At 46.0% G+C, this 56,733-nt stretch carries 50 protein-coding genes and 2 pseudogenes; 23 read left to right on the top strand and 29 right to left on the bottom strand.

What is annotated here, in order from left to right:
- Positions 1 to 218 (top strand): annotated as a pseudogene (locus tag RIB93_RS04250) (hypothetical protein); the annotation flags it as partial.
- A gap of 171 nt (positions 219 to 389) precedes the next feature.
- Positions 390 to 512 (top strand): hypothetical protein, encoded by a 123-nt coding sequence (locus tag RIB93_RS04255; protein ID WP_446370595.1) that lies wholly within the window; start codon positions 390 to 392, stop codon positions 510 to 512.
- Positions 513 to 720: 208 nt separating this feature from the next.
- Here the strand turns inward: RIB93_RS04255 and RIB93_RS04260 are convergent, their stop codons facing one another.
- The 5 genes from RIB93_RS04260 to RIB93_RS04280 all read right to left on the bottom strand — a co-directional run bounded on the left by RIB93_RS04260 (position 721) and on the right by RIB93_RS04280 (position 5,633).
- Positions 721 to 903, bottom strand: coding sequence for a hypothetical protein (locus RIB93_RS04260; protein WP_446370597.1), 183 nt, complete (start codon positions 901 to 903; stop codon positions 721 to 723).
- A 99-nt stretch (positions 904 to 1,002) separates the two neighbouring features.
- A complete protein-coding gene (locus tag RIB93_RS04265) occupies positions 1,003 to 3,354 on the bottom strand; it encodes an NACHT domain-containing protein (protein WP_446370599.1) in 2,352 nt (783 codons plus the stop codon).
- A 467-nt stretch (positions 3,355 to 3,821) separates the two neighbouring features.
- Positions 3,822 to 4,244, bottom strand: coding sequence for an ExbD/TolR family protein (locus RIB93_RS04270; protein ID WP_446370601.1), 423 nt, complete (start codon positions 4,242 to 4,244; stop codon positions 3,822 to 3,824).
- Positions 4,245 to 4,285: 41 nt separating this feature from the next.
- Positions 4,286 to 4,987 (bottom strand): uracil-DNA glycosylase, encoded by a 702-nt coding sequence (locus tag RIB93_RS04275; protein WP_446370603.1) that lies wholly within the window; start codon positions 4,985 to 4,987, stop codon positions 4,286 to 4,288.
- A gap of 217 nt (positions 4,988 to 5,204) precedes the next feature.
- Positions 5,205 to 5,633 carry a RidA family protein gene (locus RIB93_RS04280; protein WP_446370605.1) on the bottom strand — a complete coding sequence of 143 codons (429 nt, stop codon included), beginning with the start codon at positions 5,631 to 5,633 and terminating at the stop codon, positions 5,205 to 5,207.
- Between the two features lie 254 nt (positions 5,634 to 5,887).
- On the opposite strand from RIB93_RS04280, the gene RIB93_RS04285 reads away from it, so the two are divergent.
- A complete protein-coding gene (locus tag RIB93_RS04285) occupies positions 5,888 to 6,025 on the top strand; it encodes a hypothetical protein (RefSeq protein WP_446370607.1) in 138 nt (45 codons plus the stop codon).
- Positions 6,026 to 6,146: 121 nt separating this feature from the next.
- On the top strand, positions 6,147 to 7,082 hold the full coding sequence (locus RIB93_RS04290; protein ID WP_446370609.1) for a DMT family transporter: 936 nt from the start codon (positions 6,147 to 6,149) through the stop codon (positions 7,080 to 7,082).
- Here RIB93_RS04290 and RIB93_RS04295 read toward each other — a convergent pair.
- Together RIB93_RS04295 and RIB93_RS04300 are read right to left on the bottom strand one after the other, a co-directional pair.
- Positions 7,017 to 7,565: a hypothetical protein gene (locus RIB93_RS04295; protein WP_446370611.1), complete on the bottom strand. Its 549-nt coding sequence runs from the start codon at positions 7,563 to 7,565 to the stop codon at positions 7,017 to 7,019. The two genes, RIB93_RS04290 and RIB93_RS04295, sit on opposite strands and share 66 nt — an antisense overlap.
- Before the next feature lie 252 nt (positions 7,566 to 7,817).
- On the bottom strand, positions 7,818 to 8,282 hold the full coding sequence (locus RIB93_RS04300) for an ABA4-like family protein (RefSeq protein ID WP_446370613.1): 465 nt from the start codon (positions 8,280 to 8,282) through the stop codon (positions 7,818 to 7,820).
- A gap of 126 nt (positions 8,283 to 8,408) precedes the next feature.
- Here RIB93_RS04300 and RIB93_RS04305 point away from each other — a divergent pair, with 126 nt between their 5' ends.
- Positions 8,409 to 9,011 carry a DUF1517 domain-containing protein gene (locus RIB93_RS04305; protein ID WP_446370615.1) on the top strand — a complete coding sequence of 201 codons (603 nt, stop codon included), beginning with the start codon at positions 8,409 to 8,411 and terminating at the stop codon, positions 9,009 to 9,011.
- A gap of 471 nt (positions 9,012 to 9,482) precedes the next feature.
- Here RIB93_RS04305 and RIB93_RS04310 read toward each other — a convergent pair whose 3' ends face one another.
- From RIB93_RS04310 to RIB93_RS04330, 5 genes are all read right to left on the bottom strand, one after another.
- Complete coding sequence (locus RIB93_RS04310) at positions 9,483 to 12,407, bottom strand: response regulator (RefSeq protein ID WP_446370617.1); 2,925 nt, start codon at positions 12,405 to 12,407, stop codon at positions 9,483 to 9,485.
- 169 nt (positions 12,408 to 12,576) lie between these two features.
- Entirely contained in the window at positions 12,577 to 13,761 is a 1,185-nt protein-coding gene (locus RIB93_RS04315) for a SpoIIE family protein phosphatase (protein ID WP_446370619.1), read from the bottom strand.
- 14 nt (positions 13,762 to 13,775) lie between these two features.
- On the bottom strand, positions 13,776 to 14,159 hold the full coding sequence (locus RIB93_RS04320; protein ID WP_446370686.1) for a response regulator: 384 nt from the start codon (positions 14,157 to 14,159) through the stop codon (positions 13,776 to 13,778).
- Between the two features lie 86 nt (positions 14,160 to 14,245).
- Positions 14,246 to 14,491, bottom strand: coding sequence for a hypothetical protein (locus RIB93_RS04325; protein ID WP_446370621.1), 246 nt, complete (start codon positions 14,489 to 14,491; stop codon positions 14,246 to 14,248).
- A 206-nt stretch (positions 14,492 to 14,697) separates the two neighbouring features.
- Positions 14,698 to 15,597 (bottom strand): PEP-CTERM sorting domain-containing protein, encoded by a 900-nt coding sequence (locus RIB93_RS04330; RefSeq protein WP_446370623.1) that lies wholly within the window; start codon positions 15,595 to 15,597, stop codon positions 14,698 to 14,700.
- A gap of 441 nt (positions 15,598 to 16,038) precedes the next feature.
- On the opposite strand from RIB93_RS04330, the gene lepB reads away from it, so the two are divergent.
- Together lepB and RIB93_RS04340 are read left to right on the top strand one after the other, a co-directional pair.
- Entirely contained in the window at positions 16,039 to 16,686 is a 648-nt protein-coding gene (gene lepB, locus RIB93_RS04335; RefSeq protein ID WP_446370625.1) for a signal peptidase I, read from the top strand.
- Positions 16,687 to 16,723: 37 nt separating this feature from the next.
- Complete coding sequence (locus RIB93_RS04340; protein WP_446370627.1) at positions 16,724 to 17,281, top strand: 3'-5' exoribonuclease domain-containing protein; 558 nt, start codon at positions 16,724 to 16,726, stop codon at positions 17,279 to 17,281.
- Between the two features lie 13 nt (positions 17,282 to 17,294).
- On the opposite strand, the gene RIB93_RS04345 is transcribed toward RIB93_RS04340, so the two are convergent.
- A complete protein-coding gene (locus RIB93_RS04345; RefSeq protein ID WP_446370629.1) occupies positions 17,295 to 18,620 on the bottom strand; it encodes a hypothetical protein in 1,326 nt (441 codons plus the stop codon).
- A 379-nt stretch (positions 18,621 to 18,999) separates the two neighbouring features.
- Between RIB93_RS04345 and RIB93_RS04350 the strand changes: the two genes are divergently transcribed.
- Both RIB93_RS04350 and RIB93_RS04355 read left to right on the top strand, forming a co-directional pair.
- Positions 19,000 to 19,206, top strand: a complete 207-nt coding sequence (locus RIB93_RS04350; protein WP_446370631.1) for a hypothetical protein — start codon at positions 19,000 to 19,002, stop codon at positions 19,204 to 19,206.
- Positions 19,207 to 19,288: 82 nt separating this feature from the next.
- On the top strand, positions 19,289 to 19,837 hold the full coding sequence (locus RIB93_RS04355; protein WP_446370633.1) for a 2'-5' RNA ligase family protein: 549 nt from the start codon (positions 19,289 to 19,291) through the stop codon (positions 19,835 to 19,837).
- Positions 19,838 to 19,851: 14 nt separating this feature from the next.
- Here the strand turns inward: RIB93_RS04355 and RIB93_RS04360 are convergent, their stop codons facing one another.
- Together RIB93_RS04360 and trmD are read right to left on the bottom strand one after the other, a co-directional pair.
- Positions 19,852 to 19,989 (bottom strand): hypothetical protein, encoded by a 138-nt coding sequence (locus RIB93_RS04360; protein ID WP_446370635.1) that lies wholly within the window; start codon positions 19,987 to 19,989, stop codon positions 19,852 to 19,854.
- Positions 19,990 to 20,111: 122 nt separating this feature from the next.
- A complete protein-coding gene (gene trmD, locus RIB93_RS04365) occupies positions 20,112 to 20,849 on the bottom strand; it encodes a tRNA (guanosine(37)-N1)-methyltransferase TrmD (protein ID WP_446370637.1) in 738 nt (245 codons plus the stop codon).
- Positions 20,850 to 21,213: 364 nt separating this feature from the next.
- Here trmD and RIB93_RS04370 point away from each other — a divergent pair, with 364 nt between their 5' ends.
- Positions 21,214 to 22,065 (top strand): cyanophycinase, encoded by an 852-nt coding sequence (locus RIB93_RS04370; protein WP_446370688.1) that lies wholly within the window; start codon positions 21,214 to 21,216, stop codon positions 22,063 to 22,065.
- A 473-nt stretch (positions 22,066 to 22,538) separates the two neighbouring features.
- A complete protein-coding gene (gene cphA, locus RIB93_RS04375) occupies positions 22,539 to 25,220 on the top strand; it encodes a cyanophycin synthetase (protein WP_446370639.1) in 2,682 nt (893 codons plus the stop codon).
- A 340-nt stretch (positions 25,221 to 25,560) separates the two neighbouring features.
- Here the strand turns inward: cphA and RIB93_RS04380 are convergent, their stop codons facing one another.
- Complete coding sequence (locus RIB93_RS04380) at positions 25,561 to 27,240, bottom strand: ABC1 kinase family protein (protein ID WP_446370641.1); 1,680 nt, start codon at positions 27,238 to 27,240, stop codon at positions 25,561 to 25,563.
- Positions 27,241 to 27,357: 117 nt separating this feature from the next.
- On the opposite strand from RIB93_RS04380, the gene RIB93_RS04385 reads away from it, so the two are divergent.
- Entirely contained in the window at positions 27,358 to 27,585 is a 228-nt protein-coding gene (locus RIB93_RS04385) for a hypothetical protein (RefSeq protein ID WP_446370643.1), read from the top strand.
- Positions 27,586 to 27,963: 378 nt separating this feature from the next.
- On the opposite strand, the pseudogene RIB93_RS04390 reads toward RIB93_RS04385, so the two are convergent.
- A pseudogene (locus RIB93_RS04390) lies at positions 27,964 to 28,329 on the bottom strand (helix-turn-helix domain-containing protein); the annotation flags it as partial.
- 57 nt (positions 28,330 to 28,386) lie between these two features.
- On the opposite strand from RIB93_RS04390, the gene RIB93_RS04395 reads away from it, so the two are divergent.
- The 3 genes from RIB93_RS04395 to RIB93_RS04405 all read left to right on the top strand — a co-directional run bounded on the left by RIB93_RS04395 (position 28,387) and on the right by RIB93_RS04405 (position 32,701).
- Entirely contained in the window at positions 28,387 to 28,560 is a 174-nt protein-coding gene (locus RIB93_RS04395) for a hypothetical protein (RefSeq protein WP_446370645.1), read from the top strand.
- 168 nt (positions 28,561 to 28,728) lie between these two features.
- On the top strand, positions 28,729 to 31,284 hold the full coding sequence (locus tag RIB93_RS04400) for a PAS domain S-box protein (RefSeq protein WP_446370647.1): 2,556 nt from the start codon (positions 28,729 to 28,731) through the stop codon (positions 31,282 to 31,284).
- A gap of 286 nt (positions 31,285 to 31,570) precedes the next feature.
- Positions 31,571 to 32,701, top strand: coding sequence for a hybrid sensor histidine kinase/response regulator (locus RIB93_RS04405; protein ID WP_446370649.1), 1,131 nt, complete (start codon positions 31,571 to 31,573; stop codon positions 32,699 to 32,701).
- Positions 32,702 to 32,804: 103 nt separating this feature from the next.
- Here the strand turns inward: RIB93_RS04405 and RIB93_RS04410 are convergent, their stop codons facing one another.
- From RIB93_RS04410 to RIB93_RS04430, 5 genes are all read right to left on the bottom strand, one after another.
- Positions 32,805 to 34,721 (bottom strand): ATP-binding protein, encoded by a 1,917-nt coding sequence (locus RIB93_RS04410; protein WP_446370651.1) that lies wholly within the window; start codon positions 34,719 to 34,721, stop codon positions 32,805 to 32,807.
- Positions 34,722 to 35,128: 407 nt separating this feature from the next.
- Positions 35,129 to 35,518, bottom strand: a complete 390-nt coding sequence (locus RIB93_RS04415) for an HNH endonuclease (RefSeq protein WP_446370653.1) — start codon at positions 35,516 to 35,518, stop codon at positions 35,129 to 35,131.
- Entirely contained in the window at positions 35,442 to 35,639 is a 198-nt protein-coding gene (locus RIB93_RS04420; RefSeq protein WP_446370690.1) for an RRXRR domain-containing protein, read from the bottom strand. The genes RIB93_RS04415 and RIB93_RS04420 overlap by 77 nt, the downstream gene beginning before the upstream one ends.
- Before the next feature lies 1 nt (position 35,640).
- Complete coding sequence (locus RIB93_RS04425) at positions 35,641 to 35,823, bottom strand: RRXRR domain-containing protein (protein ID WP_446370655.1); 183 nt, start codon at positions 35,821 to 35,823, stop codon at positions 35,641 to 35,643.
- A gap of 560 nt (positions 35,824 to 36,383) precedes the next feature.
- Complete coding sequence (locus tag RIB93_RS04430; RefSeq protein WP_446370657.1) at positions 36,384 to 37,253, bottom strand: hypothetical protein; 870 nt, start codon at positions 37,251 to 37,253, stop codon at positions 36,384 to 36,386.
- Positions 37,254 to 37,535: 282 nt separating this feature from the next.
- Here RIB93_RS04430 and ndhM point away from each other — a divergent pair, with 282 nt between their 5' ends.
- Positions 37,536 to 37,877: an NAD(P)H-quinone oxidoreductase subunit M gene (ndhM, locus tag RIB93_RS04435; RefSeq protein ID WP_071777272.1), complete on the top strand. Its 342-nt coding sequence runs from the start codon at positions 37,536 to 37,538 to the stop codon at positions 37,875 to 37,877.
- Positions 37,878 to 37,885: 8 nt separating this feature from the next.
- Here the strand turns inward: ndhM and RIB93_RS04440 are convergent, their stop codons facing one another.
- The gene (locus RIB93_RS04440; protein ID WP_446370659.1) at positions 37,886 to 38,158 is read right to left on the bottom strand and encodes a hypothetical protein; all 273 of its coding nucleotides are present in this window, start codon (positions 38,156 to 38,158) and stop codon (positions 37,886 to 37,888) included.
- A 57-nt stretch (positions 38,159 to 38,215) separates the two neighbouring features.
- Complete coding sequence (locus RIB93_RS04445; protein WP_446347054.1) at positions 38,216 to 38,476, bottom strand: hypothetical protein; 261 nt, start codon at positions 38,474 to 38,476, stop codon at positions 38,216 to 38,218.
- Positions 38,477 to 38,596: 120 nt separating this feature from the next.
- On the opposite strand from RIB93_RS04445, the gene RIB93_RS04450 reads away from it, so the two are divergent.
- The 4 genes from RIB93_RS04450 (at position 38,597) to RIB93_RS04465 (ending at position 44,241) form a co-directional block, all read left to right on the top strand.
- Complete coding sequence (locus RIB93_RS04450; protein ID WP_446370661.1) at positions 38,597 to 38,875, top strand: DUF6737 family protein; 279 nt, start codon at positions 38,597 to 38,599, stop codon at positions 38,873 to 38,875.
- 146 nt (positions 38,876 to 39,021) lie between these two features.
- Entirely contained in the window at positions 39,022 to 41,409 is a 2,388-nt protein-coding gene (locus RIB93_RS04455; protein ID WP_446370663.1) for a PP2C family serine/threonine-protein phosphatase, read from the top strand.
- A gap of 397 nt (positions 41,410 to 41,806) precedes the next feature.
- Positions 41,807 to 43,438: a CHAT domain-containing protein gene (locus RIB93_RS04460; RefSeq protein ID WP_446370665.1), complete on the top strand. Its 1,632-nt coding sequence runs from the start codon at positions 41,807 to 41,809 to the stop codon at positions 43,436 to 43,438.
- 194 nt (positions 43,439 to 43,632) lie between these two features.
- Positions 43,633 to 44,241: a hypothetical protein gene (locus RIB93_RS04465; RefSeq protein ID WP_446370667.1), complete on the top strand. Its 609-nt coding sequence runs from the start codon at positions 43,633 to 43,635 to the stop codon at positions 44,239 to 44,241.
- Positions 44,242 to 44,506: 265 nt separating this feature from the next.
- Here RIB93_RS04465 and RIB93_RS04470 read toward each other — a convergent pair whose 3' ends face one another.
- From RIB93_RS04470 to RIB93_RS04480, 3 genes are all read right to left on the bottom strand, one after another.
- Complete coding sequence (locus tag RIB93_RS04470; RefSeq protein ID WP_446370669.1) at positions 44,507 to 45,412, bottom strand: phosphatidate cytidylyltransferase; 906 nt, start codon at positions 45,410 to 45,412, stop codon at positions 44,507 to 44,509.
- 177 nt (positions 45,413 to 45,589) lie between these two features.
- Positions 45,590 to 46,195, bottom strand: coding sequence for a precorrin-6Y C5,15-methyltransferase subunit CbiT (cbiT, locus tag RIB93_RS04475; protein ID WP_446370671.1), 606 nt, complete (start codon positions 46,193 to 46,195; stop codon positions 45,590 to 45,592).
- Between the two features lie 18 nt (positions 46,196 to 46,213).
- Positions 46,214 to 47,695, bottom strand: coding sequence for an aminotransferase class I/II-fold pyridoxal phosphate-dependent enzyme (locus RIB93_RS04480; RefSeq protein ID WP_446370673.1), 1,482 nt, complete (start codon positions 47,693 to 47,695; stop codon positions 46,214 to 46,216).
- A 194-nt stretch (positions 47,696 to 47,889) separates the two neighbouring features.
- Between RIB93_RS04480 and rpsD the strand changes: the two genes are divergently transcribed.
- On the top strand, positions 47,890 to 48,498 hold the full coding sequence (rpsD, locus tag RIB93_RS04485; protein ID WP_446370675.1) for a 30S ribosomal protein S4: 609 nt from the start codon (positions 47,890 to 47,892) through the stop codon (positions 48,496 to 48,498).
- 90 nt (positions 48,499 to 48,588) lie between these two features.
- Here rpsD and moaA read toward each other — a convergent pair whose 3' ends face one another.
- Positions 48,589 to 49,575, bottom strand: coding sequence for a GTP 3',8-cyclase MoaA (moaA, locus tag RIB93_RS04490; protein ID WP_446370677.1), 987 nt, complete (start codon positions 49,573 to 49,575; stop codon positions 48,589 to 48,591).
- 208 nt (positions 49,576 to 49,783) lie between these two features.
- Here moaA and RIB93_RS04495 point away from each other — a divergent pair, with 208 nt between their 5' ends.
- Positions 49,784 to 51,004 carry an RNA-guided endonuclease InsQ/TnpB family protein gene (locus RIB93_RS04495; protein WP_446370680.1) on the top strand — a complete coding sequence of 407 codons (1,221 nt, stop codon included), beginning with the start codon at positions 49,784 to 49,786 and terminating at the stop codon, positions 51,002 to 51,004.
- Between the two features lie 71 nt (positions 51,005 to 51,075).
- Positions 51,076 to 52,947 (top strand): protein kinase domain-containing protein, encoded by a 1,872-nt coding sequence (locus tag RIB93_RS04500; protein ID WP_446370682.1) that lies wholly within the window; start codon positions 51,076 to 51,078, stop codon positions 52,945 to 52,947.
- Positions 52,948 to 53,384: 437 nt separating this feature from the next.
- Here RIB93_RS04500 and RIB93_RS04505 read toward each other — a convergent pair.
- Positions 53,385 to 56,733: CHAT domain-containing protein (locus RIB93_RS04505; protein WP_446370684.1), on the bottom strand; the 3,349-nt coding region annotated here is incomplete at its 5' end.

The raw sequence follows: 56,733 nt of genomic DNA on the forward strand, positions 1-56,733 counted from the left end.
AAACTACTCGCACAATAATTGAAACTCAAAATGATTATTTGATTACGGTAAAAAGGAATCAAATAAAATTGTATAATCGTCTTAAGGAGTTAACGGAAATAGAAAGTCCAGTAAGCGAATATGAAAAAAAGGATGTAAGTCATAGCCGCCAAGTAACTCGAACAGTATCTGTATTTAATCCAGAAAAAAGAGTTGGGCTTAAAAATATTTTTGAATAGAGAGAATTAAAACTCGCAAAAAAACGGTTTTGATCAGCAAAGATTTTGCTTTTATTTTGGTATATTTTTTGAAAATGAAAATCCCCTGGGGGTAATAGGGGCTGAATTAGCCGCATCAGCCAGCGCCAAAACTGCTTCACCATTGGCTTGTCGAAAAGGGGATATTGTTTTATGGTATATCCTTACTTCTATCGGGGTTGGGTCGGATGCGATCGCGGGTCGGGTTTGGAATTCATGCGCCATTTAAGTAAAGGGCGACCCGATACAATTGAGTGGATGGGTAGTGTTCATTGATGCAGGCGGGTCGCCCCTACAGCATCGTAGGCTTGTGTTTGTTCGAATTCATCGCTATGAATCTCGTTTAAATATCTGCCGAATGTGGGTTCTAAAACGGCGACAAAGGACGCCTATACTGTACCTGTAGGGGATCGTGTAGGAGGACGTCACAATTTAGAAACCTGCGAAGGCAGGTTTTGTTTGTGTAGATGCGGTTTTAACCGCCCTATCCTAGTTTAATGAAGACTGCCTGTAGCAGCTTCACCAGTTCAAAGGTGACAAAAATAGCGAGGATGGCTGTAACCAAGCTATTCAAGAAGCGATTATTGCCATAGCCAAAGACAGAGGCGGTAAATTTGATCAACACAAAGGCGAGACAGGTAATGACGGCAAGTTGCAAAAAAGTCATAGGTTCTTGTTTAACTAAGTATTTTTGCTGCTTAGACTATATCACCTATCCATCGACTCAGGGTGATTGGGCGTGTTGGACAACTTATTTCAGCAATCCCTATAATAACGTTGTCTCAATCTCTTGTCTTACAGTAGCTGTGAGCTGACAATTACTCTTGAGACAGTCTACGATTAACCGATTGGCATAATCATAGGAATCAAACCGTTTTTGCCATAGCGCACCCAAGTGCCATTCATACCCTATATTTCGATGGTCAATCATTACCGATCGCAACTGCGCTACCCACTCTTGACCATGCTGACGCCACCACTGCTGAATCTTATCTTTATCGTCTTGGCAGTTAGGCAATTGCTGTTTCAATTGCCGGAGTGCGGTACTAATTGGTTTCCCCTGGGTTAGATAGTCGAGTTCAAGGGCAAGGTGTAAGGCATTGAGTCGATCATCAATCCGATCAGGAGTCAGCGCGATCGCAACGGCTAATGCTTGAGTTAAGGCTAAATCTAAGGCGAGATCCCCAGCGAATTCACCTGCGAGTCTGGGATCAATGGCTAAGGCTAATGTCGAGTCACCCGCGAGTCGATGGGTAGGGGGTAAGGCAAGGGTTAAGTAAAAGGCACGAACAGCCGCCGATTTGTAGGGGGTGGTGACAGTCAGGGATTTTTGTCGCATCCAGTCAAGTAGCCCTGGTAACGTGTGGGAGGGGGTTTCAGCAGGGGGCAATTTGGCGTGCGATCGCTCATTTTTGTCTGGCTTCTCTACCTCTGCCACAACTAAAGCATCAATCTGTTGCTTGAGGCACTGTACCATACCATCAGCATGGGGTAACATCTGGGCGGTGAGTAAAATCACTTCCCGCCAGCGTTTTTCGGTGAAATGGGACAATAACTGGGGAATAGAGGTTTCGGCATCAGCGACAATTGCCTTTGCGGTAAAATACTCTTGAAAGGTTAAATGAGAAAACGAATAAATTCCCCTCGCCCGTTCAACTAATAACCCATGCTGCGCCTCGATGGATTTCAACACCGCCGCACTATCTAATTCTAGGGTAGCCAGATCCAGGCGATCGCCTAACTGTTGCTGTAAATAGTCGCCAATTAGGTGGACGAGGGTGCTTTCGGTAAAGAAATAATCCCCTTGCTCAAATGTTATGGCAGCTATCTGACTCAGCAATTGTAGCTTATGGGACAAAGATAAATTACGATAAATATCATCTCGTTTAATCCCTCTGGCTTCGTCCCAGCGAATCAGTAGCAGATCAAGTCCTTGTTTGTAGAGATCACAGCGTTTTTTTGGGAATTCTGTCTTAGTTTGAAAGACTAAACAACTCAGATTTAACAGGACGGGCGTCGTTGCCAGTTCTCGAATCGGTTGATTTTCGGGACTTTCTAACTGTTCCAGAAATAGCGCCGCCTTTTTTAATCCTGATGCAGGTTTATTCCGGGCAACGGCGATAAACCAGTTTTTGACAAATTGTTCAATTTGAGGGCGTTTGAAGTCAGCCAGTTCTACCTCAGTAAAGCCGGGAAACCTGTATTCTTTAGCGGCAATCCGACAGGTAATAATAATCTGATTTTTATAATAGTGGTCAGCTAGCTGGCGAATCTGGCGAATAACTGCATCACTCATGGCGTCTGGCACTTCATCCAAGCCATCCAATAGTAGCAATGCTCTGCCTTGATTTAAAACCGTTTCCAGCTCTTGAGCTGTTACATCGCAACGCTCAAATTCTTGGGTAATATAGTTAAAAAGATTCCCATTATTTTCACAACAAGCATCTTCAGCAAAGTTTTTCAGGCGGATAAAAATGGGAACCTGTTCGGGTTTAAATTTACCCGTATTACATTGAATCGCCAGATATTGTAAAAATGTGGTTTTCCCGGCACCAGGTTTTCCTAATACCATTAATTTGCCATATCGTTCCACGGCTTTGAGTCCGGCAAGCCCTTCCAGCCGAACATTGCCTAAGCCCAAGCGATCAAAGTCTTCTGATTTGCCGCCTTGTAAATCGTTGAGATCGAGCCATCGTTGACTGCTAATTTCTTCGAGGATATTAACATCGACATAGAGTTCATCTAAATCAATCGGTCGGGTAATATCTAATAGACGTAGGGTTCCACATTGATGGTGCAGTTTATCATGATGCTTTTGTCGCACTTGATTGACGAGTGTATTAATATCATTGTCAATCGTTTGAACATTCTGTTTTGAATGGGGTTTAGCTGTTAACGGTAACGCCGCTATTTCGTCGAGATCCAGATCGAGACGAAAGCAAATTTCAATAAAAACGTGATGATCAACAGGTTTCCCCTTAAAAAATTTCCAAATCGGCTGACGAGTTTCTAAACCCACTTCTCCGGCTAAGTATTCCTGTGTCCATCCCTTACGCAGGAACGCTTGTTTGGCTTTTTGGATGCCTTCTGTAGATGCTTTGAGCGAACGTCTTGCCATAGCCTATCGGTGATCAAGTGCAGGACAAATCCTACTGGATTTAGCTAGAGTGTTCCCACCTATTTGGTAAAATGCGACATTTTAGGGATTTTTTGAGATATTGGGAGAGATAAATCGATGACTTGGTGTACTAAGATGGAGAGGTCGGTCGCTACTGGCAGATGGGTGAGCGTATCAAGTTTGCCAATAGCGCTGATGTGTAGGTGTTTTTTGAGGCGGCTCTAGAAAAATGGCTGAATCGCTTGGTGTATCAGGGATTGAAACAACACTTGAAATAGCTTTCCCTTTTTCAGTCCAACCACTCGGAATTCCCCTGAATCCCTATCAGGGATTGAAACTCGCGATACGTTAATTTGTTGCAAGTGCGAGGGGCTGGGGGTGAGGGCTGGCGTGGGAGAGGGGTTGAGCTTAAGTTGACACTAATGGTAGGCAGATCGCCCCTACAGGTTGTTATTATGTAAATTGTTTTAACGACGTTCAATAGCAAGAGAGACGCGATCGCCACCAATTATTGTCATTTCTTTTAACAGTTTTTGTACATCTTCATAAGGTAAGTCTCGGTCTGCCTTTAAAACAACTGTAGCATTTTGATTTTGCTCTAGGTATGACTGGATTGTTTCAGACATCTGGTTAACGGTAATCACTTGATTATCCACTAAAATCTCGCCTTGGCGATTTAAGCCAATAACCAGAGTGTTTCTAGTATTTGACTCACCACTAGCGGTTCCAGTACCCGGTAAACCAGGCAAATTAATATCCCCTAAGCGCTGACCTGTATAGCTCATTGATGTGATAATAAAAAATGTTAGCACTGACATCATCACATCCATTAAAGGAATCAGATTAACTTCAGGGATTGGTGAGTTCTTTTGCTTGTTTCTAAAGTGCATGAAATTCTAGGCGAGAATCTCCCAAAACAAAAAACGACATTTTAGGATTGCAGTTCATCTAATTTGGCACGCACTGTCTGGATATCTTGCCACATAAACCACTTTGGCTTACCCTGCTCTCGTGACGGATTCCGCAATAGGTAGGCGGGATGGAAGATTGGCATACACAGTCGTCCTTCCCATTCCATCCAAGTGCCACGAATTTTAGTAATGCCACGCTTTTCACCCGTTAATCCTTTGACAGCCGTTGCACCTGTTAGCAGGATAATCTTAGGATCAACTAAGCGAATTTGTTCTAATAAATACGGTTTACAAGCTGCAACTTCATCAGGAGTCGGTACTCGATTACCGGGAGGGCGGCATTTATTCATATTACAGATATAGACATCCCGTTCACTATCGAGTTTGACGGCGGCGAGAATCTTCTCCAGCAATTGTCCGGCTCTCCCGATAAACGGTAAACCTTGTTCGTCTTCATTTTGACCAGGGGCTTCCCCAATGATCATAATCGGAGCATGAACATTACCCCGCCCCACTACAGCATGGGTGCGAGTGGCGGCTAATTCACAGCGCTGACAATTATTACAATGATCCGCCAAAGACTCCATGGAGTCATAAGTGCCAGGAGGAATCGGAACCTTGGCATCCGTCGGAATTAACTCCGGTTTGAAGTCATTAGGGGTAGAAGATGTCAGCCCTGACTGGTCAAAGAGACTGAGTTGTTCTGAGGACTCGTGGGACATAAATCTAAGCTCGGACAATCCGACTGCTTGTTGAATTTTCTCATATCCTGTGCTCAATCCCTGATTTAATCCCAAATCCGGGTTAACTACTTCCTTTATAAGTAGAGATAAGGCAACAGGCAACAGGCAACAGGCAACAGGCTTTCATCTGCTAAGGGATAAAAGATACACCGTAGGGTGGGCATTGCCCACCACCCTTAAGTCAGTACCATTCTTCCTAAGCTGGGCAAACCGCGTCCACCTCAACTTCCACCAGCATCTGGGGATCAACTAACGCCTGAATGCCAACCATCGTATTCGCAGGTGGATGTTCGGCAAAAAACTCATGATGCGCTTTAGCGTACTCAGCACTACGGCTAATATCGGTGACATAAAGGCGAGTTCGGACGACATTTTGACAATCTGCCCCTAAATCTTGCAAAGCTTGGCGAATTTTTTGCAAACAGTAGCGAGTTTGAGCATAAGCATCGCCAGGGGCAAACACTTCGCCATCGGGTGCAATCGGTGCCGTTCCTGACACATAAATATGATTGCCCACCCGGATAGCGCGACAATACCCCGTTTTCGCTTCCCAACTCACCCCAGAAAAAGTGCGACGACGTGGTAGAAAATCGTGGTAAACAGCAGGTCGTAGTTTGGTGCCCACCGATCAAAGAGCTTTTGCTTATGCCGATAAACGTCGCTTGTCACTTGAGTTCAGATAGATTACTCACACTCATTCAACGGTATAACACAAGTTTAGGAATGGGTAGCGAGCAAGATGCAAAGCCTGCGGCATGGCTTCGCTAAACGCACTACAAGGATTTCGCCATTATTGATATTAAGGTTTAAATGCCGAACAGCTTATTCTGGTGGGCAATGCCCACCCTACGGTGTATCAGGGGTTTCGGCGATACCAAAATGTTTAATGAATGTGCCATTGAGGTTAGGACGAATGGCACTGACTTAAGGTTGGTGGGCAATGCCCACCCTACGGTATATCAACGGTTGCAGCGATCCAAAACGGCTTATTTCAGTGCTATTAAGGTTAGGACATAGTGAACGGCTGAACCATCCACAATAAACCTGCTGTCCTGACACCTTCTGCTTCTTTCCATAGATGCCAAAAAAGCGTCACTCTTGGTCTAAACTCCAAGTATGGAATCGGGAGCATCAAATTGTGAAAACGTCCAAGCAACCGTTACCGTGGCAGGTGGGACTGGTGTTAGTCGCTGGTGTCTTGGCAGTTTCTAGTGCCGCCATTTTTATTCGCTTAGCGAATACGGCGGCTGGGTTGAGTGGCGTTGGATTTAGCCTGTTTCTGTCGGCTTCTCGCCTAACCCTGGCATCTTTATTAATAGTACCCGCTTGGCGAAACCTGCGATCGCATAAGCTTAGTCCCGGTGCCTTCCATTATGCTGTGGGGGCTGGGATTTGTCTTGCCCTGCATTTTGCCGCCTGGATTACGTCTCTATCCTTCACTTCAATTGCCGCTTCTACAACTCTAGTCACCACCAACCCAATCTGGGTAGCTTTGCTATCTTGGCTATGGTTTAAGGAAAAACCTTCTCGGTTAACCCTACTGGGAATTGGTATTGCCTTTATCGGCGGTGTCCTCATTGCATTAGGGGATCAAGAAACGGTTAACGTTAACCATAATCCCGCCTTGGGCAATAGTCTTGCCTTAATTGGTGCTGTAATCGTCAGTTTGTATTTATTGTTAGGTCGAGAAGCACAGCGGCGTGGTTTGGGAATTGGTAGTTATATAGCCATCGCCTATAGCACTGGCGCATTGGTTTTGTTGCCCTTACCCTTAATCTTTGGTGTTGGCTACCTTGGCTATCCTCGTGCCGTTTACCTTTATATTTTACTTATGGCGGTATTGCCTCAATTGATCGGGCATACTAGCTTTAACTGGGCAGTGCGCTGGATTTCTCCCACCCTAGTTACCCTAGCGATTTTATGGGAACCTGTTGTCTCTAGTTTTTTGGGGTATCTCGTGTTTCAGGAACTCCCCGGACGCTTTGTGCTAGTGGGTGCAACCGTTCTCTTAGGAGGTGTCGCGATCGCGGTTTTTGGCGCTAGGGCAACTTATAGTGAAGATGGGAGAACTTAAGGACAAGAAAACCAGTACGTTACTTATCCCTTCACTGAGTCCGGTCTTCGTCAGGCTTGCCATCTCACCGTCATTGTCTGTTACGTCTAATGCTAGCTTTGCCGTCAAATCGACACTGTTAATATCCAAACGGAAGAACTGATTCATACCTCCCCCAGTTAGATCAGCATTCAGAGGACGGGTGTCGGTTCCATCCCATGTAAACACCGCCGTACTTTCAATTCCAGCATCGTTACTAATAGTTGCAAAACCGTCTACTATGCTTACAATCGCACCCAGATCCGGGTCGTCAAACTCATTCTCATCTATTGTTAATTTGATCTTGCGCTCTTCACCAATTATGTTGTTGTCTCCATTCATCATAGCGTTCATCGCCATAGTACCAGGACTACCCAGGACTTCGACACTTTGATCAAACGTGTTAAAATCATCAATCGTCACTTGGGCGGCTTGAGCTTGACCCACACCAAACACGAATTTCAAGAAAGCATGCCACCTATCATTCGCTTCATGGCTCCGTTTCCCTCATCTCTTCATCACCTCATTAATTGCATGATGCAATGAAAATGGGATTAGGTCTCTCTGAAGGGATCAGGTCTCTCTGAAGTAGTCCGACAAAAGTAAACGGTGCGCTGGGGCAACTTTTGCAAAAGTCAGCGATCGCTGAAAGCGCACCGATTGGACATTTTCATGAAACTTAATACAGTTAATCTTATTGATGTACGACTACTTAATCTATGAACTAGGCGTTGAGGCAGTCGTCGATTCTGTTTCAGAATCCGCCGAAAATTTCTGGGTAATCCAAACTGTCAAAATATGAGACAACAATCCAATGGGTCCAGCAAATAAACAGAGAACCAGAGAATGAATAGTCCACAACCCAGTCCGTTGCCCTTCCCAGTAAATCCACCGCCCCACAAACAAATCCAAGACTAAAAAGTGAGTCCATCCGGCGGCGGCGATGATTTCGTCCCCAAAGAAGCGGGCAATATCAGCAAGCTGGGGATTGGATAAGGCTTGAGCAGATTCTGGTGTTATGCTGTTGGCGAAAAAGTAGATGTACAACCCCGCTAATGGGACAAACGGCAGATAGGATTCCATCACTTTTCGAGTAATCCCCCAGTTGGGAAGCAAAATCATCAGTAGCCAGAAGGGTAAAACGAAGAGATTCGCGATGGTAAAGAGTAGACTCGGTGTCATAGCGTTAACATAAAAGAGACTTAATAAATAATAAGTTATAAACTGAAGAATTGGGCAGTTTATGTTACGATTTTAATCGATATAAGTGACCTGTTATTTCTTGTGGAGCCAGTAGAGGAGCAATTTATGAGTTCTTGGCGCGATCGCTTCAATAAAATGAGTGGCAAAACCCGACTTGTTGTCTGTCGGTTGTTTGTGCATTTAAGCGGGACAGAAGTCGCACCGTTATTGGGAGTTCTTAATCGGGCGGCACGAGATGCGGTTGCATCCGACGGAGACTTAGGCGTTCTCGGTGAAGGACTGGTGGATATTTGCCAGAATCTCTTACAGTACAATACCTATTGGCAATCGGCGGCGAATGAAGGGGATGTGTTTTGGGATGAAGGGGAGGCGGGAGATTTTGTGAGTGAGTTATTTACTGACTCGGCTCAACGGTATTTGAGTGAGCCTGACTTCAACGGGTGTCCATCGGAGAATGAACCGCTATCTTTGCCCGTCACTCGTAATTTAATTGTGATGATTACTGTGGCGGTTGAGGGGGAAGTGCCGGAATTGGAAACCAATTTGGCAGATATAGAGGCACTAGAAGAGGGGCTAAAAACCTTAATTAATCTCCATTACCAGGGACGCTTGCGAGCGATCCAAGTTCACTTTTCTCCGGCTCAATTTGGTGATGAATTAACCGATGAACAACTGTTGGTTAATTTTTCAGAACTGATTCCGCTATAAGGTGGAAATCGGTTTTCTGTTTCTTTTAAGTGGGTGGACACAGTTAAAGTTAACGGTTGAGATTAGATTATACATAAAGGCGGGTTTTGTTGTTCCGTTATTGGTGAAGAGGGCGGGTTTTGTTGTTCTGTTACAGCTCTTTGCGCTGTAATAAAGTACAGTAGATCAAAGTCCCCCTTTTTAAGGGGGATTTAGGGGGATCGACAATGTACCGCATAGCAGAGCAAACTGCTGTATTGGTGAGGTAGGGCGGGTTTTGTTGTTCCGTTATTTCAGCAATAGCTGACAATAGTCCCTAAACCCGCCCCTACAATTGTCCCTAAACCCGCCCCTACAATTGTCCCTAAACCCGCCCCTACAGTCCCTAAACCCGCCCCTACAGTCCCTAAACCCGCCCCTACAGTCCCTAAATCCGCCCCTACACTTCCTAATTCAGCCAGATGCCGGGAAAAGCAAGCCCTCTACTTAACGCTATTGGGATCGTGTCATTTTACAAAGTTTAATGTAATTAAGCGCCGCTCTATCGCGCCAATTAATTGCTATAATATGTTCAAATATTCTCAAGGCTACATCAATTTTATTTTGATTAAAATTAACGATTCCTGCTTCAAATGTAGTTTTAGTATTTTCTTTTAATTGAATGATATACTCCGGTTCTGCATCAAAAACTTCAAAGACTGGAACCAATTGTTTTTTGCCTTTAACCTGCACCTGACCGATAAATCGATAATGATACTGACTTTGATCCTCTAAACAAAACAACGTATAACCACTAATTAAAATTGATGCCCCGTAAACTTTGGTCAAATCTTCTAAGCGTGACGCTAGGTTAACCGTATCAGAAATTACTGTAGTTTCCATGCGCTGCTGTTCACCAATGGTTCCTAGCATTAAACTGCCTGTATGTAAGCCAATTCCAATAGTAATTGAAGGATACCCTGCTTTTTCGCGATCGCGGTTATAGCGTGTCACTTGTTTTTGGATTTCAATCGCCGCTTTTAAGCCATCATCAGCAGTCTGGGGAAACAGTGCCATGATTGCATCGCCAATGTATTTATCAATAAACCCCTGATGCTTACGGATAATCGGTCCCACTTGTTTTAAATAAGAATTGAGAAAGTTAAAATTCTCCTGGGGAGACATACTTTCTGATAGAGTCGTAAAGTTACGAATATCCGCAAACATAATCGACATATCCTGCTGCACCTGATCTCCCAAGCGCACATCCACAATGCTTTCATAACCCAAAAAGCGGAGAAATTCCTGGGGGACAAAGCGCCCATAAGCACTGTTGATTTTCGCCAGATAAAGATGGGTTTTAATCCGGGCAATCAATTCATGCTTAGAAATCGGTTTAGTTAAATAATCATTCGCTCCCAGACTCAACCCTTCCACTAAATCTGAGACTTGTTCCTTCGCCGTCAACATAATAATTGGTACTTCAGTGGCTGGGAAGCGTTCGCGAATTTTTTGGCAGACTTCGTAGCCTGACATTTTGGGCATCATAATATCTAGAATTACCAGATCCGGTTTAAATCCTTGCTCAATTTTGGCTAAAGCTTCTATCCCACTGGTGGCTTGAACAATGGCATAATTCTGTACAGATAAGTGATTAGTCACCACCTGCAAATTAATCGGTTCATCGTCCACCACCAAAATCGTGAACTCGCCCGTTTTAGACATTAGGGGCAACGGTTCACTGGGAAAAGGATTACTATAGTCCCGCACTTTGGTGATGTCCGTTCTATATTCTGATGAAGATGCAATCGCTTGGAAACTGAGAGGAAGCGTGAAAATAAATCGCGAACCTTGACCGACTTCTGACTCAACGCGAATCCTACCGCCGTGAAGTTCAATCAGTTGTTTGGTAATACTTAATCCTAATCCTGTCCCCCTGGAGGAATGGGAAACCGAGGCGTTAAGTTGCTCAAAGGATTTAAAAATATCCTCGAATTTATTCGGGGAAATACCAATTCCCGTATCTGCCACCGTTACTTCTGCCATGTTTTGTTGCTGGGTGGCTGACACGGTAATGGAACCTGATTCGGTAAACTTAATTGCATTTCCCACCAGATTGTACATGATTTGTTGTAACCGATTTTCGTCGCCATCAATGCCAGAAAAATCTGCGGGTATTTCATTGTTTAAGTCGATAGATTTGCCCCTAATCAGGGGGCGAGATAGGGTAATTACCACTTCCGTTATTTGGCGAAAGTCCACCGATTTGCGGTGTAATTCGATATCGTGGTTTTTCAGTTTGGCGAAATCCAAAATATCATTAATTAGACTTTGCAGGCGCTTCCCACTGGAAACAACCATTGCCAGATTCGCGATTTGCACGGGAGATAGGGAACCCGCCGCCCCATCGATGAGGGATTCAGTAATACCAATAATGCCATTCAGGGGAGTCCGTAGTTCGTGGGAGGTATTGGCTAAAAACTCATCTTTGAGTTGGTCTAGGCGCTGCAACGCCGCATTCTGTTGTTCTAAGGTTTGGGTAAACTGAAGCCGTTCCGCTTCAGCTTGCTTGTGGAGACTGATATCTTGAAAAGCCGCGATCGCATAAACAATTTCACCCTGTTGATTATAGATGGGAGTTGCCCAGACTTCCAAGGGAATCACTTGATCCCCACGATGAATTTCCAGATTATCCACGGTGACTTGTTCCCCCCGTAAGGCTCGTACGATGGGGTTTTCCTCGGTGGGGTAGAGTTGATGGGTTCCCGCGACGTAGATTTGATAAACTTGGGATAACTCTTCAACCGTTGTACCCGGTATCATCCCTTTTCCGACAAGTTGTTGCGCCCGTTGGTTCGCATAGTGGGATTGACCCTCAGTATCAACGACAAATAAGCCTACGGGTACAGCTTCTAGAAATTGTGCCAACTGTCTCTCACTCGCCCGTAATGCCTCTTGGATGCGCTTGCGCTCAATTACTTCTTGGCGTAGATTTTCTAATAAGTCGGCTTGCGCCCGTTGTGCCAAATACTCCTGCTGTTGCGCGGCTTTGAGCTGTTGCACATGGTTTAGGGTTTTATGGGTGGTAATGTCTAAATCTTGGAAATCAATGGGTTTAGTCAGGAAATCAAACGCCCCCAAATTCATGGCTTTGCGGATATTTTCCATATCCCCATAGGCAGAAAGAATCACAGCTTTAGTGGTGGGATAATCTTGGGCGAGGTGTGTCAGTAAGGTTAACCCATCCATTTCGGGCATATTGATATCGGTTAAAACCATATCAATATCCGGTTGGGCGTGCAGTTTTTCCAAAGCATCTACACCATTCTGGGCGAAAATAAACAGGAGTTCCTGACGCCGAATTTTTTTTCTAAACTTCTGGCGGATTAGGAGTTTTAAATCAGGTTCATCATCGACAACCAGTATTTTTGCTGGCATTGTTTTTGCCTGATAAGGATGGACTGTAGAGACGCGCCATGGCGCGTCTGGGAGCAGGATGTAGGGGCGGGTTTAACCATTAACGTTTGCTGTTCACCCTAATGTGATTAAACCCGCCCCCAACGGAGTGTAATAATTTTTCAACCCAAGACAAAAGACCAATACCCAATCACTGCTGCTTAAGAATAAGTAAGGTGATATCATCATGAACTTTCTGGTTTCCAATATGCTGCCACACTTGGTCAATCACTGCCTGTTTAATCTCGTGGGCTGACTTGTGCCAGTTGTTGCTTAAAACTTGACACAGCCGTTCTAGTCCATATTGCACCCCATTGATATCTTCGGCTTCAGTAATCCCATCGGTATAGAGGACAACTCCATCACCGGGATACAACTGTACAGTCGCTTCCGCTACAAAGTCGGCAATCGCCTCTGCCAAACCAATCGGGAAGCCTAAATCAATCGTATCAATTCGCTCAACCGTACCATTGGAGCGTAGCACAATCATTTGTTCATGTTGTCCACTCACCGTCAGAGTCCCCTGATGATAGTCAATTAAGACGAGGCTTAAGTTCTTGTCGCAGCGCATCCGTTGTAGGTTGTGGTAAATCGTTTGGTTGAGGGTACTGAAAAAGTTAACGGTGTTTGTCTCATTATTCACCAGCAATGTCCGCACCGCCGTTTGTACCATCAGCATCAGGACACCACTGGCTAATCCATGACCCGTGATATCGCCGATGCCAATTTTCACCCTGCCATTGTGTTGCAGTACGTCGTAATAGTCTCCCCCGATTTCATCGGCGGGTTGCATATACCCAGCGATATCGAGTCCCTGAATTTGACCCAGTTCTGTCTCTGTGGGCAACAGCATCTGTTGCAGTCGTCGGGTAATATCGAGTTCGGTACTGAGGCGGAGGTTTTCAGTTTCTAACCGCTTGAGATAGTTTTCTTGGGCTAACGCTTGTTTGATTTGCTGGACATGGTTTAGGGTTTTGTACGTGGTAATTTCTAAGTCTTGAAAATCAATCGGTTTGGTGAGAAAGTCAAATGCTCCTAAGTTCATCGCTGCTCGAATATTGTTCATATCCCCATAAGCGGACAGGATGACTGTTTTAATCCCTGGATAGTCCGCCGCCAGTTTCATCAGCAAGGCTAACCCGTCCATTTTGGGCATATTAATATCGGTTAAAACCATATCAATTTCAGAGTCAGCCTGTAGCTTTTCTAGGGCGTCCACACCATTACAGGCAAAACTAAACTGGAGTTCTTTGCGCCGAATCTTTTTTCTAAATTTTTGACGGATTAGGGGTTCTATGTCGAGTTCATCATCGACAACCAGTATTTTTGCTGGCATTGCTTTCTAGTCGGCTAAGTTGTGGATAAATTAAAGATTTTTTCTTTGAGTTGGTCAAAGTCAACGGGTTTATGAATATAATCATCGGCTCCGTATTCTTGGGAAAGGCGATAGTTTTCGTCGTCGCCGTAAGCCGTAATCATAAAAACTTTTAAATTGGGAAAATTGGCTTTGATGGTTTTAAGTAAATCCAAGCCATTTATCTCTGGCATATTAATATCGGATAGAATCAAGACAATACAATTTTCTTTTTTACTTTCCATTTCTAGATAGTAGAGGGCTTCCTTGGCTGAAAAGGCAAAGTGAAATTCAATCTTGCCTTGTCTAATCTCTTTTCTAAATCGCTGTCGAAACAACAACAAAACATCTTTTTCATCATCGACTACCATGACTTTCATCATTTTTTTCTCTCAATTCATCAGGAATGACATAAACTGTTCGGCATTTTCCCCCTCATCCCTTTGGAGATTCCCCTCCCGTCCCCCTATTTGATCCCCCTCCCGTCCCCCTTAAAAAGGGGGAAGCCAGTGGATGCTTCGCTTTTTTGGCACGGGGAAGCCAGCGGATGCTTCGCTTTTTGTTCCATGGGGGAATCCAGAGGATGCTTCGCTTTTTTTTGTTCCATGGGGGAGACCAGATTTTGCTTCGCTTTTTTTGCACGGGGAAGCCAGATGTTGCTTCGCTTTTTGTTATTCGGGGAAGCAAAATAATGCTTTGCCTTTTTTTCCATGAGGTAAGCCATTAGGGAGCATCCCAATTTGGCACGTTGGCTCTTTGAATGGGGCTGAAACCCTTACAAATCCGTTACTTTAAGAAATGCTTTGTCCAAAACGGGATGTTCCCAGCCATTAGTCGGTTTTAACCGACTTAAGCTATTAGCCAAGAACTTGAGTTCTTGGCTAGTTATTACCAATGATGCAATTACAAAAATGGCAGCTAGCCTCGTGATTGGCGACGGCGTAAAGCCATACCAGCAAAGGTCAAACCAATGCCAGCAATTCCAGCCAAACCAGAGGGTTCAGGAACTGACTCAAGGTCTCCTTTGAGTGCCACACCATCATTACCACACTCTAAGAATAAATGACTGACGAAACTGCCCCCGTTTCTAGAAAGCAAAGCGCGGTCAAATCTAAAGCCAAACGTGTGAGAGTCATTCGCTTCAAAGTGACTAAAATCGAGTCCAGCATTACTGAGTTGAGTCCCATCTAATAGATCAATATCGCCCAAAAATCTACCGGATTGAATCACATTGAGGATTGGGGTATTATTTTTCTTTGGCTTCTGGGCAACAGTGCTGCCATAGAGATAATCGTATACATCAGCTTTGTCTGGTAAGTCAGTGCCTTTGGTATTAATTTTGTCAAACTTACTGTGGTTATAGTACTGCTTTAAACTGCCATACCCATTGTTATCTTGAGTTACGCTCATTGCCGTGATATTTTGATAAACTCCAGTACGACTGACTTGAGAATCATTAGTTTCAGCAAAGCGAATTCCCAATAGATCACCATCATTCATCGCTGTGGTAAAATCTTTTCCAGAAAAATTAAAGAACAAATCACCAAATCCAACATTGTTGTCAACCGCTCCTCTGTCTTTATTTCCTTCTAAGGGTGTGCCACCTGTTAGAGCCACAAAAATACTATCGGCTGTTTCTTTCATGGCTAATCCTTTGATGTCATACTTAGCACCACCCGATCCATCACCGAAGGCATCAATTCCATAGTTCCAGTCGTTATGCAATTGCCCAGCATTGGCTGGCTGACCCAGCATAGAAATTAAGCTAACTGCGACTGCTGCACTTCCGATGAATTTAGAAACTTTGTTAGTGTTCATGGCGTCAATTCTCATAACTTAGAATGCTTACATTTACAATTAAAGCGATTTTTAGATAAATCTATTGTTAATTTAGCGCTTATTTTTATGATGTTCTCATTAAAATAAATAATTTCAATAATGCAAAAAGCAAAAACAATATCAGGATTTATTGTGTAAAGAATTAGATAATAATACTAAATCATTTAAGATTAAAATAAACTCTCAATCCCAGTTAAACTAGCAAATGCCTTTGGACAAAGACGGGATGAGAGTCTCCAGGATCGCCGTTGACGGGGTTGAGGAAACGGGGTTGAGGAACGCGATCGCCTAGTGAACACAAGCCGAATCAGTATCCCTATCGCTCAAAGAGCGAGAGAGCATGTTATCTTGACTGAAAGGCAAACGTTTTGTGGCGGAAGCAAGAAAAGTGACTGCCAGCGATTTTCAAGGCAAACGTATATGACTTTGAACAAAACGGTAACGGATCAGTCTGCCAAGGGAGGGACTTCAATACCTGTGGACAAACCGAATCAGTCAACGGTAGCAGAACAATCGAGCCCATCTATATCACCGAGAGCGAAGTTCTGGCAACAAGTCCGAGAAAATCTACAAATTATTGCGATCGCACTCGCCCTAGCGCTGTTGATTCGAGTCTTTATCGCCGAACCGCGCTACATTCCCTCAAACTCGATGATACCGACATTGAGCATTGGCGATCGCGTGGTCGTAGAAAAAATCTCTTACCACTTCAAACCCCCAGTCAGCGGAGACATCATTGTCTTTGATCCACCGCCTCAACTGCAAATGCAGGGGTTTACCAAAGACCAAGCCTTTATTAAACGGATCATTGCCACACCGGGTCAAATCGTCCAAATTCAAGATGGCAAAGTCTATATTAATGGGGAACCGCTAGACGAAGTTTACATTGCTGAACCCCCCAACTATCAAATGGCACCCGTGCGAGTTCCGGAAGGTCAGTTATTTGTCATGGGAGATAATCGCAACAACAGCAACGACTCTCACGTTTGGGGATTCTTGCCTCAACCTAATATTATTGGTCACGCTTGTTTCCGCTTCTGGCCCCCCAGCCGATTCGGTTTAGTTTGATGTCTGTAACTCCAGTTGGAAATGAGTTAGAAAATAGATGACAATCGAAATCTACGTCAGTACAGATATTGAATCGGATGGTCCCATTCCTGGACCTCACTCAATGTTGAGCATTGCCTCGGCTGCTTTTAAAGCAGACAAACAATTAATTGCAACCTTTACAACCAACCTAGAAACTTTGCCAGGGGCAAAGGGTCACCCCAAAACCATGAAATGGTGGTCACAACAACCCACCGCCTGGGAAGCCAGCCGAGTTAACCCACAGCCCCCCGAACAGGTGATGCAGAACTATCACGCTTGGCTAAAAGCATTACCCGGTGAACCCATCTTTGTTGGCTATCCGGCTGCCTTTGACTTTATGTTTGTCTACTGGTATTTGATTAAGTTTGTCGGCAATAGTCCCTTTAACCATTCGGCACTCGACATCCGTTCCTATGCCATGGCATTCCTTAAACAAAACTATCGTGAGTCAGGGAAGAAAAATCTCCCCCCTGAGTGGTTGGAGGAAATGCCCCTGACCCACGTTGCTCTCGATGATGCAATACAACAGGGAAAATTATTTTGCAATCTTCTGCAAAACAACTTACAACGATAGGCAGCCGTTCAAATTAAGCGTGGAGACCGTCAATGTAAGATTTAATTGTCGGTAATGCCATCATCTTTTCGTAGAAGAAATTATTGACAATTTGCATCACCTCTGCTCGTGCTGCCTCGACTTGGGGACTCAGTGGAACCCCTTCTTGCTGACGACTAATGCAGCGGGATAAACGCAGGAGATGACGAGTAATTTCTAATTCTTCTTCCCCTTCCAAAACCTTGATCACGGACAGAATCAGTTCATCCGTTTGATCGAGAATGTGATCAATATCAAACACCGCACCTTGGTCGATGGCGTCTTTCACCGTTCGCACTAAGGCGTGAACTTGATACAGTAAGGCGGCGGGTTCATCAAACAGTTCCCGTAGGAAGGCAGCTTCCTCATATTGTCCATTCAGCCGGAAGATGTTGTACAGCCGTTTAGCCGCTTTGCCATAGTTGGGATTATCCGGCTTAAAATATTTTTTAACTTCTTTTTCCAACTGCGTCACATAATCATCCATGACATCAGTCGAAACCTGTTTCACCAGTTTAGAAAAGATGGGAGCCGATTCAGCATCGAGGTAAATCTCTTGGAAATAACCATCTAGATAGCCGTCTAAGGGCGTGATTGTACCATCGGGAGCTTCCCAGGTGACATCCAACATATTGCTGGCGTTAGCCAATTGGCGGCGCACCGGATCAGCAATCACCCAGTCCAGCTTACACCAACCGGGATCATCGGCAACCGAATCCCAAGTGATGGTCATTGGATTTCCTTGCAAGTCGGTCACTTCAATTTGCCCAGCGACAACCTCATCCGGAGACCAGGAGATAGGTGAGCCTTTGTGATAGGAATGTTCATCGCGGATCACATCTTGGGGATAGCTACCAAATTTCAGTTCAACTAATTGAAAATTATCACCTGAGCGGCTGTTGATCGCTTTCTCACGCATAATTCGGGAGAGAATCTGGCAGGCTTCAGCCTGGGTTGGGGCAATAATATTCACCCGCTCAAAATAGTCACAGTCCCCTGGGTGAGTTTGAACCTTAGATTGAGCCGCTGAACCAGAGAGCGCCAAGGCTGTTTCGACAACACCAGGAACATCGTCAAATTCTACTATTCTGCCGATGGTGCGAAAACGCTCTAGATCTTTGGGGTCAAAATCTAACATACTGACCTTATGACCAAAAACCCCCGTATCTTGATCAACGGTAATATCGCTGTCTCCTGTGGCTTCGGTGATGGACTTCATCCATCGTTCCAATTCTTGTTCCTTGAGTTCAACCCCTAATCGACGGGCAGATTCAATCACGCGGTTACGTGCCTCTGCTGTTTGATCTGGTTGTGTCGTCATGTCTGATCTCCTCAAGATAAATAATTGATCAAGGATTTGATGGGTTAATAAACATCAAATATTCATTGTTTTGAGTCAATTTACTATAGCTTTTGCCCTAAAGGTTAGAACTTTCTTGAACGGCGGAAATGTTCACATCTCATTCAGAATTTTTCTGCCTTCTGTCCGCTCTACCTTAGAGCATTTTGCTAGAATAGCCTAACTCAAAAATAAGATTATATTATTTTGTCATAGTTTCAACCAGATGTCTCACACCTTTGGCAAGCTTAGTTGCCAAAACCTTGACCTAGATTTGATTTCGAGTATTTTTGACTGAGCTATAATCTTGACAAAGTGTCATTTGTCATTTGTTAGGGAATAGGGAATAGGGAATAGGGCAATGGGCTATAGAAATTTTGTCTCCCATCTTCCCCAGCTTCCCCAGCTTCCCCAGCTTCCCCAGCTTCCCCAGCTTCCCCAGCTTCCCCATCTTCCTCATCTTCCCCATCTTCCCCATCTTCCTCATCTTCCTCATCTTCCCCAGCTTCCCCAGCTCCCCCAGCTCCCCCTCACCACAGCACTTATTCAGCAGCCCCTATTTACATAACTGGTGGAATGTTGAGTTTATTTTTGCTAACCGACTTAATCTCGAAAACCGTCTCGACGAAACCCTATTTTTATGGCTTAATATGAAAAAACTCTTTTTTATCGCCCTACTTCCTCCTCAAACTATTCAAGACTCGATTATGGAGATCAAGCAACATTGTGCTGATGTTTATGAGAGTAAAGCTGCCCTCAAATCTCCACCCCATATTACACTGCAATCCCCTTTTAAATGGGAAGTCGATGCTGTACCTATTCTTGAAGAATCCCTGAAAAGTTTTGCTAAAACCAGAAAACCCGTTTCCATAACCCTTCAAGGGTTTGGGGCGTTTAAACCTCGTGTTATTTACGTCAACGTTCTGAAGACTCCAGAACTGCTCGCGATTCAACAGGATTTAATGGCATATCTAGAAGAATCCCTAGGTATCGTTGATGAGCGTTCTAAAAATCGCTCCTTTTCTCCTCATGTCACCATTGCTTTTCGTGATTTGAAGCGACAGAATTTCCGCAAGGCATGGACTGAATTTGAGAACCAACCGTTAGACTTTAAGTTCATGGCATCTCATCTCACCTTGTTACTTCACGATGGTCGGCGATGGAATGTGAATGTAGAGTTTCCTTTTTTAACTGGGTAGAGACAATGTGGTATTTAGAACTGTAGGGGCGCACCGACGTGCGATCTCTTGTCATATTGCCAAAATAGCGCGATCGCGCCGCCTTTAACCAACCGCTCAAAACTCTCCTGGGAACAAGTTACATCGGTTAAGCCAAGTTGCTGAAATCCCATTAAGGATGCTTCGCTTTTTTTGCACGGGAGAGGGGAGCAAGAGCATCCGATCCCCCTTCTCCCCACGGACCGGAGTTGGGGTTAGGGGATGAGGGGGAAATGTTGAGAAGTAAAACCCGCCCCTACAGGCTTGTGTCTCTATCCCTTTCATTACTCGGACTCGGCGGATTTTCAGCCTGCTTAACCCATTTGTTGTATAAATCAGGGCGACGTTTCCGGGTTCTCTGAATCTGTTGGTCTTTGCGCCACTGGTCAATCGCCTGATGATTGCCCGATAATAAAACATCTGGGACGTGCAAACCGCGAAATTCAGCAGGGCGTGTCCACTGGGGATAGTCTAATAATCCGGCTTCAAAACTCTCTGATTTGAGGGATTCCACTTTCCCCACTGTTCCAGGACGTAATCTCACCACCCCATTAATTAGGGCGAGTGCGGGAATTTCACCGCAGGTTAAGACAAAATCCCCTAAGGATACCTCTCGCGTCACTAAATGTAAGACTCGTTCATCGACACCTTCATAATGTCCACAGATAATCACAATCTGGTCATAACCCGTCGCCAACTCCACCAACAGAGGCTGGTTCATCGGTTGTCCTTGGGGCGTCATTAAAATCACCTCTCGTCGAGGTAATATGGGCAACGACTCCACCGCCGCAAAAATTGGTTCGGGTTTCATTAACATCCCCACCCCACCCCCATAAGGTTCATCGTCAACCCGTCGGTGTTTATCCGTGGCAAAATCACGAGGATTGATTAGGTGGACTTGGGCGATTTGTTTGGTCAATGCCTTACCCAGCAGTCCTGAGGCTAGGGGAGAGGTAAAGAAATCAGGAAACAGTGTTATAACATCAACGCGCACAAGAATTGGGTAGCTGTTAAGACAAAAAGGGTCAACACTAACTCATAGTATAAGTAATTATTGGTATAATTTGCCGTGATGACTGGGAAACGCCCGACTTTTTCCGAACGGCTCAGTGTCGTGAGTGAGCCTTCTTTGGCAGCTAAACAAGTGACCATTTCCATCGATTCACCGTATTTAGGCGGCTGCAGAGTGCATCTGATCAAAGCCAAGCGGGATGGTGTTTAGTTGTGGAGAAGCTTGCCCAGGACAGCCCAGACCAGTAGTTGAGCTAGAGTCAAAATCGTAATAAAGTGACAGTTCTAGCCCTAGCGCGACACTAAAGTATTGAACTCACCTTATGCCCGAACTCGACATCGACAGTATGCTGCAGTTAGACTCTCAATTCCAAGCGACGACAATGCCTCAATCGACAAAAACCGCAATCATTGTTATTGGTGGTGCGGAAGATAAAGTTCATGGACGGGAGATCCTGCAAACCTTTTTTCGTCGGTCGGGTGCAGGTGAGGCGCGAATTGCGATTATTCCATCGGCGTCGCGAGAACCCGCGATTATTGGCGATCGCTATCAGCGGATTTTTGAGGATATGGGAGCAAAGGAGATTAAAGTCCTGGATGTGCGCGATCGCGCTCAAGGGTCGGATTCTGATTTACAAGAGTATGTGGAAGCCTGTACGGGTGTATTCATGACCGGTGGGGATCAACTGCGCTTGTGTGGTTTACTCTCGGATACCCCGCTAATGGAAAAAGTCTGTCAACGGGTACATTTAGGGGAAATTACCTTAGCCGGAACCAGTGCAGGTGCGGCGGTGATGGGACATCACATGATTGCTGGCGGCGGGAGTGGTGAATCCCCGAATCGCTCTTTAGTCGATATGGCAACAGGGTTGGGGATTATTCCGGAAGTGATCGTCGATCAGCATTTTCTGAATCGGAATCGCATCGCCCGCTTAATTAGTGCGATCGCCATGCACCCAGATCGCTTGGGGATCGGCATCGATGAAGATACTTGTATCATCTTTGAGCGAGATGGTTGGTTACAGGTTATGGGCAAAGGTACGGTGACGATTATTGATCCCGGAGAACTGTCTCACACCAATCAAGTGGATATTGGCAGCACCGATCCCATTGGTCTACATAACCTGCGAGTGCATGTTTTATGTCATGGCGATCGCTATCATGTCTATAAACGAGCATTAATGCCAGTCAACGCCTAATGCAGGACGGCATTTTTGAGCCGGGGGAGCAATGTAGAGACGTAGCATGCTACGTCTGGAAGCCGGGGGGAGCTGAGGGAGATTTTAGCAGCTAAACTCAAAACCAGGTTCCCTTGAGCAAGCGCGTTGGGTCAAAACTCAAAAATCCTTCCGGCAAAATGTTCAGAATGAACAGTTTGATAGCTTTGAACAGTCGGAAACTAGATAAGATTTCCCATCCACTCAAAACGGGTGAATCCAATCAGGGCAAGAGTAGACTACTCCCCCGATTACGTGGAGGACTTTTGAGAACTGGCAAAAATGTTGAGACAATGTAAGTCGCGATACTTGAGAAGTCTACGCTCTAATCTGGAGATCCAGGGTAGGAGGATGTCACGTAATGTTAAAGAAATTCCTAAAATAGATTTTGCACAATCCCTAGTTTGTGCTTAAAAAGCCGACATTGTGAACCATCCCCGATTTCATCACTAACTATGAGAATTCTAAAAATCCAGACGTTACGCGGTCCCAACTACTGGAGCATTCGACGCCATAAACTTATTGTCATGCGTCTTGATTTGGAGGAACTCATCGATAAACCCTCCAATGTACTGCCGGGATTCTACGAAGGACTGGTAGAGACGCTACCCAGTCTAGAGGATCATTTCTGTTCTCCGGGTGTTCGGGGTGGGTTCTTAAGTCGGGTCAAAGAAGGCACGATGATGGGGCATATTATCGAACATGTGGCGCTGGAACTTCAGGAACTGGCAGGAATGCGCGTTGGGTTTGGTCGGACTCGGGAAACTGGGACAGCCGGAATTTATCAAGTGGTTTTCGAGTACCTTGACGAGCAGGCGGGTCGCTATGCGGCTAGGGCGGCTGTGCGCTTGTGCCAAAGTATTATCGATACCAGAGCCTATCCCCAACGGGAGTTAGCTCAAGACTTAAAAGACCTGAGCGAACTGGCTCGCGATGCGGCGTTAGGACCGAGTACAGAAGCCTTGGTCAAAGAAGCCGACGCCCGAGGCATTCCCTGGCTTACCCTAAGTGCCAGAGCCATGATTCAGCTTGGCTACGGGTTGCATCAGAAGCGAATTCAAGCCACCTTGAGTGATTACTCCGGAATTTTAGGGGTGGAATTAGCCTGTGATAAAGAAGGGACGAAGCAGATTTTGTTTGATGCGGGGGTTCCGGTTCCACGAGGCACAACGGTGCTTTATTTGGACGAATTAGACAGCGCGATCGAGTATGTGGGGGGGTATCCGATTGTGGTTAAACCCCTGGATGGTAATCATGGGCGGGGGATTACGATTGACATTCGCAACTGGGACGAAGCCGAAAAAGCGTATGATCGCGCTAAAGATATTTCCCGTGCGGTGATTGTCGAGCGCTATTATCCCGGTTTTGACCACCGCGTCTTGGTGATTAATGGCAAAGTTGAAGCCGTCGCCCAGCGGATTCCGGCGCGTGTGATTGGGGATGGTAAGTCCACGGTTGAGGAACTGATTGAACGGACGAACCGCGATCCCAATCGAGGAGAGGGTCATGATAACGTCCTGACCAAAATTATCGTTGATCATACGAGTCTAAGTGTCTTAGAACGTCAGGGTTATCGCTTGGATACCGTCCTCCGAAAAGATGAGGTTTGTTATTTACGGGCAACGGCTAATCTGAGTACGGGGGGTATTGCTATAGACCGCACGGACGATATCCACCCGGAAAACGTTTGGTTAGCGGAACGGGTGGCGAAAATTATTGGTCTGGATATTGCCGGCATTGATATTGTCACGCCTGATATTAGCCAACCCCTACGGGACATTGACGGTGTGGTAGTGGAAGTAAATGCGGCACCTGGATTCCGGATGCATGTGTGTCCCTCGGAAGGTTTACCGCGCAATGTCGCCGCCCCGGTGATGGATATGCTGTTTCCACCGGGACAAGCCAGTCGGATTCCCATCCTGGCGGTGACAGGGACGAATGGGAAAACCACTACCACTCGCTTGCTTGCCCATATCTATAAGCAAACGGGTCATGGGGTGGGCTATACCACCACGGATGGGATCTACATTGGCGATCATCTGGTGGAACAAGGAGACACGACTGGACCCCAAAGCGCTCAAGTGATTCTCAAAGATCCCACGGTTGAGGTGGCGGTATTGGAAACCGCACGAGGTGGGATTCTGCGATCGGGGTTAGCCTTTGATACCTGTGATGTGGGTGTTGTCTTAAATGTCTCGGCGGATCACTTGGGCATTGGTGACATTGATACCCTTGACCAGATGGCGCATCTTAAGAGTGTAGTGGCTGAATCCGTGAGTCCTGCGGGTTATGCCGTTCTCAATGCTGAAGATCCCTTGGTGACAGCCATGGCACAGAGGATCAAAGGTCATGTGGCATTTTTCTCCATGAATCCCGACAATGAGGTGGTGAAAGCGCACACCCGACAGGGAGGTTTAGCGGCTGTGTATGAAAATGGCTACTTGTCTTTAATCCGAGGCGAATGGACGCTGCGGATTGAGAAGGCGGAACATGTCCCAGTGACCATGAGAGGAATGGCACCCTTCCAAATTGCTAATGCCTTAGCCGCCAGTCTCGCCGCCTTTGCTCAAGGGGTTCCGATTGAGGCAATTCGTCATGCGTTGACCACATTCCGGGCGTCTGTGGCGCAGACACCGGGACGGATGAATTTATTTAACCTGGGTGAGTATCATGCTTTAGTGGATTATGCCCACAATGCTGCTAGTTATGAAGCTGTGGGCGGCTTTGTCCGCAATTGGTCTGGGGAACGGGTTGGCGTCGTTGGTGGACCAGGCGATCGCCGAGATGAGGATTTCATTAACCTGGGACGACTCTCTGCGGACATTTTTGACCGGATCATTATTAAAGAAGATGCGGATTTACGGGGACGTCCCAGTGGCGAGGCAGCGGAGTTGATTTGTAAGGGAATTCTGGAGACGAATCCGGATCGGGAGTATGACATTATTCTCAATGAAACCGAGGCGATTAACACGGCTTTAGACCGAGTAGCGTCCGGTGGTTTGGTGGTGATTTTCCCGGAAAAGGTGAGTAGTACAATTGCCTTGATTGAGGAACGGCGTCCTCTGCCAGATAATGGCTATCAACCCATGGGTGATGCTCAAGTGGATTTAAAGCCATCGGTGGCGAATCCTGGGTGATGGAAATTTGAGTCTAATGGGACGCAGATAAGCATTTGGGCAGCGCCAAAACCCTTGATCTACTGTAGGGTGGGTTGAGCGAAGTCGAAACCCACCAGCTTATTTTAAGTCGGTTGGGCAATATAGAATGTCGATGCGATCGCGATCGTAGTTTTTGTCGGTTGGGTAGAGCGTAAGCGAAACTCAACAGGCTCTTAGGAGAGAAAATCGGGGCGGGTTTAGTCACATCTGGGTGCCTTAGTGGGAGTTTTGGCTTCTATCGTCAATCGGGATGGGGGAAACTTCAGTTTAAATATTATGTTACTTTAACTTGTTAACTAAAAGCTGAATCATGCACTATCTAACGACGGGTCATTTTCTCTAATTTTTCCTTTACCGCCAACTGAACTAACGAATACAACAAAATGACAAACCAAAATCCCGACAACATAAATGCGGCAATTGCCCACCCCGTATGCGGCACTAATAATAATACCGTTCCCGCCAATAATGCAAACCCAGTCAAACAGGCATAAATCAAACTCTTAATCGCCAAATGAATCCGTTTTAAGGCGCGATCGCTCTCCAGGGAACGCACCCTGACTTGCAGTTCTCCTTGCTCGATTCGGGCTTCTAGGCGGCGAATTAATACTTCTGTGGAACTCGGCTTATTTAACTGATATTTAATAAAATCCCTGGCTTGTTTTGCCAGTTCTTTTACCACATCTCCCCGCCCTTTGGAAACGGTTAAATTTTTGACAAAGGGTTGACTGGCGGCTAATAAGTTATACTCTGGATTTAAAGCCCGCGCAATCCCATCCAACGTGGTTAACGATTTTAAAATAAACGTCATTTGTGCAGGCAAACGAAACGGTTGCTGCTCAAACATTACATACAACTCATTCCCCAATGCCTCAAATTCCCGCACATCGATGGGCTTTTCCCGAAACCGTTCTAAAATAAACCCGACTAAGCGTTTAACTGGGGTCATATCCGGTTGCCGTTCCAGTAACCCCATATAGGTTAAGGTATTCACTACCTCATCAGTATCTTTCCGCAAAACGGCAAAAAAGGTCTTAATCATTTGGTCTCTGGCAATGGATTTAACCTCCGCCATTGTGCCAAAGTCATAGAAAATAATACTGCCATCCTGATCAACTGCCATATTTCCCGGATGCGGATCTGTCTGAAAAAAGCCGTCTTCTAATAACTGTTTCAGATAACAAGAAATTCCCCGTTGAATCACCTCATTGGTGTTGATTTCACAGGCTTCCAGGGTTTGGCGATCGTCAATCTTGATTCCGGGTAAATATTCTAACGTGAGTACCTTCTTCGTCGTGTAACGCCAATAAACCGTCGGCACCAGAATTCCTGGATAATTAGTAAAATTTTCCCGAAACCGATCAGCATTTTTTCCTTCTTGGATATAGTCTACTTCTTGATAGAGTAAATCAAAAAATTCGCGATAAATTGCTTCAAGTTTATACTTCCTTACCCAAGGCAAATACCGATTAGCAAATCGCACCAATTCGTGTATAATTTTAAAATCTAAATTAAATAATCGTTCAATCCCTGGACGCTGCACCTTCACCACCACATCTTCTCCGGTGTGCAGCCGTGCTTTGTGAACTTGCCCCAAGCTCGCTGCTGCCAGAGGAAAGGGGTCAAACTCCCGATATAATGCATGAATAGATTGACCCAGTTCGACTTCAATCACCGCGATCGCTTCCGTCCCACTAAATGCCGGAACCCGATCCTGTAAATGCCCTAATGCCTCGATGTACTCTAAGGGCAGTAAATCAGCACGAGTCGAGAGGGCTTGCCCAATCTTAATAAACGTTGGACCTAAATCCAGCAACGCCCCCACCAGCCACTGGGCGCGGCGGTTTCGGTGATTAGGCGTATCATTAGCAATGGTTTTATCCCACCACAAATAGAACACAAACTTAGCCGCCGACCGAAAAATGTCAATCTGGCGGGCGAGGGGAGAATAATTTCGTCGTTGCCAACGGGGTGGCTTGGGCTTAGCCTTAGTCAGCATTCTGCCTTTCGCGTTTCATCATATTTTCCCACAATCTTTACAGAATTCAAGATTTTCATAAACCCAATTTTATCTTGAGTGGGACATGATCAGGATAAGTCTAGCAAGGAGCAATCCATGAAGACAGAAGATGCTTTGGCAACAGGAGCCACTGTTGGTGCTGGTGCTTGTGCGACAATTTCCGTTAGCGGAATAACTTCAGGATTAGCGGGAATTGGCGGCAGCATCGCAGTAGGCGGAATAGCTTTAACTGGAGCGTTTCCTTTTCTTGCAGGAGGTTTGGTTGGCGGTGCGCTGACTTACCTTCTGTGCAATAAGGGCAGCGACTCCTCATCAGCCAAATAAGCATTGTGTTGCAGGCTCTAATTTTATGAGCGACTCTCAACAACTCAAAACCATGTCCGACTAGCGAAGCGAAGGAGCAAACCTCATAAGCTGTAGTCAATTGGGCTAACTGTGGCAGAAAGAAATTAGAAACTTTCTGCCCATTTTTATGTATAGCGCTACGCGAAGCGGGAATAGGCAATAGGCAACACCTCGGCTTCGCTCGGTGTTTCATAGGCTTTCTTTGAAGAAAAAAGCTTCCCTGACAAGGGATTGAGCGATTTTGAATTTTTCTTTTATGTCCTAACGTGTCTGCGTAGTGCTATAACGCTGTCCCAGCATCTCTTTTGCTATACAATACCTCTAGACGCAAACATGAGGCGATCTGTGTCCTCAACCAATCAGCCCGTCTAGGGTGAAACTGTCATGCTTCCCTTTACGCTTAAACCGAGGCGGTTTTTTATTTTTCTTAAATGCATCTTTCCAGGCTTGGGCTAACTGCCTTAGCGCATACTGGGGAGCGCATTTACTCACCTCATAGTACCAAGGGCAGATGGGTTTAACCTGCGCTACTAGCAATGAGTGCAGGTCAATCCCAGTGGGAAACTTGATTTTATCCTCTGGATTGTCCCGATTGTGGTCAAGTATTTGCTTGGTTAAACCTAGACCCCAATTCCACGCATGGCGAGAAACGCCACAATGTTTAGCCAATGCGGTTCGCTGCTTGTTGTTCAGTCTTAATTCTGTCTTGAATCCCAAAAGCATTTGACTAACCTCTCAGGTTATTATCATATTATACATGAGTAAAAAGCAGGTGTCAGGATGCCACGGAAGAAAATTTATGGGGAATCAAAGCGACGGTTTACCATGACATTGACTGAAACCGCGCTCCAGTGGCTAGAGCAAAAACAGTTGGAACTAGGAGCTAACAGCCTAAGCGATGTAATTGAGCGCATGGCTCGAAAACAACTACTCAAAAAGCCTAAGAATGAATAGATCCAATCAGGAATTAAGTTACAGCTTCACACCCTCTGAAACCAACCCCTCTGGACAAATACCCCAGCCAGAGGTTGACAAGCAAGTCAGTCAAGCCAAAACCCAAGCTCGCATAAGTAGGTGGACACAATAAAAGCTAACGGTTGAGAACTCACTCTAGAAAAGCCAATGAGATTTATTAAAATTTATGCCGTAGTAGCAATCCTATGGATTAGTTTATCTGATTATTTGTTGGCTCACTTGATTGAGAGTCCCGTCGTCTTAACTGAGCTGCAAACGTTAAAAGGGTTACTCTTTATTCTAATCAGCAGCCTTTGCTTGCATCGATTCATTCACAAACAGCATAATCGTGATATACCGTCTGACCCAAGCGAAATCAACAAACTACTGAATCAGAGTCAAAGCATCCTCTATACCTGCCAGCCCGAAGGGGACTACCTGATCACCTATATCACTCAAAATATTCAGGATTTATTGGGCTATACACCGGACTATTTTTATCAAAATTCTGATGCTTTTTTCAATCACATCCATCCCGATGATCTACCCCAAGTGCTTACCGAGATTTCTCACCTATTTGCCCAAGAATATCATAGTCTGGACTATCGTTTTCGGCATAAAAATGGTGACTATCGCTGGTTAAATGACCGTTTAAAACTGATCCGGGATGAGGACGGCACTCCCCTCAAAATTTTAGGCTGTCTCCTAGATATCACCCAACGCAAGCAAGCTGAATTTGCTCTAGACCAGTTGAATCAAGATCTAGAACGGAAAGTGGCAGACCGCACAGCTAAACAGAATATTCTTAATCAAGAATTAGAACAAATTCTGGCAGACCTCAGGGTGACTGAAGAAGAACTGCGATGGCAAAACCAGGAACTTATTCATGCTCAAATTGTAGCTGAACGCCAACAAAAACGCTATCAAGATTTATTTGATTTTGCTCCTGATGGTTGTCTAGTGACAGACAAGCAAGGTTTTATCCAAGAAATAAATCAATCGATCACTACCTTGTTGGACTTGGATAAAAGCTTTTTTCTCGGCAAGTCCTTAAATTTATTCGTTGCTCCAGGAGAGCGGGATAAATATAGTCAATTTTTAAATCAAGACACCCCAAATACTCCACATAAAACCCAAAAATTAACCTTAAAACAGCCGTGGGAAAACGGCATTAAATTTACCGCCGCTGTCAGGCGGAGAACTCTAGAAGATGATCACGGTAGTGTAATAGGTTTTCACTGGTTAATTCGGGATATCACGTCCCAAAAACAACTAGAACAGGCTCTACGCCACAGTAAAAAACAGTATCGAACCTTAGCCAAATCCTGCCAAGATATAATTTTCAGTATCAATGCCAACCTGACTTTGACTTACATTAATGAGTTTGGCGCTAATCTGTTAGGGTTTGTCCCTCAAGCTTTGATCAATAAACCCTTTGATCAATTTTTTATCCTCAACAAATTTGAGCGGCTAGAGTTCAGCTTGCAAAAGGTATTAAGAACAGGCTTACCCTCACGAATTGAAGACCGTCTGTTGCATCCCTCCTGTTTACTGTGGCTGGATACGGCGCTTTTTCCCTTGAAGAATGAAGCCGGAACCGTTACAGGTGTCCTTGGCGTCGCTCGTGATATTACCCAACTCAAAGGGGTTGAACGTTTACTCCGTCAAACTCAAGCGAAACTGCAGCAACGGGAAAAACTGATGCGCTTAACTTTAGAGCAAGCGCCTATTGGAATTATTACGACAGATTTATCAGGTCAGTTTATTTCCACGAATTACGCCTTTTACAAAATATTAGGGTATTCGGCAGAGGAGTTTGGGGAATTATCTTGGCAGGATATCCTTGATGAAAATCATTCCGCATCCTATCAGTTATACTATCAGCAGTTGCAGCAAGGAGATAACGACTCAATTCAATGGGAACAGCCGTTAAAACATCGAGAAGGTTACCTCATTTCCAGCATTATTTGCCTGGGATTAATCCGCGATTTAAATGAACAGCCACTTCAATATATTGCCCACATTGAAGATATTAGCGATCGCAAGCAAGCAGAAGCGCAACTTCAGGCATCATTGCGCGAAAAAGAAATCCTCCTCAAAGAAATTCACCATCGCGTGAAAAATAACTTGATGATTGTGGCAAGTCTGTTCACCTTGCAGTCTTTACAGGTAACTGATCAACGGCTTTTAACGATTCTCAAAGACAGCCAAAATCGGGTTAAATCCATGGCAATGATCCACGAAATTCTCTACGATGCGACTGATTTATCTGAGATTCCATTAAAGGACTATATCGAAAGATTAATCAACACGATTGTCAGCACTTACAGGCGTCGCCGTCAGTCTATCGCGATTCATTTTGATATTGAGCCGATTGCTTTAAATATAGACACGGCTGTACCTTGTGGCTTAATTCTCAATGAACTGATCACCAATTCTCTAAAATATGCCTTTCCCGACGACAAGTCTGGAGAAGTGGGTATTGCACTACATACCCTAGAGCCACATCACTATATCCTCAGTGTTTGGGATAATGGAATCGGCTTTCCCGAAGCGTTAGACTTTCGCCGCACAGATTCTTTGGGAATGCAGCTTGTTTGTGATCTGACGCGACAACTCAAAGGTACCGTCGAACTTGATTGCAGCCAGGGGACACGGTTTCAGATTAGGTTTCGGGAACGTAAAGTTAAAAATCGCTTGGTTGTACCGCCAGAGAATAAGTAATTGCTCCTACGTAAGATCCCCGACTTCTTCAAGAAGTCGGGGATCTGTCTGTCGTACCTCGCTGACTTGAAAAGCGCTGTAAATGCATGACAGCTTAGGGGAGATGGCAATTGAGATTGCATATTAACTGATGTTTTCCGTAATTTCACGGTTTCTCTAATCAGTCAGCATAAATCATACTATAGATAGATGTTAAACAAAAAATCCGTAATCATACATAAAGCCACGGTAAGTGTATCGATTTAATCAACTCGCCAAAGTTCTGTAAAAAATAATACATTTCATTATGAAAATCCCTCAAATCCTTATCGTTGAAGATGAAATCATATTAGCTCGCACAATTTCCTTAACAATTGAGAACTTAGGGTATCAAGTCGCCGGAATTGCTGATTCAGGTGAAGAGGCAATTCAAATCGTATCTGAAGTGCAGCCTGATTTAGTCTTAATGGATATTGTGTTAGAGGGAGAACTCAGTGGAATTGAAGCCGCCAAACAAATCCGCGATCGCTTAGACATTCCCGTGATTTACCTCACCGCTTACGGCGATCAGGATACCGTGAATAAAGCCACTCAAACTGATCCCTTTGGCTACATTATCAAACCTATTGAACCCGATGAACTCAGCGCTGTAATTAAAATTGCCCTACGTAAACATAACCTGTTAAAAACCCTTAACCAAGCGAAAATAGAAGCGGAAGAAAACCAGCAAAGCAAATCACAAATGGTGTCCATGGTGTCTCATGAGGGTCGAAATTCCTTAACCGCCATCAAAACCTCTTCAGACATCATAGAGCGATATAGTGAACGGTTAAGCGACGCAAAAAAACAAAAGCACATCCAAAAAATCCAACTCGCAGCCGACCAGATGTTGTGCTTATTAGAAGATCTGCTATTTCTCAACAAAGCTGAATCTGGTATGTTCACCCTTCATCCCAGTTGGGTTGATTTAGAGACCTTTTGTCAAGAGATAGTGGAGTCATTTGAAGCGGGAGATGATCAACCGACGATCAGGTTTACATTCCTGGGCGAATCGAACGCTTATCAGGATATGAACTTACTCAGACATATCCTGACCAATTTACTCAGCAATGCGATCAAATACTCTCCTAATAGCGGTGAAGTGAGATTTGAGATCACCTCTGCTCAGAAAACCGTTAGTTTTTGCATTCAAGACTCTGGGATTGGCATTCCCCCCGAAGACTTACAAAACCTCTTTACCGCCTTTCACCGCGCCCAAAATGTCGGTCAGATCAAAGGAACCGGGTTAGGACTATCAATTGTGAAACAATGTGTTGATTTGCATCAAGGAAGCATTGACGTAGACTCCAAAGTTGGCGCTGGGACTACTTTTACCGTCACCTTACCCGTACTAAACAACGAGATAGCTCCCTTAGAAAAACAAGCCGAATTTGCCTAATTCAGTAGGTATAGTGCTACGGGGTACGGAAAGGATATCACTTAGTCCAAGAGAGAACAGGGAATAGTAAAGAATGTCCACGTCCTGTCTTAGTACTGCTATATTAATCGGGTAGAGTTAAGGTAAATGAAATCATCGCCTGCTGTGAATTGTCTAAGCGCTGACTCGCCACCTCAATTGTGCCATTGAGATGATTGACCAAACACCTCACTAACGCTAATCCTAATCCTGTTCCGGGAACAGCCTGCTTAGTGATTCCTTGACCGCGCCGAAATTTCTCGAAAATATAGTTAATATCGGTTGGTAATATACCGTCACCGATATTGGTTAAGGTTAACACCAACCGATTGACCGCAGCATGAACATGGTACTCAACTTTAAGCGAAACCGATGTATCAGGATAGGAATATTTGCCAGCATTGGTTAACAATTCCAACAGGATACGGTTTAAACTCTCTGGATCAGTATGAATCATCAGCGAGTTTAAGGGGCAATCTAGGTTGAATGTCAATGACTTCGACGCCCATTTCTCCTGAAAATCCTGGGCTAATGTCTGGATTAGCAGGATTACGTCAATAGATCGCTTCTGGATATACGCGGGATTGGATTCGAGTTGCTGTAAACTGAGTAAATCGTTGATCAGGTCGATTTCTTGATTACACTGTTGCTCTAAAATTTCCAAATACTTTTGCCGACGCTTGGCGGGGAGTTTGGGTTGGCGCAACATACGAATTGCTAAACTCATCGCCGTTAACGGTGTTCTCAGCTCATGATTCATGGTACTAATGAATTCTTCTTTAAGCTGATTTAATTCCTGAAGCTGATCCACCTGTTGACGGATGCTTTGATGTAACTGGGCGGGAACGGTTAAACAGGGAGACGGCTGAACCGAGTGATGGTTAAGGTGGGAAGGTTCTGGCGTTTGGCTTTGATGCTGGTGAATCAACTCACTCAGTTGCGTCGCCACCCATCTGATCCATTCAATGTCATCCCCTTGCCATAAACGCGGCTGATCCTGTTGGACAACCAAAAATCCCACCCGTTTCAGGTGTTGAGAACCATTGCTAAAGGTGTGAAACAGGGGAACCATTAACACCCCATGGCTAATCGCCTCCTCAAATAGGGAGATTTCTTGAGTTCCGATTGGAGTATTTGCCCAATCCGCGATCGCAATCGGTTCAGGTGTTTGTTTCCAAGCTGTTTGGCATAAGTAAGACTCGGATAACCGGAAGGATTGATTGAGTAATCGTTGGGAGTTTAGCTGAACTGATTGATCAAGCTTAGGGGTACACCATTCAGCAACAACCTTAACCTCAATTGGTGGCTGATGCTTGCCATCTTGATGCGGTTGATCGAGAGCATGATTATCATTAAACAGCAGTAGCCAACCCCGATCTGCCTGAAGTGCTTGAGTGGTACTAGCAACCACTTTTGCCATTGTCTCATCGAGATTGCGATCGCTCTGGATAAACTGACTGAGTGGGGAAAGTAGCGTCTGGTATCGTTTAGACTGATCGACTTGCTGGGTAAGCTGAACGTGAGCGATGGCAACGGCTACAGATTCAGCCACCTCACTTAACCGTTGTTTCTCCTGTATTGTCCAATCATAAGGCTGCGATCGCCCTAACACGATCATCCCATTGATCCTGGATTGACACCAGGTATGAAGCCTCAACACTGCCCTAACAGGGAGCCAATCCCAACACCGTTGATCGGCTAACTCCAGATCAGACTCCTGAATATCCCGAATTGCCAAAGGTTCTTCCACCCCAGTCAACCAGAGGTATTGCCCTAGGTTTTGCGGTTGAGGTTGTAGCTTTGAGCCGCCCTCGGCATACCATAATCCCAATTGGGGGGTTGCGGTTTCTGGGGAAAACGCTGCAATTAAGCAACAATCAACCTGAAATGCCTCACCTAATACCTGGGCAATACTCGCCAATAACGTCTGTGGATTGGGACTAGCAATGATCCTTGAAATAATCTGTTGTCCCAGTGGACTGGATGAAGGCGGGTAATGCATGAGTGAATACCTCTATGCTCCTAGGTGAGAACGGCGACAACAGTTTTAGTGAAGACATATCCGACGTTTCACCTGCTTTCCCCAAGTGCTACAAGGCTTAGGGATTAATTTTCGGATTAGCAAAAACGCCGGAAGCCCCACGCCGTCCTGAAAGGCGGCGCTGGGATGGATAGGCGGGATAATTTGAGGACATTGAGTCCTCAAATTATCCAAATTACCGAACAACTTCACACATTCCTCCTCTCTTGCGAATAGACTTTACAGCAGAAGGCTTAACTACTTTGTTTTTCACTCCAGGGTAGTTTTTGAGTTTTACACCAGCGCCTAGATTCTGCATCCCAATCACTTTATAGATAGTTCCTTCAAACAGAACTAAGTCGTGTTGTTTATAGGGATATCGCTTCTTCTTAATAGAGCGGCGTCCAGCGCTTACCCTTGGTGATATAGCCGAAAGTTGAGTTGTGTTGACCTTCTTGTGTTAAGCGCCACCTGACCATTGTCATAAAGGTTTCACCCTTAAACGACTTGAGCTTTGGCTCCCATCCGAACAGGAACCCTTTCTTCTGATGGTTCTTTGAGGTATGACACTTAGTACACAGAGTTACCAGATTAGCTGGTCTGTCTGTACGGTCAGGGGGATTCTTCCAGAAGCCTAAATGATGAACTTGCAGTATAGGACTATCTGCTTTGTTCTTACAGTTTGGATTCTGGCACTTGTGTCTATCCCGGTGCAGGATATATTCGGTGCAGGTTGTCGAAACCGTATTTTTCTCCGTACTGGTATTGCTCTCCCTCAATAGTGGGATTGTTAATTTTCTGGATATCAAATGCTGCTACTTCGATAGTCACAGCAATGACTGGAAGAATACGGCGAATTTTGTCGATAAGGCGGTGATGAGTATCTAGTTTGTGCTGGATACTAGGTGCTAACCATCCTTAACTCTACAGGCTGGGTGTAACCACTCGAACCGTAGACTAACTGGATAGTGAATGGGTCGCGCCCAACGATTTTGGTTTTACCGCTTTTGAGCAAGAGTCTTGCTTTTCTGGGAGTTGTGGGCATCAAGGGACGCCCGTGTTTGTTGATAACGTAGACTTTCATTTTTAGTTGGTGTCCAGGTTTTCACCTTGCGGTGTGGTTTCCTTCGCCAATGTTTATCGAGGTTTTGATGTTTCCATACTTTCCCTACCCAACAGGAATGTTTAATGAAAAACCGCAGAGCGTGGAGCTAGGAAACGGATAGTCAATCCTGCACCCCACGATGCCTATATATTCTCGATAAACGGAGTAGCTCTTACTATTAACGAACTACTAAGGTCCAACAACAGGGCTTAAGAATACTTATATAGCCCACGCTGTACCGCTTTTATCGGTCAGCGCTGGGTTGTTGACTCTTCAGACATCAGTCAAAGGATGGATTGTTGAAACGGTTGCTGCTGATACAACTGGCTCAAAGATAGATGGTCATACTTAGTATTCCCGTTCTGATAAACGATATACCAACAAAGTTCATTTTTTTGATAAATGTCGCCTCACTGCAGCGAGGTGCATGATTTCATTCGTTTATGAGCATCTCTGTTCACGCCGCGCAGGACAAGTGACTAGCTGGCTTCTTTGGGAAGCGATTATGACGAATGACAAATGACAAAGGACAAATGACACTATTGAGATTGTCTCTGTTTTGCCTGCTGTTGAGCCAGTTGACTATTTTGGCGATAAAGGATAACCCGATCTCTAGCAGTTTCATAACGGGGATGATCCGGGTTAACGCTACTCATCAGAGTTGATGCTTTCTCCCACCTCGCCGCTATATCTAACCACTGAGCGGCTGTATTCGCCGTTTTCCCCTCAGCATCAGCTTCAATGGCGAGCCGAACAGCTTGGGTAAAGGGATCTGAAGGTGTTGCGGTTGTTGAGGGGGCTGTTGTTGAAGGTGAGACAGGTGTGGGGGGAGGAGTTGGTTCTTGAGGAGTGGTACTGGCGTAAGGAGAGGGAATTAAGCGATCGTAAACCAACCAACCTGCTAAAAGTAGGAGAACAAGAACGCTAATACCACTGACAAAATGGCGCTGGAAACGAGGGTTTTGTTTAACTTTGCGGGAGGATACCTGGGGAAGCTGAGTTTTCTTCTTGGGTTCAACTTTAGGAGATTTGAATGCCTTGATCCATTGCTGAAGCAGGTTAGGCTTACTCAGCACGATTTCTTGAGACCATAAAAGATGGTCTGGATTACGGCTTATTTCTTCTAACCATAGCAATTGTTGCTCCTGCACAATACGACTGTTGATGTTTACCCGACGAATGTTACGCGGCGCAATATCTTCCAGAATTTTTTGGATGTGGTTGATGAGAACAGAGCGCTCCAGGGGTTCGACGACAGGTGCTTCACACAACAGGTGCAACACGCCGTCAGCAAAAACCGCTCGGGTTCTGACGCGATCATCGGCTAACTGTTGATTCAGAATTTGAATTATCGCCGCCACACTGCCCTGGTGAGCTTGTTTGGCGATATCATCCATCGAATCGTGCATATTGGGTTAAGCTATGGATTATGTCGCTAAGACTGACTGTTTTAATTTACACTCCGACTCCATAGGACACAAGAATCCCATCAGGTTAAAGCCGTGGGTTCTCCGGACGCAGGGGACACAGATTTGTCGGGGCGAGTTTGACTCCATAAGAAATATACACCGCCCTTGTTTTGTCTCACTTTACCCAATTGTGGATAAGTTGGTTTAGCCTTTGAGAAGCGGCAGTGTATTTACAAAGTTTTACAATTAAAGGAAAATATAGCCCATACTAGGAGGGTTTCCATGCTGCTTAAATCGACAACTCGTCACATTCGCATCTACGCTGCCGAGGTGCTAAACAGCGAATTAGTTGAGAGTGACAACGTTTTAACACTAGACGTTGACCCCGATAATGAATTTAATTGGAGTGAAGATGCCCTGCAAAAAATCTATCGTAAGTTTGATGATTTCGTAGAAGCCTATAGCGGTGAAGATTTGACAGAGTATAATCTTCGCCGCATCGGCTCGGATTTAGAGCATTACATGCGATCGCTCCTGCAAAAGGGTGAAATTAGCTACAACCTGGAGTGTCGGGTAATGAACTATAGCATGGGATTGCCGCAGGTCGTGTCTCAGGACTCGTAAGTCCAACTCTAACGCCAAGTGCGATTGCCTTGTTCATCGGTGCGTGCTTGGCGAATCACATCAGAAATTTCTTCAGCATCCTCAATATGGTGTAAGGCTTTTTCTTGCCCATTTTCGTCTTTGACGTTGAAGTAGGTTGGGACTTCGATGTGATCACCGGTAATATCAGGAGCATCAACCGCGACTTTCTCAGATTTTTGTTCCAGGGTTTGCTCCTCTGGCGAGACTTTATCACCGGGATTGAGCGTATCATGGGTATCTGGGCGTTCTGGCTTATTCATAAAAAGCTCCTTGTAATTTGCCTGTCTAGTGTGATTCTAGAAAATCTATGGGGTGATTTACCTCTTTCTAGAGTGAGAATTGTTTTGCAGGAATTGTTTGAGGGTTAAACGACGATTTTCCAAAAAACGACTCCAAAAACCTGGGATAAACTCATCCATCGTTTCGGCTAATGCCCACATTTCCAAGTTAATCATTTTGTACAATAGGTCATGGGAGTTCTCAATTTGCTCCATAAGCTGTTTGATTTCAACACTCGCAGGGGAGTTCAGCTCTTCAAAGGAGTGATCATCAGAGGTGTCATAATCGGGCTTAGGCATATCTGTTGGTACTGTTTAACAAACGATGGGCGTTTGGGGGAGGAACCATAAGTCCCGCGCTATATCTAAGTCCAAAAAAAGTATTATAAATAAAGTTATTTTTTCCCGTAGAGGCAACTATTGTCTGTCAAAGATCCCTTGAATCCTTGGAATTATAAACCCTGGTGGTGTCAGCCTTGGTCGATTCTCCTGACCGGAGCCGTAATCATCACGGGGAGTTGGATGCTAACCAAAACGCCTTGGATAACCCTGATAGTGGCTACCCCCATTTTTGTTTGGTGGTTTTACTTTTTATGGCTCTGGCCCCGTCTCTTGCGGCATAGTTACCTTGAGTTGACGAATCGCCAACCCGATCAAGAATCCGAGTCGGTTGCCACCATTTATCCCTCCGATGAGTGAACGACTTCTCAAATCAGACGCTAGAATTTGTAATCAGTAGGCTTATTTAAATGATCCCATAATGGAAATGGATATGCATTGCGATCGCGGCAGTGCGACTTCAACCGCCCAATTACCCCTAGCTAGATGTAGCCAAGAGTGTTTCCATGGACAATCCTGCAGCAACCCTTCACTGCCCTAACTACCGCTGTCAGGCTGCCAATCCCCCTGTCAATAAGTTTTGTCAGAACTGTCGCACGCCCTTGAAACGGCGTTATCTGTGGGCGCTAGGATCGGGGATAGAAGCCTATCAGCCCGAATCGCTAATTGCCAACCGTTATGTGTTGGTCAAGGAACGGATTGTACTGGATACAAAACCAGCAACACCACCGGATACCCCTCAAGACATTCCGGAGGAGTTGTTGCCCTATTTGAGACTCTCTCCCTATCGCTTACATATTCCCCAAGTCTATGGGCGACTGACAGGCGGTGAAAGACGCCAAGATTCAGAAATCTGGCTATTGGAAGATGCGCCGATTCTGGAAACCGATACGGATGGGACTCAAGGAGAACTCTTTCCTCCCCTGAGAACAGTTTGGCAAGAAGCAACAGCGATACGCCAACTCAACTGGTTGTGGCAAATCGCTAACCTGTGGCAACCCTTAAGCAGTGAACGAGTGGCGACAAGTTTACTCAATCTCGATTGGCTGCGTCCAGAATCCTCTATCCTGCATCTACTAGAACTTCAGAGAGATGAACCCGCCGCACCAACGCTCAAACAACTGGGTCAGTGCTGGTCTCAACTCCAACCTGACGCCTCCTCGGTCATAAACAAGTTTTTCGGGCAACTCTGTGATCAATTGACCCAAGGAAAAATTCGCACCGCCGAACAACTGGTGGGACTGCTTGATCAGGGAATCAAAGACTGTGGACAAGGGCAATCGCGTCATTATCAGATTTTTACAGGTACGGATTCGGGTCCAGTTCGCCGCCACAATGAAGATGCTTGTTACCCACCCATTGGACAACTATGGAGTCGCTCAACCGATGAAAATGCCTTAGCGATCGTCTGTGATGGGATTGGCGGACATGAAGGGGGTGAAGTGGCTTCGGAATTAGCCATCAACGTTTTGCGAGAGCAAGTGGAACGCCTCCATTTTGATCGCGACCATTGGAACCCAACCCATCTGACGCTACAACTTGAACAAGCCGCCTGTGACGCTAATGACGCCATCAGCCAGCAAAATGATAGCGAACATCGCTCTGAGCGACAGCGGATGGGTACAACCCTGGTCATGGCTCAAACCAGCGCCCATGAAATATACATCACCCATGTCGGGGACAGTCGCGTCTACTGGGTAACGCGCCAAGGGTGTCATCAAATTACCCAAGATGATGATCTCGCCTCCCGTGAAGTGCGATTGGGTTACACCTTTTATCGGTATGCTGTGCAACAACCCAGCTCTGGCTCATTAATCCAGGCTTTGGGCATGGCATCGTCTACCACATTACATCCAACAACCCAGCGGTTTATCCTGGACGAAGATAGTGTATTTCTGCTCTGTTCCGATGGTCTCAGTGACCATGACCGAGTGGAACAATACTGGCAAACCGAAATTCTGCCGATCCTGGACGGACAGCGTGATGTACCAACCGCCGCCGACCATCTCATCGAAATTGCCAATCGGCAAAATGGTCATGATAATGTTACCTTGGCGCTGGTCTACTGTCAGGTAACGGCATCAGCAGAAACAGCACCAACAGAACTTGCGCCGCCTCAGCCGGAATCGTTGTCTGTGCCGACAACATCGGAAACGGCATCGAACACGCCAACGACAGCCGCAATTGTGCCTTCGACAATGAAAACCCAACAACTGATCAGACCCAAGCGACGTCCTTGGGGATTAATGTTGGCAATTGTTTTTCTTTTGGTTGTGGGTACAGGACTGGCTTACGTATTATTGCCCCGGCGTTGGCTTCCAACATTTGTTAGGCAGAGTTCTAATGTTGATGCCCCAGTATCCGTATCGGTGACACCATCTCCAACAAGGGATTCAACACCAACGCCGGAAACGGTTTCCTCCTTGGAGAACTTGGCGCTGATGCGGGTGACTCGCTCAACGATTACGAATTCCGAAGGACAAGATGTTCCGTTGCTACTCCGATTAAAGCCTCCGGAGGAAAATCTCTCACCCATTCGGTCAATTCCCAGAGGGAGTGTCTTGCAAGTGATTCGTCAATCGTCCGATTCTGGGGAAGAGGATTGGCTCAAATTGAGAGTGTGTTCGACGGGGACGGAAAACGCCGAGACGCAATCGATACAGACAGCTATTAAACAGTCTGCCGACTCTACCCCAGCATCCCCTACCCTAGCGGACGCCAAACGGCGCAGCAACATTTATCCTCAGGTGCAGCCAGGAGAGAGGGGTTGGATAAAAGTTGTCAATATTCGCTCAAATGTTGACTTAAATGTTAATGCAACATTGGCACAAAAAGGCGTATGTGCAACGACGCCTCAATCTGAAGCGTCAACGCCTTCCCCAAGTTCTCCTTAACCGAGTACGAGTAGAGAGGTAGCACGCTACCTCTCTACATTCCTTACTTTTGGTCGGGATCTGGGAAACCTCTCTCCAAACCTCTCTCCAAACCTCTCTCCGAACCTCTCTCCGAACCTCTCCCTAGCCCTCTCCTTCAAGGAGAGGGAAGCGGAATATATTTTTTTATTTGGAGAGGCTTTGAATTCTCCCCCTTCCGTGTCAAAAAAGTGAAGCATCCGCTGGCTTACCCATGGAACGTAGCCACTATTAGAGCGGAATAGTACCATATTGTATAAGGTTCTCAACTTGGCTAATTCCCAAACGGTTCCGAGTTTCCGGCGCTGTCTTAGTTTGATTCCGATTTGGTCTGTCACTTATCAAAAACTGATAATGTTGCTCTACATCTGGGCGTTGAATGTCTGATATCGAAACTCCTTGCCTCAGTTTAGCGATCGCACGTCTGTCTACGGCTGGGGTAGATAACTTTGCCGTGTGGGTGATTGAAGCTCCTTATCCTGGGGGTTATGTTCATCATGACTCGATTTGGTCTCCCACTTTGACTCAAACCTGGTTGGCTTGGCAACAAATGTTTTCCACGGGGAATTTGCCCCCCTTATTACCCCTGCCTCATCCCTTGACGCCTAAGCCGACACCAACACCAACCCTATCGCCCCAAAGCGAAAACTCTACACCGCAGACGACTAGCTACGGGGGACGGCTGATGCAGCAGTTGGGAATAGACTTGTGGAATTGGCTGTTTGCGGGTTCGATTCAAACAACGTTGGCGGAAAGTCGGGGTATTGCCCGGGGACAAAATAAATCCCTGCGCGTGCGCTTGGAAATTCGACATCCTGACTTGATTCCCCTCCCCTGGGAAATTATGCAAGAAATGGCAGGCAAACCTGCTATTTCTCTGTCTACTCAACTGCTGTTTAGCCGCACGACGAGTAATGTTGACTCTCTCAAACCGCTGATCCGCCATGATCAAGCCCTGAATATCCTGCTCGTCTTTGGACAAGATGTTCATCGCTCCGGGGGTGATCACTCAGCGGCTCGCTTACAGCTTGAACAAGAGGCAACGGTTCTAGAAAATGCCTTCCAATCTTGTCAAAAGTTCAACCCCACAGCCGTTCCCTGTTTTGTGGAAAAGCTGCTAGAGCCAACACCCGCTGACTTAATTGCCGCTTTAGACACAGGAGGTTACAATATCCTTTTCTATGCGGGTCATGGTGAACCTGCTCCAGATGGAGGTTTATTATTTCTCAGTCCGGATGCGCCAATTAACGGTACGGAACTCGCTCAAGTCTTAGTTCGGAATCAGGTAACCTTGGCGGTATTCAATACCTGTTGGGGCGCTCAACCGGATCAGGTGGAAGGTCAAACCATCCCCCGGAGTAGTTTGGCTGAAGTGTTAATTCAACATGGTGTCCCCGCTGTTTTGGGTATGCGTGACTCGATCGCGGATCACGAAGCCTTGAGTTTTATCCAAAGTCTTGCCCAAGCCCTAGCTACCGGGATGCCGATTGACCAAGCTGTCGCTGTTGCCAGACAACAATTACTCACGCTTTATAAGTTCAACCAACCGGCTTGGACGTTACCTGTGCTGTATATGCATCCGGAGTTTCAAGGACAGTTAATTGCTTTCTTAGAAGAAGGGATTACTGAGCTGCCGCCGATGCCGAGCAACTGGAATGGTGTACAAACGCCCACCGCTTGCTTACGCTCCTTAAACTCGATGGGTAAAGTTTGGCGAATTCGCGGTGCACTGATGCGGGTGGGACGCGGGCAGGAGAATGATTTGGTTTTGGATGAGGAAATGTGGGTGAGCTATAAACATGCAGAAATTATCTGTCGCGATACCTTCACTCATCCCGGACAAATCCCGACTTACTTCCTGCGTGATTTTTCTCGCAACGGCACTCATATTTTACGAGCAGATGGGTGGCAGAAAATCCACCATCAGGAAGTGCCATTGGAGTCGGGTAGTCAGTTAAAATTTGGCAGTACTCAGAGTCAAACCCTGGAGTTTATTATTGAAAACCTTTAAGCCAAAAATTTAACAAATCTTAGACTCAGAGAGATTCGAGTCGAGAGGCACACGGCTCAATTCAACGGTTCTAGAAGTTCTGCCAATTATTGGCACTAACCTTTATTTTCGGAACGATTACGGAACCTTCGAGAGTGCTGATGTAGCTATTCCTATCAATTTTCATCACCACCAAAGATCACATAAGGGGTATTATGACCAGTCAACATAAACCATACCAAAATTATCAGGATGCTTTAAGTCAAGCCCAAGGAGAACTCCTGGAGGCACTCTGGCAAACTGAGGACGATTGTTATCCCTGGAATCCCGCTGAACCTGAAGCCCAAGACTATTTGGCAGATCTGGAAGCGGGATTTTCTCTAGATGCTTGTCAAACCAAAGCAGAAATTACATCGGGATCACAAACCCTATTCAATCGCTTGCACCAGTGCTGGACATTGCTAACGCCCTCAGATTCTTCCGGTTCCGCCTCGCTAAAGCGGTCATTGGCTGAACGATTTTCTGGGGTGCCGTCGTCTTGGTTGGACGCGATCGCCAATCAAGCTCAACAGGCGTTGTCCATGGATATATCGCTTGCCGATCAGCTGGTTTTATGCGTTAGACCCTTATTGCCCAACTGGACGGAAGATGATTTATTCGTTTTTGCACGTCCGTGGGCTTACGCCATGCGAGGTAATCAAGACTTTGGCGCTATTGGCTCAGTCGAATGGTCTGAATTATCACCCATTGAGCAGGTGCGCTTAAGTTTGGCTATTGCCCATTATACTCTCACCCAACTTGAGGAAGCTTCTGAGGACAATTAATTGCCGAATTAATTCATTTTATGGTATTGGGGCGGGTAAGGGTTGTAGAGACGTTGCATGCAACGTCTCTACCATAAGATGCGTCCTAACCGCTATGGCGATTACTAGACTTAGGTAAGCTCGTCAGATGATAACTTATCAACATCCACAAAACCCGCCCAAGAGTCCAATTACTGGGAGGAAGCTGTTCCCTGTTCCCTGTTGCCTGTTCCCTGTTGCCTGTTCCCTGTTCCCTACCCTCACCACAACACTTATTCAGCAACCCCTAACTCAAAGGTGGTAAAAGAGGCAGCACAAGTGTAATGAAATAGTAAACTAAGGGAGCGGTAAAAACGTAGCTGTCTGTGCGGTCTAAAATACCGCCATGACCGGGAATTAATTGTCCTGAATCCTTGACCCCAGCGTCTCGTTTCATCATGGATTCAGTTAAATCTCCCAAAAGGCTAGCCACTCCAATTAACGTACCGAAAGCGAATCCACTGAGTTGCCAGTTTGACCATTGCAGATACCAAGCCCCAAGCATAGCAACTGCCCCACTCCCGCAAATTCCAAAAATTGCCCCTTCTACTGTCTTTTTAGGACTAATATTCGATAAGGGAGTGCGACCAAAAAACTTGCCAAAACTATACGCACCAATATCGGCTGCCCAAATACAGGCAAACGCCAGTAGAGTTACGGTTAAGCCTTGGGACAAAACCGTTAGATTAGTCCAAGGGTGAAGCCAAGAGTCATTGAACGAGAAACTCTGGATGCTCGCTGTAGCATTCAAGGGTAATGAAACCCCTCCATCTAAGCCAACGCGCAATCGTATCCAGTAACTAGGCAGATAACCGCCATAGAGTAATCCCAAAATCGAAGCGGCAATATCCGCAATCGTCGCCATCTTGGGTTGAAAGAGCAGGTAAAAACAAATCAGGGTTCCAGCAATGGGAAAGGCGGCATCCGTCAGAGTAGAGTTAAGGGCGGCTGTCACCAATAAAAGTTGACTCACAACTAACGTCGTTTTAGCCGCAGGCGCAATTCCTTTTGCCTGAACCAGTTCAAAATATTCCAGTTGACCCAAATAGACGATGACACAGAGACCGAGGGTAAAATACCATCCTCCAGCCACAATCATCCCCATCGCTAGGGTAATCGCTACAATTCCACTAAAAATCCGAGACCAGGGCATAGAACTTTATTTGACACAAGACAGTCGAAATTAACTGTCTGAATAAAACTATTACATTAAGATTAACAATCGGGCAGCATTCGCCGTTAGTCAATTTGAGGGCGGGTAGTAGGGGTTTGGTAACCAAACCCCTACTAACTGGTAGGGAATCACCGTCCTTGTCGGGCGGTGAGGATGTCAAGAATCCAGCTTCTCCCCACTGAGGATAAACATAGGATTAACAGCCGCAAAGATTTGATGAGTACCTCGGGTTTCCAAGCGATTGATTGAGGATTGCACAACCTCGATATTACGGGCTTGTAACTCAGCCAATCCTTCGGAGAGGGTATAAAGACTCTCTAAATTACTAGCTGTGGCAACAATTCGACCTTGGGGTTCTAAGTAATGCCAGACTGCCTTAAGAATGTCTTTAATCGGGCGTCCTCCCTCAATACAGGCTCTATGGGGTTTTCCCGGTAGATCTTGGAGACATTCAGGTGCAGATCCTTCGATAACTTCAACATTCTCAATGCCGAAGCGGGAGCAGTTCCGTTGAATCAGGTTCGCTACCTCTTCATCCCGTTCTACCGCCACAATTTTACCGTGAGGAGAAAGTAATCCGGTTTCTACGGCAATCGTACCTGTCCCTGCACCGATATCCCAGAGCAAGGAATGGGATTCTAGGCGCAATGCGGAAATAATCAGTAACCGTACTTCTCGCTTACTCAGCGGAATACCAGGCAAGCGCTCGAATAAATCATCGGGAATACCAGGAGTGGTATAGTGCCACAGGGGAGAAGACATTCTGTTCGTCCTTGGTCATTAGTCCTTACTTTTGACAACGTTTACACGTTCTAAGCGAGGATCGCTACACCCAGTAATATAGCCGCCCAAGTGCTGAACCTGTCGCAGATAATCCACTGTAGTTGACGCGATCGCACATCCTGGCATTAAAACGGGAATCCCCGGAGGATAGGGACAAATCCATTCAGCACTAATTTTACCTACGCTTTGTTCTAGAGGTAACCGTTCTTTTGGGGCAAAAAAGGCGTCGCGAGGGGACATCGACGGTTCCAGGATTAACCCTGAAACCATTCCCGGTTGGTATAAATGCTGCCTAGGGCGAGAATCGGGACGACAGTAGCGTTGGCTTAAGTGGGCAAAGGCTTGGACTAACTGCTGAATATCATCAGTGGTGTTGCCTAAACTCAGAATAAACGTCAGATGTTGGAATGTCGGCAACTCGGCAATTACACCCAACTGATCACAAAAAATTTCATCGGCTGCAAACCCACTCAACCCTAACTCCGTAACTCTCACCGTCAACCGGGTCGGATCTAGGGTAAAACAGCCCGGAGTATTTGTGGCATCTAACACCGATAATCCCGGAATTTGCTGAATCTGTTCCCTCGCCGCCTCAGCTAGTCCTAGAGTGCGGCTAATCAGCGTTTCCCCATACAACATCATTTGTTGTCGTGCGGCGTCTAGAGAGGCTAAGAGGAGGGCGCTGGGACTGGTAGACTGGACAAGCTGTAACGCTTGACTCAATCGTTCCGGATCAAGGCGATGACCTTTAATGTGCAGCATTGAGGCTTGGGTCATCGCCGTCAAAACCTTATGGGTGGACTGTATGGTTAAATCAGCCCCGGCTGACATGGCACTTGGCGGCAAATCTGGGTGAAATGCCAGGTGCGCCCCGTGTGCCTCATCAACCAGCAAAGGAATATTGTAGTGATGTACCCGTTGTGCGATCGCGTGGATATCGCCGCACACGCCATGATAGGTCGGATACAGTAGCATCACTGCCTTAGCATCCGGATGTTCCTTGAGGGCAAGGCTTACGGCGTCTGGGGTAATACTGTGTGCCAAATCACCAGAGGGATCGGACTCTGGGGTAATAAAAATTGGGCTCGCACCGGAAAGAACCAAACCTGCGATCGCGGATTGATGACTATTCCGAGGCAAAATTAGCTTGTCTCCTGTACCACAAGTGGCTAAAATTGCTGCGATCACCCCACAGGTTGAGCCATTTACCAGAAACCACGTTTTATCGGCACCAAACGCCGCTGCTGCTAACGCTTGCGCTTCTTTAATCCCTCCTGAAGGGGCAAATAAGCTATCAAAATCTGGTAATTCGGGAAGATCATGCTCAAAGACTGATTTTCCCCATAGATTCGCCAGTCTGTCAGATATACCCTTTCCCCGCTTGTGACCTGGGGCGTAAAACGGTGCGTGGGGGACTCCAGCACAGGCTTGTAAGGCATCGAGTATTGGAATAGTCCGTTGTCCGTTGTCATTGGTCATGCGTTGACGGTTGTTACAGCTCGAAACTGTCGTACTCTATCGGGGCGGGTTTAGTTATATCTGGGTGAAGAAAGTAACGATAGTCGTGAAACCCGCCCCTACACAATCTCTCACTCAAAACTCAAAACTGCCCCCTTAATGTTGTACTATAAAGTATTTGGGTAAAAAATTAGTTAGGTACACAAGGAAGTTCTATGTCGCGATATCGAGGTCCGCGCCTGCGGGTTGTCCGTCGTCTAGGCGATCTGCCCGGTTTGACTCGCAAATCCCCCCGTCGTTCATACCCACCCGGTCAACATGGTCAAGCTCGCCGGAAGCGGTCAGAATATGCGATTCGATTGGAAGAAAAACAGAAACTCCGCTACAACTACGGAGTCACCGAAAAGCAATTGCTTCGCTATGTTCGCAAAGCACGTCGGGCAACGGGTTCGACGGGTCAAGCTTTGCTAGAACTGCTAGAAATGCGACTGGATAACACCGTATTTCGCTTAGGCATGGCAGGTACTATACCGGGTGCGCGTCAACTTGTGAATCATGGTCATGTGATGGTCAATGGTAGGGAAGTGAATATCGCTAGCTATCAATGCCGTCCTGGTGATGTGATTATGGTTAAAGATAATGAGCGCTCTCGGCGTTTGGTGGAACAAAATCTGGAATACCCCGGATTGGCAAATCTACCCAGCCATTTAGAGTTTGATAAGAAAACATTCACCGGGAAGGTCAATGGTGTGATTGAGCGTGAGTGGGTCGCCCTGCAAATCAATGAACTGCTAGTGGTTGAGTTCTATTCACGGAAAGCGTAGATTGGTTGCTCGTTCATGGTTGATGGTTCATAGTTCATGGTTGATGGTTCATAGCAATCAGCAATCAACGATGAACTATCAGCAATCCCACTAACCCCCAATTTGTGACATGGTGCGAGTGTAGTAACCATCAGTACCAGACTCTCGCTGTTTAAAGTTGATGTCTGGTTTAATCGCTAGTAACTGCTGCACTCGCGCTCTCAATTGGGCGAGATCAACACCGCTACGGAGAGCGCTTTTTAAGTCAATCTGACCCGTTTCATTAAGTAAACAGGGACGCAACCAGCCATCGGCAGAGAGGCGCATCCGGTTACAGCGATCGCAAAAACATTCGGACATTTGACTGATAAAGCCGAGAGTCCCTAAAGCATTGGGAATCTGGAACACATCAGCCGGTCCATTCCCGCGCACATTCGACTCAACTAAGCCCCAGCGATCGCGGATTTGCTGGCGGAGTTCCTCTGACGGAATCCAGGCGCGATCGCTAAATAATTCAGGATTGCCAATCGGCATAAACTCAAGAAAGCGAATGTGCCAATGGCGGTCAAGGGTAAGGGCGGCTAAATCCAGAACTTCTGCATCATTCACGCCCGGAATTACGACAATATTTAATTTCAGGGGATCAAACCCCACCCGATGCGCCGCCTGAATTCCGTTCCAGGTTTGTTGCCAGCGCGATCGCCCCCGATTCCCGATAATTTTGTCAAAGGTGTCAGGATTGAGAGAGTCTAAGCTAATATTAATCCGCCGTAATCCCGCATCATACAAGTCTTGTGCCATGCCTGCGAGTAAAAAGGCATTCGTCGTCATGGCTAAATCTTCAGTTTGATCCAGTGCGGCAATTTCTCTCACCAAATCTACCACCCCTGGACGTAGTAGCGGTTCCCCACCTGTCAGGCGAAACTTTTTAAACCCCACCGGGATAAACACCTCTTTCAATAGCGTCAGCAGTTCCTCATGGGTGAGAAGTTCCTGTTGCAGGATATAGTCCAGTTCTGATTCTTCCGGCATACAGTAGTGACAGCGGAAGTTACAGCGGTCAATTAGGCTAATCCGGAGATAATCGACAGTGTTCATATTAATTCGCGGCTATCCCCCATCTCTAGGCGGCTACTGTTCCATGATAAGAATCTTTAACTCATCGGCGAGTAAGAATTATGTATTGTTTTCATTTATTAAGAATATAGCAAATTACGGAAAGCTGTGGTATTATATACAGAGGTTCGGGAAAATTACCGCAGAAAATTATCGGATTACGCATCTCTGAGATAATGAAACTTAGATAATGAAACTTGTTGAGAAGCACGTAGTTTGTAAAGGCACTCGAAAATGGAAAGAGATTGATAACTTAGCCTTCAAGTCGAAAAATCTTTACAACCGAGCCAATTACGAAATTCGTCAACACTTCTTTAAAACCAACCAAATCCTCTCCTACAACGAGATGGCATCTCGGATGCGGCTAGAGGAGTCTTATTGTGCCTTACCTCGCAAAGTCTCTCAACAAGTCCTGCGGTGCTTGGACAGGAACTGGAAAGCCTGGAAAGAAGCTAATAAGGAATACAAGAAAAACCCTGTCTTATTCTTGGGCAAACCCAAGCTTCCCAAATACAAAGATAAAGAGAAGGGGCGTAATCTGTTGGTTTACACCATCCAGGCTATTAGCTCGAAAGAGTTGAAAAAAGGATGGATTAAGCCATCGGGAACAAACCTGATGATATCTAGCAACAAGCAGAATATCAATGAAGCAAGAATTGTTCCCCGCCTTAATTACTACGTGGTTGAGGTGATTTATGAGCAACCCATTCAGCAGTTGGTTAGCGGTGAAGCGGTAGCTGGTGTAGATATTGGACTGAACAACTTAGCGGCTGTAACTTCAAATCAAAAAGGATTCAACCCTTTCCTGATTAACGGCAGACCTGTTAAGGCGGTCAACAATTACTACAACAAGAAAAAAGCAGAACTGCAATCTCAACTTAAGGGAAACAGGAAAACGTCAAACCGAATTCAGCGTTTATCAACCAAGCGAGGATTCAAGATTGACGACTATCTCCACAAGTCCAGTCGGTTTATTATCAACCAGTTAGTTGAGAACAATATCTCAACTCTCGTGATTGGTAAAAACGAGAACTGGAAGCAGGGAATCTGTATCGGCAAGGCTAATAATCAGAACTTTACTAGCGTTCCTCATGCAAGATTGATCCAGATGTTGACCTATAAAGCTGAACGGGTTGGCATAAAAGTCATCATTACCGAAGAATCTTATACATCAGTTGCTAGTTTCCTGGATGGGGATTTTATTCCTGTTCACGGAAGACCAGAGGCGAAAACAGCAAAATTTAGCGGTCGTCGTGTTAAGCGTGGGTTGTACAAATCGAAAATCGGCATCAAATTCAACGCTGACATCAACGGCAGTTACAACATCATTCGTAAAGTAGTCCCAGATGCTTTTGGCAACGGGATAGAGGGTGTAGTAGTTCACCCAGTCAAGATTACTCTTGCCAACTAATTTCCGCGTTTTTTCGTAAAATTAGGAACTATGTAACTATTATCAAGTGAACGTTGAGGCGCATCACTCCTATGTTAGGCAAGTTACTAGATGGTCGTTACCAAGTCAACCAAGTCCTCGGTGCAGGAGGATTTGGTCGCACCTACCTGGCACAAGATACCCGTCGTCCCGGTAACCCGATTTGTGTGGTCAAACACCTTCAGCCTGCAAATCGTGACCCCAATTTCTTAGAAACCGCCCGCCGCCTATTCAACAGCGAAGCGGAAACCCTAGAGGTGCTGGGGAATCATGACCAGATCCCGCGTCTGCTTGCCTACTTTGAAGAAGACCAAGAATTTTATCTGGTTCAGGAGTATATTGAAGGGCATCCCCTCAGCCAAGAGTTGATACCGGGTCAACCGTGGGAGCAGATGCGAGTCATTGCCCTGATGCAAGAACTGTTAGAGGTTTTAGACTTTGTTCATAACCGTGGCGTGATTCACCGGGATATTAAGCCGGATAACTTAATTCGACGTAATTTAGATAAAAAGTTAGTCTTACTAGACTTTGGGGCGGTTAAGCAAATCCGGACTCAACTGGCAAGTCCTCAGGGGCAAATGAGCAATACGGTGGCAGTAGGGACTCCGGGTTATATGTCCAGCGAACAGGCTTTGGGTCAACCCCGTCCTACCAGTGATATTTACGCTTTAGGAATTATTGCTATCCAAGCCATCACGGGTCGTATGCCTGCCGAATTGCAGGAAGATTTAAATACGGGCGAACTGATCTGGCAAGATCTTGCCCCTGTGAGTCCAGGGCTAAAACATATTCTGACCCGGATGGTACGCTATCATTTCAAAGACCGCTACCAGTCAGCAACAGAAGCGTTACAAGCCGTGCGATCGCTCGTTGCCGCTTCTTCGGGTCAGTCTGTTCCGTCGTCTCAACCAACCCCTCACCCCCAGCCCCTCTCCCAACAGGGCACCCTGGCAGTTTCCCCCGCCGCACCCCCTCGACGACCTACTCCTCCTCCCCCTCCTTCCCCTCCTTCCCCCCCTGAACCCGAACCTGCATCTGAACCGAATCGCGCACCATTGATCATTGGTGTGGGTTTAGCCGTGGCTATGGCAGCCGCAGGGATGGCGTATGGCATTCGTCAGGGGATGTCCGGTGGAATGGCACAAGGGACTTGTACAGTAACGGCTCAAGGCTTGAACGTGCGCTCAAATCCCAACGCAGCGATTGTTGGCACAGTTAATAAAGGCACAAAGTTAACCTTAACGGGAACTAAGCAAGGGGATTGGGTGGAAATTCGTTCACCTAAACCAGGGTGGGTTTTTGGCAAGTATGTCGATTGTGACTCGGTAGATACCATTGCCGAACAACCCGCCAATCCTACACCAGTGGAAACTCAACCGAGTCCCACCCCAGTTGAGACAAAACCCAGTCCCAGCCCAGAACCAACCCCAACGCCGGAAAAATCCCCCGTTCAGCCCCAAGATAATGGGGCAGAGGTCTTGACAGAAGCGGCTCAAGAGTATCAACAGGGTAACTTAGATAAAGCGATCGCGGCGGCTCAATCGGTTCTCCCCAGTAGTCCAGCGTTCGAGGATGCTCAAAAGAAAATCGAGACCTGGCAAAAGGAATGGGGGGAAGCGAAAGCCAAATTCGATAAGATTCAGCAAGCCTACAATGAAGGTCGCTATGTTGATGTGATCATTTATGCCGCAGACAGCGATTTTCCGGAACAGCGCTATTGGCGAGAAAAGTTGAATGACTTAGTTCGCAAAGCCACCCAACGTAAAAATCAAGGGGATACGAATCAGGAAACCCCACCGTCATCTGAGCAGTCAAATCCTGAAAACTCCAAACCGGAAACAGAAGCACCGACTCAACCTTCACCTAAACCCGCAGGGGATGATTCCGTCCCGATTTGTGAACCGGAAGCCGAAGAAGCCTGTTGATAAATGATCCAATCACCCACATTTGTAGGGTGCATTAGCGAAGGCGTAATGCACCGTTTTTCACAGATTTGGTGGGTTACGGCGGATATCGAATTATCAGGATTAGTTTTGTTAATTGAATCCCGCCTAACCCACCCTACAAATTTGTATTCCAATCACCCATATTTGTAGTGGCGTGACCCAGCTAATTTGGTGCAATAGATTGGGTTCGTAGTGAGGGAACCTCAGCCCTCTCCAGATAGGCGTTAGAGAACTAAAGTTCTCACTACAAACAAAGTCCTATTTTAGGTGGGTCACGCCGCCATCGTGCGTTAGCGAAGGCGTAACGCACCGTTTTTCACAGATTTGGTGGGTTACGGCGGATATCGAATTATCAGGATTAGTTTGGTTAATTAAATCCCGCCTAACCCACCCTACAAGTTTATATTTTTGATTAATTACCAAAGATTGCCAACCAGGGTAAACGCACTCCAATAATAAGGATGAGTTAGATCAATATTCCCTTGGTTCCGCAATTCTTCTGGTAAGTCAACTCTCGCGGCTGGCGTGACTAATTCATCCCCGTCTAATTCCACCTCTCCCCGCATCATTGCTACTTGTGCTTGTCGCAAGGCTTCGGCTTTAATCGGTGCTTGCTTTAACTGTTGATAAAATGTGGTCATGAGTCCTAACGTCCCGGTATCACTGACATACCAGAGACTCCCCAAGGCTGATTTGACCCCAGCTTGTACCGCTAATCCGGTAAATCCTAATTCTGCTTCCTCATCCCCTAACGCCGAACGACAAGCACTTAATACCATTAGTTCTATCGGGGGATTATCTAATTTTAATTCCCGCAATTTGTCTAGGGTTAAGCGGGTATGCCAAAACTGAATATAGGAGTTACTCGGTTTTCCGGGTTTGAATTCCCCATGGGTGGCTAGATGGAGAATGCCAAAAGGTTGACTAGCCCGGGCTTGTTTGAGATTTTCTAGGGTAAAATATTGATTCAGAAAAGATGTACCTGACCACAACTGATTGGTAATAATTGATAACTCTTTGGGGACAGCAGGTAAAGGGTTTTGTTCCTCAAATTTAGACGCGCCCATGGCTAAGATATCAGCATTTCGGATATCCACATAACGGGTATCGGTGAGGCTAAAACTGGGCATTAACCCGACGCTGTAGTTCTCGATAATAAATTGGTTTCCGTCATAGAGTGTAGCGATGGGGAGGGAACGTAAGCCACTATCCATTACGAAGCTGAGATTATTAATCTGTTGGGCTTGTAATTCTGCTTCGATGGGGGAAACTAACCAATCATAGAGTTGTTGCGCCGACGGTTTATAGGGGCGTGGAATGCGAACATCGGTGACAGCGCGACGTAATTGTTGCACTTGTTGCATCACTTTCTCCCGTGTTGCACCAGGAACAGGACGGCGAATGATGTCTCCAGAGGCAGTAACCAGGACAAGTTCTAGTTGGTCACTGGGTTGAGGATTGGGGTTACTGGACAGTTGTTGGCGTTGAGGGGTGGACGGGTTAAACTGCCAGAGAATTTCGGTTTTGTCTTTAGGATTGGGTTTGTCGGGAGTCGGGGTTTGGGGTTTAAAGAAGGCGTAAATTAGGGCAGGTTTTATGCCAGTTTGTTGTTCAATTTGACTCAGTGTCGTTTGCACTTCTTCAGGCGTAGCCGTGGGGGTATTACTAATCCCTAGGTAGCTTTCATAAGCATTTGTGAAATCGCCTTCTTGTTGAGTCAGTTCAGCTTCAGCCGTTGGGGTGGTGTTGGTTGTCGATGAGACAGCGACTGGACTACTTTCGTCTGAGATGCTATCTTCCTCGGCAGATTCGTTAACTTGATTGGGTTGAGTGATATTAACCGGATTTATCGGGGGTTCATCGACGGTACTGGTGGGAATATCACCGCGAATAATTGCAATATTTCCTTCTCGGTGAGTTAGGGGAAAGGAACGCAGCGGGATAATACTAATGTCTCCACTGGTGAGAACGCCAGCCGTACCATTAATTTCTGCATCACCGACTTTAAAGGGTGTGAGTGCGTCACCTCCATGGCGAATGGTAATATCTCCCCCACCGTTACCACCAGCCGTGGAGATACTGGCGTCTATCCCATTTTGGTCAGTAAAGGTGTCTGTGGCGCGGAAGTATTTGCCTGCGGTGATATCGACGTTACCCCCTGTACCATTCTCCCCACCTTGAGCGTTAATCGATGTCACCTGAATATCGCCGATAGGGTCAAGGGTCACATTACCACCGTCACCAGAACTTCCACTGGTATTAATTGTACCTGTGGTTATTTCAAATTCAGCTTGAACAACAATATCGCCACCCGTCAATCCAGAACTAATCAGATTTGCGATCGCCAATTTACCCGAATTTGCGTTAAGATATATATCTCCCCCCTTTCCCGTGGGGTTATTGGTATTTAAGATAACCCCACCCCCTTGAAAATCAGTCGTGCTGATATTAATGTCTCCCCCACGGGTTTGCACGACACCGGAACCGGAAAAGGCGATAGGATTAGAACTACTCACCGAAATATCACCGCCATTGGTTGTCAGTGTCAGCGCACCTGCGGTAAGATTGCCTGTAGTAATCGCACCATTGTTGCTGGTAATGGTAAGAGCGCGATCGCGATTAATAATGTCACCTGTAATAATATCTTGATTCGCCAGCAAGGTAATCGTCGCATTCCCTTCTCCGGTGAGGGTTCCGGCGGTGGTATTGATGGAACCTGATTGCAATGTAACAGGGGTTGGGAAAGTCACATCACTCCCTAGAGTAATTGCGCCACTGTTATTTGTCCCACCAATCGTGATTGAGGTAAACGTATTTTGTAGGGAATTCAGTTCAGTTGCGGTTAAATCTAAAATACTGGTGCTACCACTATCCGCACCCCCTAGTTGAATCCCTTGGCTTGGAGTTAACGGTTGCAGGGTTAAATTACCCGTTCCAGAGATAGTACCTGTAAAATTAAGCTCATCGCCGCTTAGGGTAAGATTTCCTGCACCTCCATCAATATTGCTGCTGATGTTTGCTGGGTTATTGAATTGGAATCTATCATCTAATGTGCCACCTATCAAGTTAGAAAAGTCACTAAAATTAAGTCCGTTAACTGTACCATTATTGTTTCCTGTAATTGTCCAAGTGTTCGTGGTGTTATTCGCAAGTAAGGTACTGGTTGCGTTTATGGTTCCTTGGACTTGTTCAATATTTATCCCACCCAATGTGGCTAAGTTTACAGTTAGGGGGCTGGTATAGGTTGAGTAGTCTAGGGTGTCTGTACCTGCACCACCATCAACTGTTCCGGTAAACGTTACGCCATCATTCAACTCAAATGTATCGTTACTACTCCCTCCAGTCAGATTTGAGAAAGTATTGAAATTCAGTGCGCCATTAATTGTACCGCTATTGCTATTCGTAATAGTCCAATTATTCGCGGTGTTATTGGCAACTAGAGTGCTGGTAGCGTTGGCGGTTCCGGTAACTTGCTCGATATTTATCCCACCCAATGTTGCTAAGTTGACGGTTAGGGGACTGGTATAGGTTGAATAGTCTAAGGTATCTGTTCCGGCGCCACCGTCAATCGTTCCAGTAAAGGTTACGCCATCGTTGAAACTGAATGTATCATTATTACTCCCCCCTGTCAGATTGTTAATCGCGGTGAAGTTACTCCCATTAATATTACCTGTATCCGAGTTCGTCAGATTCCAGGTGTTCGCTGTATTACTGCCAATTATTGTGTTGTCTCCGCCACCTCCATCAATGGTTCCAGTAAAGGTG

Origin of the sequence: Coleofasciculus sp. D1-CHI-01 (genome assembly GCF_040218875.1) — a bacterium.
Classification (GTDB): domain Bacteria; phylum Cyanobacteriota; class Cyanobacteriia; order Cyanobacteriales; family Coleofasciculaceae; genus Coleofasciculus.

Excerpts from the sequence above, each read along its gene's own strand:
- RIB93_RS04255 (WP_446370595.1), top strand. The coding sequence starts at position 390 with ATGGTATATCCTTACTTCTATCGGGGTTGGGTCGGATGCGATCGCGGG.
- RIB93_RS04260 (WP_446370597.1), bottom strand. The coding sequence starts at position 903 with ATGACTTTTTTGCAACTTGCCGTCATTACCTGTCTCGCCTTTGTGTTG.
- RIB93_RS04265 (WP_446370599.1), bottom strand. The coding sequence starts at position 3,354 with ATGGCAAGACGTTCGCTCAAAGCATCTACAGAAGGCATCCAAAAAGCC.
- RIB93_RS04270 (WP_446370601.1), bottom strand. The coding sequence starts at position 4,244 with ATGCACTTTAGAAACAAGCAAAAGAACTCACCAATCCCTGAAGTTAAT.
- RIB93_RS04275 (WP_446370603.1), bottom strand. The coding sequence starts at position 4,987 with ATGTCCCACGAGTCCTCAGAACAACTCAGTCTCTTTGACCAGTCAGGG.
- RIB93_RS04285 (WP_446370607.1), top strand. The coding sequence starts at position 5,888 with ATGTTTAATGAATGTGCCATTGAGGTTAGGACGAATGGCACTGACTTA.
- RIB93_RS04300 (WP_446370613.1), bottom strand. The coding sequence starts at position 8,282 with ATGACACCGAGTCTACTCTTTACCATCGCGAATCTCTTCGTTTTACCC.
- RIB93_RS04305 (WP_446370615.1), top strand. The coding sequence starts at position 8,409 with ATGAGTTCTTGGCGCGATCGCTTCAATAAAATGAGTGGCAAAACCCGA.
- RIB93_RS04310 (WP_446370617.1), bottom strand. The coding sequence starts at position 12,407 with ATGCCAGCAAAAATACTGGTTGTCGATGATGAACCTGATTTAAAACTC.
- RIB93_RS04315 (WP_446370619.1), bottom strand. The coding sequence starts at position 13,761 with ATGCCAGCAAAAATACTGGTTGTCGATGATGAACTCGACATAGAACCC.
- RIB93_RS04320 (WP_446370686.1), bottom strand. The coding sequence starts at position 14,159 with ATGAAAGTCATGGTAGTCGATGATGAAAAAGATGTTTTGTTGTTGTTT.
- RIB93_RS04325 (WP_446370621.1), bottom strand. The coding sequence starts at position 14,491 with ATGGAAAAAAAGGCAAAGCATTATTTTGCTTCCCCGAATAACAAAAAG.
- RIB93_RS04330 (WP_446370623.1), bottom strand. The coding sequence starts at position 15,597 with ATGAACACTAACAAAGTTTCTAAATTCATCGGAAGTGCAGCAGTCGCA.
- lepB (WP_446370625.1), top strand. The coding sequence starts at position 16,039 with ATGACTTTGAACAAAACGGTAACGGATCAGTCTGCCAAGGGAGGGACT.
- RIB93_RS04340 (WP_446370627.1), top strand. The coding sequence starts at position 16,724 with ATGACAATCGAAATCTACGTCAGTACAGATATTGAATCGGATGGTCCC.
- RIB93_RS04345 (WP_446370629.1), bottom strand. The coding sequence starts at position 18,620 with ATGACGACACAACCAGATCAAACAGCAGAGGCACGTAACCGCGTGATT.
- RIB93_RS04350 (WP_446370631.1), top strand. The coding sequence starts at position 19,000 with ATGGGCTATAGAAATTTTGTCTCCCATCTTCCCCAGCTTCCCCAGCTT.
- RIB93_RS04355 (WP_446370633.1), top strand. The coding sequence starts at position 19,289 with ATGAAAAAACTCTTTTTTATCGCCCTACTTCCTCCTCAAACTATTCAA.
- RIB93_RS04360 (WP_446370635.1), bottom strand. The coding sequence starts at position 19,989 with ATGGGATTTCAGCAACTTGGCTTAACCGATGTAACTTGTTCCCAGGAG.
- RIB93_RS04370 (WP_446370688.1), top strand. The coding sequence starts at position 21,214 with ATGCTGCAGTTAGACTCTCAATTCCAAGCGACGACAATGCCTCAATCG.
- cphA (WP_446370639.1), top strand. The coding sequence starts at position 22,539 with ATGAGAATTCTAAAAATCCAGACGTTACGCGGTCCCAACTACTGGAGC.
- RIB93_RS04380 (WP_446370641.1), bottom strand. The coding sequence starts at position 27,240 with ATGCTGACTAAGGCTAAGCCCAAGCCACCCCGTTGGCAACGACGAAAT.
- RIB93_RS04385 (WP_446370643.1), top strand. The coding sequence starts at position 27,358 with ATGAAGACAGAAGATGCTTTGGCAACAGGAGCCACTGTTGGTGCTGGT.
- RIB93_RS04395 (WP_446370645.1), top strand. The coding sequence starts at position 28,387 with ATGCCACGGAAGAAAATTTATGGGGAATCAAAGCGACGGTTTACCATG.
- RIB93_RS04400 (WP_446370647.1), top strand. The coding sequence starts at position 28,729 with ATGAGATTTATTAAAATTTATGCCGTAGTAGCAATCCTATGGATTAGT.
- RIB93_RS04405 (WP_446370649.1), top strand. The coding sequence starts at position 31,571 with ATGAAAATCCCTCAAATCCTTATCGTTGAAGATGAAATCATATTAGCT.
- RIB93_RS04410 (WP_446370651.1), bottom strand. The coding sequence starts at position 34,721 with ATGCATTACCCGCCTTCATCCAGTCCACTGGGACAACAGATTATTTCA.
- RIB93_RS04425 (WP_446370655.1), bottom strand. The coding sequence starts at position 35,823 with ATGAAAGTCTACGTTATCAACAAACACGGGCGTCCCTTGATGCCCACA.
- RIB93_RS04430 (WP_446370657.1), bottom strand. The coding sequence starts at position 37,253 with ATGCACGATTCGATGGATGATATCGCCAAACAAGCTCACCAGGGCAGT.
- ndhM (WP_071777272.1), top strand. The coding sequence starts at position 37,536 with ATGCTGCTTAAATCGACAACTCGTCACATTCGCATCTACGCTGCCGAG.
- RIB93_RS04440 (WP_446370659.1), bottom strand. The coding sequence starts at position 38,158 with ATGAATAAGCCAGAACGCCCAGATACCCATGATACGCTCAATCCCGGT.
- RIB93_RS04445 (WP_446347054.1), bottom strand. The coding sequence starts at position 38,476 with ATGCCTAAGCCCGATTATGACACCTCTGATGATCACTCCTTTGAAGAG.
- RIB93_RS04455 (WP_446370663.1), top strand. The coding sequence starts at position 39,022 with ATGGACAATCCTGCAGCAACCCTTCACTGCCCTAACTACCGCTGTCAG.
- RIB93_RS04460 (WP_446370665.1), top strand. The coding sequence starts at position 41,807 with ATGTCTGATATCGAAACTCCTTGCCTCAGTTTAGCGATCGCACGTCTG.
- RIB93_RS04465 (WP_446370667.1), top strand. The coding sequence starts at position 43,633 with ATGACCAGTCAACATAAACCATACCAAAATTATCAGGATGCTTTAAGT.
- RIB93_RS04470 (WP_446370669.1), bottom strand. The coding sequence starts at position 45,412 with ATGCCCTGGTCTCGGATTTTTAGTGGAATTGTAGCGATTACCCTAGCG.
- cbiT (WP_446370671.1), bottom strand. The coding sequence starts at position 46,195 with ATGTCTTCTCCCCTGTGGCACTATACCACTCCTGGTATTCCCGATGAT.
- RIB93_RS04480 (WP_446370673.1), bottom strand. The coding sequence starts at position 47,695 with ATGACCAATGACAACGGACAACGGACTATTCCAATACTCGATGCCTTA.
- rpsD (WP_446370675.1), top strand. The coding sequence starts at position 47,890 with ATGTCGCGATATCGAGGTCCGCGCCTGCGGGTTGTCCGTCGTCTAGGC.
- moaA (WP_446370677.1), bottom strand. The coding sequence starts at position 49,575 with ATGAACACTGTCGATTATCTCCGGATTAGCCTAATTGACCGCTGTAAC.
- RIB93_RS04495 (WP_446370680.1), top strand. The coding sequence starts at position 49,784 with ATGAAACTTGTTGAGAAGCACGTAGTTTGTAAAGGCACTCGAAAATGG.
- RIB93_RS04500 (WP_446370682.1), top strand. The coding sequence starts at position 51,076 with ATGTTAGGCAAGTTACTAGATGGTCGTTACCAAGTCAACCAAGTCCTC.